The 43,143-nt window shown below is 73.2% G+C and carries 31 protein-coding genes and 2 pseudogenes; 2 read left to right on the top strand and 31 right to left on the bottom strand.

Features of this window, described 5'->3' with window-relative positions; all coding sequences use genetic code 11:
• A pseudogene (locus ACFZBX_RS26925) lies at nt 1-99 on the top strand (ATP-binding protein); the annotation flags it as partial.
• A 106-nt stretch (nt 100-205) separates the two neighbouring features.
• Here ACFZBX_RS26925 and cimA read toward each other — a convergent pair.
• From cimA to ACFZBX_RS26800, 25 genes and pseudogenes are all read right to left on the bottom strand, one after another.
• Nucleotides 206-1,816, bottom strand: a complete 1,611-nt coding sequence (cimA, locus tag ACFZBX_RS26920) for a citramalate synthase (protein WP_391536354.1) — start codon at nt 1,814-1,816, stop codon at nt 206-208.
• Nucleotides 1,817-2,162: 346 nt separating this feature from the next.
• A complete protein-coding gene (locus ACFZBX_RS26915) occupies nt 2,163-3,275 on the bottom strand; it encodes a branched-chain amino acid aminotransferase (protein ID WP_391536353.1) in 1,113 nt (370 codons plus the stop codon).
• A 220-nt stretch (nt 3,276-3,495) separates the two neighbouring features.
• A complete protein-coding gene (locus ACFZBX_RS26910) occupies nt 3,496-4,533 on the bottom strand; it encodes a 3-isopropylmalate dehydrogenase (RefSeq protein ID WP_391536352.1) in 1,038 nt (345 codons plus the stop codon).
• A 72-nt stretch (nt 4,534-4,605) separates the two neighbouring features.
• A complete protein-coding gene (locus tag ACFZBX_RS26905) occupies nt 4,606-4,977 on the bottom strand; it encodes a Uma2 family endonuclease (RefSeq protein WP_391536351.1) in 372 nt (123 codons plus the stop codon).
• Between the two features lie 88 nt (nt 4,978-5,065).
• On the bottom strand, nt 5,066-8,449 hold the full coding sequence (locus ACFZBX_RS26900) for a S8 family serine peptidase (RefSeq protein ID WP_391536350.1): 3,384 nt from the start codon (nt 8,447-8,449) through the stop codon (nt 5,066-5,068).
• Between the two features lie 241 nt (nt 8,450-8,690).
• Nucleotides 8,691-8,852 (bottom strand): hypothetical protein, encoded by a 162-nt coding sequence (locus tag ACFZBX_RS26895; RefSeq protein ID WP_344327926.1) that lies wholly within the window; start codon nt 8,850-8,852, stop codon nt 8,691-8,693.
• A 310-nt stretch (nt 8,853-9,162) separates the two neighbouring features.
• Entirely contained in the window at nt 9,163-10,746 is a 1,584-nt protein-coding gene (gene serA / locus ACFZBX_RS26890; RefSeq protein WP_391536349.1) for a phosphoglycerate dehydrogenase, read from the bottom strand.
• Between the two features lie 241 nt (nt 10,747-10,987).
• Nucleotides 10,988-11,986: a ketol-acid reductoisomerase gene (gene ilvC / locus ACFZBX_RS26885; protein ID WP_350550163.1), complete on the bottom strand. Its 999-nt coding sequence runs from the start codon at nt 11,984-11,986 to the stop codon at nt 10,988-10,990.
• A gap of 112 nt (nt 11,987-12,098) precedes the next feature.
• Nucleotides 12,099-12,623 (bottom strand): acetolactate synthase small subunit, encoded by a 525-nt coding sequence (gene ilvN, locus ACFZBX_RS26880; protein ID WP_030302941.1) that lies wholly within the window; start codon nt 12,621-12,623, stop codon nt 12,099-12,101.
• 36 nt (nt 12,624-12,659) lie between these two features.
• Nucleotides 12,660-14,513: an acetolactate synthase large subunit gene (locus ACFZBX_RS26875; RefSeq protein ID WP_391536348.1), complete on the bottom strand. Its 1,854-nt coding sequence runs from the start codon at nt 14,511-14,513 to the stop codon at nt 12,660-12,662.
• 308 nt (nt 14,514-14,821) lie between these two features.
• Entirely contained in the window at nt 14,822-17,731 is a 2,910-nt protein-coding gene (locus ACFZBX_RS26870) for a putative bifunctional diguanylate cyclase/phosphodiesterase (RefSeq protein ID WP_391536359.1), read from the bottom strand.
• Between the two features lie 632 nt (nt 17,732-18,363).
• Nucleotides 18,364-21,411 (bottom strand): AAA family ATPase, encoded by a 3,048-nt coding sequence (locus tag ACFZBX_RS26865; protein WP_391536347.1) that lies wholly within the window; start codon nt 21,409-21,411, stop codon nt 18,364-18,366.
• A 119-nt stretch (nt 21,412-21,530) separates the two neighbouring features.
• Nucleotides 21,531-21,770, bottom strand: coding sequence for a hypothetical protein (locus ACFZBX_RS26860; protein WP_391536346.1), 240 nt, complete (start codon nt 21,768-21,770; stop codon nt 21,531-21,533).
• A 148-nt stretch (nt 21,771-21,918) separates the two neighbouring features.
• Nucleotides 21,919-23,427, bottom strand: a complete 1,509-nt coding sequence (gatB, locus tag ACFZBX_RS26855; protein WP_391536345.1) for an Asp-tRNA(Asn)/Glu-tRNA(Gln) amidotransferase subunit GatB — start codon at nt 23,425-23,427, stop codon at nt 21,919-21,921.
• Nucleotides 23,428-23,501: 74 nt separating this feature from the next.
• On the bottom strand, nt 23,502-23,741 hold the full coding sequence (locus ACFZBX_RS26850; protein WP_350550178.1) for a hypothetical protein: 240 nt from the start codon (nt 23,739-23,741) through the stop codon (nt 23,502-23,504).
• A complete protein-coding gene (gatA, locus tag ACFZBX_RS26845) occupies nt 23,738-25,246 on the bottom strand; it encodes an Asp-tRNA(Asn)/Glu-tRNA(Gln) amidotransferase subunit GatA (protein ID WP_391536344.1) in 1,509 nt (502 codons plus the stop codon). Before gatA ends, ACFZBX_RS26850 begins: the two co-directional genes overlap by 4 nt.
• A gap of 5 nt (nt 25,247-25,251) precedes the next feature.
• Nucleotides 25,252-25,548, bottom strand: coding sequence for an Asp-tRNA(Asn)/Glu-tRNA(Gln) amidotransferase subunit GatC (gene gatC / locus ACFZBX_RS26840; RefSeq protein ID WP_035845952.1), 297 nt, complete (start codon nt 25,546-25,548; stop codon nt 25,252-25,254).
• A 210-nt stretch (nt 25,549-25,758) separates the two neighbouring features.
• Nucleotides 25,759-27,414: pseudogene (locus ACFZBX_RS26835) on the bottom strand (putative bifunctional diguanylate cyclase/phosphodiesterase); the annotation flags it as partial.
• Between the two features lie 376 nt (nt 27,415-27,790).
• Nucleotides 27,791-30,163, bottom strand: a complete 2,373-nt coding sequence (ligA, locus tag ACFZBX_RS26830) for an NAD-dependent DNA ligase LigA (protein WP_391536358.1) — start codon at nt 30,161-30,163, stop codon at nt 27,791-27,793.
• Nucleotides 30,164-30,187: 24 nt separating this feature from the next.
• On the bottom strand, nt 30,188-31,198 hold the full coding sequence (locus ACFZBX_RS26825) for a methionine synthase (protein ID WP_391536343.1): 1,011 nt from the start codon (nt 31,196-31,198) through the stop codon (nt 30,188-30,190).
• Between the two features lie 25 nt (nt 31,199-31,223).
• A complete protein-coding gene (locus tag ACFZBX_RS26820; protein ID WP_391536342.1) occupies nt 31,224-31,913 on the bottom strand; it encodes an SDR family oxidoreductase in 690 nt (229 codons plus the stop codon).
• Nucleotides 31,914-31,926: 13 nt separating this feature from the next.
• Nucleotides 31,927-32,451, bottom strand: a complete 525-nt coding sequence (locus tag ACFZBX_RS26815; protein ID WP_391536341.1) for a TIGR00730 family Rossman fold protein — start codon at nt 32,449-32,451, stop codon at nt 31,927-31,929.
• 15 nt (nt 32,452-32,466) lie between these two features.
• Nucleotides 32,467-32,643, bottom strand: a complete 177-nt coding sequence (locus ACFZBX_RS26810; RefSeq protein WP_391536340.1) for a hypothetical protein — start codon at nt 32,641-32,643, stop codon at nt 32,467-32,469.
• Between the two features lie 62 nt (nt 32,644-32,705).
• Nucleotides 32,706-33,845, bottom strand: coding sequence for a tRNA 2-thiouridine(34) synthase MnmA (gene mnmA / locus ACFZBX_RS26805; RefSeq protein WP_391536339.1), 1,140 nt, complete (start codon nt 33,843-33,845; stop codon nt 32,706-32,708).
• A 50-nt stretch (nt 33,846-33,895) separates the two neighbouring features.
• Nucleotides 33,896-35,077, bottom strand: coding sequence for a cysteine desulfurase family protein (locus ACFZBX_RS26800; RefSeq protein WP_391536338.1), 1,182 nt, complete (start codon nt 35,075-35,077; stop codon nt 33,896-33,898).
• A gap of 246 nt (nt 35,078-35,323) precedes the next feature.
• On the opposite strand from ACFZBX_RS26800, the gene ACFZBX_RS26795 reads away from it, so the two are divergent.
• A complete protein-coding gene (locus ACFZBX_RS26795; protein ID WP_391536337.1) occupies nt 35,324-36,079 on the top strand; it encodes an IclR family transcriptional regulator in 756 nt (251 codons plus the stop codon).
• On the opposite strand, the gene ACFZBX_RS26790 is transcribed toward ACFZBX_RS26795, so the two are convergent.
• From ACFZBX_RS26790 to ACFZBX_RS26765, 6 genes are all read right to left on the bottom strand, one after another.
• A complete protein-coding gene (locus ACFZBX_RS26790; protein ID WP_391536336.1) occupies nt 36,015-36,674 on the bottom strand; it encodes a trimeric intracellular cation channel family protein in 660 nt (219 codons plus the stop codon). The genes ACFZBX_RS26795 and ACFZBX_RS26790 overlap by 65 nt on opposite strands.
• Before the next feature lie 206 nt (nt 36,675-36,880).
• On the bottom strand, nt 36,881-37,945 hold the full coding sequence (locus ACFZBX_RS26785; RefSeq protein ID WP_391536335.1) for an ABC transporter ATP-binding protein: 1,065 nt from the start codon (nt 37,943-37,945) through the stop codon (nt 36,881-36,883).
• Between the two features lie 34 nt (nt 37,946-37,979).
• The gene (locus ACFZBX_RS26780) at nt 37,980-39,050 is read right to left on the bottom strand and encodes an ABC transporter ATP-binding protein (protein WP_391536334.1); all 1,071 of its coding nucleotides are present in this window, start codon (nt 39,048-39,050) and stop codon (nt 37,980-37,982) included.
• Nucleotides 39,047-40,057, bottom strand: coding sequence for an ABC transporter permease (locus ACFZBX_RS26775; RefSeq protein ID WP_391536333.1), 1,011 nt, complete (start codon nt 40,055-40,057; stop codon nt 39,047-39,049). Before ACFZBX_RS26775 ends, ACFZBX_RS26780 begins: the two co-directional genes overlap by 4 nt.
• A 98-nt stretch (nt 40,058-40,155) precedes the next feature.
• Nucleotides 40,156-41,931, bottom strand: coding sequence for an ABC transporter substrate-binding protein (locus tag ACFZBX_RS26770; RefSeq protein WP_391536332.1), 1,776 nt, complete (start codon nt 41,929-41,931; stop codon nt 40,156-40,158).
• A 56-nt stretch (nt 41,932-41,987) separates the two neighbouring features.
• Nucleotides 41,988-42,977, bottom strand: a complete 990-nt coding sequence (locus ACFZBX_RS26765) for an ABC transporter permease (RefSeq protein WP_391536331.1) — start codon at nt 42,975-42,977, stop codon at nt 41,988-41,990.
• Nucleotides 42,978-43,143: the final 166 nt, after the last annotated feature.

Raw genomic sequence — 43,143 nt, 5'->3', positions numbered from 1 at the left:
GACACCCCCGTCATCACCCTGGACGCCCGACGCCGCGACAGCGCCAAGAGCGCCCTCATCACCCTCGTCGAACACGCCCTCCTCGCCCGCCTGCGGTGAACCGGGGGCACTGCCCGGCGAAGCGTCACCCGACGGCGCGCGAACGCACGGCGCGGCCCGCGGACCCACCGGTCCACGGGCCGCGCCGTCCTGCCCCCGCCGACCGCTACGCGGCGTCCGGCTCCAGGCCGGCCCGCAGCAGGCCGTGGGTGTAGGCGTCCTCCAGCGCCAGCCAGGAGGCGGCCACCACGTTGTCGGCCACCCCGACGGTGGACCAGGTCGCGGTGCCGTCGGCGGTGTCGATCAGCACCCGGGTCTTGGAGCCGGTGCCGTGCTGGCCCTCCAGGATGCGGACCTTGTAGTCCACCAGCTCCAGCTTGGCCAGCTGCGGGTAGATCCGCTCCAGCGCGGTGCGCAGCGCGCGGTCCAGCGCGTCGACCGGGCCGTTGCCCTCGCCGGTGGCGATCATCCGCTCACCCTTGGCCCAGAGCTTGACGGTGGCCTCGTTGCCGGTGGTGCCGCCCGGGCCCTGCTCGCTGATGGTCCGCCACGACTCCAGGGCGAAGAAGCGCTCGCGGCGCCCGCGCACCTCGTCGCGCAGCAGCAGCTCGAAGGAGGCGTCGGCGGACTCGTAGGTGTAGCCGAGGCTCTCCTGCTCCTTGACCTTGGCGACCACCCGGCCGGCGAGGTCGCGGTCGGCGGAGAGGTCGTACCCGAGCTCCTTGCCCTTGAGTTCGACGGAGGCGCGGCCGGCCATGTCGGAGACCAGCATCCGCATGGTGTTGCCGACCGTCGCCGGGTCGATGTGCTGGTAGAGGTCCGGGTCGACCTTGATCGCCGAGGCGTGCAGGCCGGCCTTGTGGGCGAAGGCGGAGAAGCCGACGTAGGGCTGGTGGGTGGAGGGGGTGAGGTTGACCAGTTCGGCGATCGCGTGCGAGATCCGGGTCATCTCGGCGAGGCTGCCGGGCGGCAGCACCCGGCGGTCGTACTTGAGCTCCAGGGCGCCGACCACCGGGAAGAGGTTGGCGTTGCCGACCCGCTCGCCGTAGCCGTTGGCGGTGCACTGGACGTGGGTGGCGCCGGCGTCGACCGCGGCCAGGGTGTTGGCGACGGCGCAGCCGGTGTCGTCCTGGGCGTGGATGCCGAGCCGGGCGCCGGTCGCCGCCAGGACGTCGGCGACGATCTCGCGCACGCCGGAGGGCAGCATCCCGCCGTTGGTGTCGCAGAGCACCACCACGTCGGCGCCGGCCTCGTGGGCGGCGCGGACCACGGAGACCGCGTACTCCCGGTTGGCCCGGTAGCCGTCGAAGAAGTGCTCGCAGTCGATGAAGACCCGGCGGCCCTGGGCGCGCAGGTGGGAGACGCTGTCGCGGATCATCTCCAGGTTCTCGTCGAGGGTGGTGCGCAGCGCCAGCTCGACGTGCCGGTCGTGGGACTTGGCGACCAGGGTGATCACGGGCGCGCCGGAGTTCACCAGCGCGGCCAGCTGCGGGTCGTCCGCGGCGCTGCCGCCGGCCCGGCGGGTGGCGCCGAAGGCGACCAGCCGGGAGTGCCGGAGGTCCAGCTCCTCGGCGGCGCGGGCGAAGAACTCGGTGTCCCTGGGGTTCGCACCGGGCCAGCCGCCCTCGATGAAGCCGACGCCGAACTCGTCCAGGTGCCGGGCGATGGCCAGCTTGTCGGCCACCGTGAGGTTGATGCCCTCGCGCTGGGCGCCGTCGCGCAGGGTGGTGTCGAAGACGTGGAAGGCGTCGTCGGGGAGGTTGGTCGCCTGGGTCATGACCCTGGGTTCTCCGTTCCGGGAGGTCGGTTACTGCTCTGCCGGTTCTGAATCCGGCTCCACTGTCCAGCATCCCGCGCGCACCCGGTGTCCCTGGGCCCCTTGTGGGGGCCCTCGGCCGGTCCGGGGGAAACAAAAAGACCCCTCGCGGGTGCGAGAGGTCTGCGCGCGGGTCTGGACGCTGGTGGTCGCCCCGCATCGGGTGGTGCGGTGGCGGTCACTGCGGACCGGCGCGCCTGCTGCTAATAATCAGCGACAGCGAGGACACGCTCGCAGTGTAGGCACATCGTCCGTGCCGCGGCCCGCCCGTCTCGCGATCCGGGACGGGCGGGCCGGGGCGGCGGGGTCAGACGATCCGGTGCAGCCAGCCGTGGGTGTCGGGGGCCTGGCCGCCCTGGATGGCGAGCAGGGCGCGGCGCAGCTCCATGGTGACCGGGCCGGGCTCGCCGGCGCCGACGGTCCAGTCGCCGCCCTTGGACTTCACCGAGCCGACCGGGGTGATGACGGCGGCGGTGCCGCAGGCGAAGACCTCGGTGAGGGTGCCGTCGGCGTTGCCCCGCCTCCACTCGTCGGTGGAGATCCGGCGCTCCTCGACGGGGTGGCCGAGGTCGGTGGCGAGCTGGAGCAGCGAGTCGCGGGTGATGCCGGGCAGCAGGGCGCCGGAGAGCTCGGGGGTGACGATCCGGGCGTTCTCCCCCTCGCCGAAGACGAAGTAGAGGTTCATGCCGCCCATCTCCTCGATCCACCGGTGCTCGGCGGCGTCGAGCCAGACCACCTGGTCGCAGCCCTTGGCGGCGGCCTCGGCCTGGGCGACCAGGGAGGCGGCGTAGTTGCCGGCGCACTTGGCGGCGCCGGTGCCGCCGGGCGCGGCGCGGACGTAGTCCTCGGAGAGCCAGACCGAGACCGGCTTGACGCCGCCGGGGAAGTAGGCGCCGGCCGGCGAGGCGATGATCATGAAGAGGTAGGAGTCGGCGGGGCGGACGCCCAGGCCGACCTCGGTGGCGAACATGAACGGGCGCAGGTAGAGGCTCTGCTCCGGCTCGTCCGGGACCCAGGCCTGCTCCTGCTGGACGAGCAGCTCGACGGCCTCGACGAAGGTCTCGACCGGCAGCTCGGGCATGGCCAGGCGGCGGGCGGAGGCCTGGAAGCGGGCGGCGTTGGCCTCCGGGCGGAAGGTCGCGATCGAGCCGTCGGCCTGGCGGTAGGCCTTGAGGCCCTCGAAGATCGCCTGACCGTAGTGGAGGGTCATGTTGGCCGGGTCCATCTCGATCGGCGCGTAGGGCGCCAGCTGGGCGTCGTGCCAGCCCACGCCCTCGGTCCAGCGGATGGTGACCATGTGGTCGGTGAACACGCGACCGAAGCCCGGGTTGGCCAGCCGGGCCTCGCGCTCCGCCTGGGGAAGCGGGTGGGCGGAGGGCTTGAGGTCGAACGTGATGGGCGCCTGGGTGGGCGTGCTCATGGCTGTGTGTCCTTCACCGTGGGGTTGGTCCGGGCCGCTCCGCCGGGTGGACGTTCCGCCCCTTCCGGGCGGAACGGACGCACGACGGCACGGCCCACTGTCGATACTCGCATCCAGAGGGCCGTGCCGAACAGCCGCGGACTCCTTGGAGATCCGCAAGCTGCCGTTATGGGGTCCGGCCCGGTGGGGGCCGGAACACCGTCTGTCGGGTTCCGGCCTCCTAGGCGGATACTCGGGCGGCGAGCGCGTCGCCGACCTGGGCGGTGGTGCGGGTCCCGGTGCGCTCGGTGAGGTCCGCGGCGACCGCGGCCTCGATCCGGGCGGCCTCGGCGGGGTACCCGAGGTGGTCGAGCAGCATGGCGACCGACAGCACGGTGGCGGTCGGGTCGGCCTTGCCCTGGCCGGCGATGTCCGGCGCCGAGCCGTGCACGGGCTCGAACATCGACGGGAAGGCGCCGCTCGGGTTGATGTTGCCGCTGGCGGCCAGGCCGATCCCGCCGGTGACGGCGGCGGCCAGGTCGGTCAGGATGTCGCCGAACAGGTTGTCGGTCACGATGACGTCGAACCGCTCGGGCTGGGTGACGAAGAAGATGGTCGCCGCGTCGACGTGCAGGTAGTCGGTGGTGACCTCGGGGAACTCCCGGCCGACCTGCTCGAAGATCCGGGTCCACAGGTGGCCGGCGTGCACCAGCACGTTGTTCTTGTGCACCAGGGTGAGCTTCTTGCGCGGGCGGGCCTGGGCCCGGCGGTAGGCGTCGCGCACCACGCGCTCGATGCCGTACGCGGTGTTGAGGCTGACCTCGGTGGCCACCTCGTGCTCGGTCCCGGTGCGCAGCGTGCCGCCGTTGCCGACGTACGGGCCCTCGGTGCCCTCGCGGACGACCACGAAGTCGATCTGCGGGTCACCGGCCAGCGGGGACTTCACCCCGGGGAAGAGCCGCCCCGGACGGAGGTTGATGTGGTGGTCGAAGGCGAACCGCAGCTTGAGCAGCAGCCCGCGCTCCAGCACGCCGGACGGCACGCTCGGGTCGCCGATGGCGCCGAGCAGGATCGCGTCGTGGGCCTTGAGCTCCGCCAGGACGCTGTCCGGGAGCGTCTCACCGGTGCGGTGGTAGCGCCGGGCCCCGAGGTCGAACTCGGTGGTCTCCAGCTTCACATCGGCGGGAAGCACCGCCCCCAGAACCTTGAGACCCTCGGCCACCACTTCCTGGCCGATTCCGTCACCGGGGACGACTGCGAGACGAATCGTGCGAGACATGCTCGGAGGCTACTCCGGTGTCCCAGAGCCTGACATCCCGCGTCCGCCATTCGGACAAACCGTCCGGTCGGATCAGGTGAGATCGATGTCGACCGGGAAGGGGCGGTCCAGCTTCAGCTGCTTGTGGTGGATACCGGTCAGCCCGTAGAGCCGGGTCGCCGGGTCGACAACCATCAGATCGGGCTCTGGACGGTTACGGCCGTCCAGCTTGACCCCCATCCGGCACCAGACTTCCCAACCGGCCGGCACCTGCTCATCCAGGCGCCGGTCCAGATCACTGACTGTTCGCGCGTGAAAGCACGTCTGGCGTGCACTGAAGATCAGACTGCCGAACAGTAGTTCGGTGTGAGGGGGAAGGTCGCAGAGCCGGTCGAGGTCGTCTGCGATGCGGCCTTCCACCGGTGGCCGCAGCCAATCCGGGTACGGCTCAAGGGTGTCCTCCACCGGTCCAGTCTTGCGAAGTGAAGCGGCCGGAACCGGCCGATTCCCCGAACGGGGGCGCTCGGCACGAGCCGAGCGCCCCCTCGAAGGGCTACGGCAGGGTCAGGAGCTGGCTGCGGGTGGGGTCGGGGTTGAGGTGGTGGAGGAGCAGGAGGCGGGAGCGGTCGCCGGGGGTGCGGTGGATGTCGAGGACGGTGGCGGGGTGGACGGGGGCGACGACGGCCGCGGGGCCGCCGGGGCCGGTGCGGATGTCGAGGGCGGGGTGCAGCACGTCGACCTGGAGGACGGGCCGGGTGCCGTGCAGGCCGATCGCGGAGAAGGCCTCGGCCGGGTCGGGCGTGCCGGAGCCGGTGAGGCCGGTCCACAGGGCGTAGCGGACGGTGCTGCGTCCGGGGGCGATCCCCGGCAGGGCGGACAGCCGCACCGGCAGGACCACCGTGTCGGAGTCCAGCAGGGCGGTGTCGGTGTCGCCCCAGCGGGCGTTCAGCGGCTGGACGTCCAGTTCGGCGCCGGTGCGGGCGTCCAGGGCGCGGGCCACCAGGACGTCGCTGCCGCGCAGCCGGTCGGCCTTGACGACCACGTCGGTGGCGCCGTCCCCGTCGGTGTCCAGGGCGGCCCGGACGGCGAACACCCCGACCGGGGTGGCGGCCGGCGCCCAGACCCGGGCACCCAGGTAGAGCCGGCCCTCGGCGAGCGGGTCTCCGGTGACGGCGGGCGCGTCGGTGGCGGCGCCGACGACGCGCAGGTTGGCCGCCCGGTCGCCGGGGCGCTCGACGCAGAGGTCCTCGTGGTGCTCGGTCTCCTCGGTGCCCCCCTCCGGGACGACGCCCGCGCCGGGGCCGACCGCCGCCCCGCTGTCGGGCGGGCAGTCGGGCCAGCGGGCGCCCTCCCCGCCGAGCGCGAGGGCGCTGACCAGGCCGGGCCCGCCGCCGGGGGCGTCGGTGCCGGTGAGGACGGACAGCGCGCCGGTGCGGGTGGTGGGGACCGGGTCGGTGGCGGCCAGGGCGGAGGCGGCCCGCGGGGCGGCGAACAGCGGCACCCGCAGGCCGGGCGCGGCCGGGTCGTCCGGGGTGAGCAGCAGCCGGCCGGAGAGCTCGGCGCGGTAGCTGCGGGCCCGGCCGGCCTGGACGGTGGCGGTCGTCGGGTCGGGAGCGCGGCCGAGCGCCCCGGGCACGCGCAGGGTGACCCGCACCCGGGCGGCGCCGCCGGGCGGGACCTCGACCCGGTCGGGCGCGAGCTCGAAGCGGGCGCCGGGCGCGTCGGTGGCGGCCGCGTAGCCGGTGCGGTAGGCGACCGGGGCGGCGGAGAGGTTGCGCACCTCGACCTCGCGGACCAGGGCGATCGGCCCGGTGACCGCGAGCGGGCCGAAGGAGACGCCGACGGCGCCCTCGACCGCGCCCTCCCCCGCCGCGTAGGCGACGGCCGGGGTGCGCACGGCGCGGTCCACGGCGGCCCGGCCGGCGCCGGTGCGCTCCGGCCCGTAGACCGGGCCGGTGCCGCCGTCGCCGAGCCAGGTGTCCCCGGCGGTGTTCATCAGCGCGGCCTTGACCTGCTCGACGGTCCAGCCGGGGTGGGCGGCGCGGACCAGCGCGGCCAGCCCGGCGACGTGCGGGGTGGCCATCGAGGTGCCGTCCTCGCGCTGGCCGCCGGTGCCGCTGCCGACCAGGGCGGACCAGATGGTCTCGCCGGGGGCGGCGAGGTCCGGCTTGACGACGCCGGGCACGCCGATGCCGCGCGAGGTGAAGTCGGTGAGGGTGTCGAGCCGCTGCGGCTGGTCCTGGGCGGCGGCGCCGTGCAGCGGGTTGCCGGGTGCGGCGAGGCGGACCCGGACCGGGCCGGCGGCGGCGCCCGCGCGCAGCCGTTCGCCGTCGGCGCGGCCGAGCAGGGCGAGCGGCACCCGGTCGTTGCCGGCGATCTCGGCGAGGTGGTCGTCGGCGGCGGCCAGCAGGGCGCCGATCGCGCCCGCGTCGGCGACGTGGTCGGCGCGCGGGCCGGAGCCGCAGGCGCGCTCGGACTCCCTGGTGCTCCAGGCGAGCACCGCGATCCGTCCGGCGAGCCGCTGCCGGTCGGCCTCGGAGAACGCCGCGCAGCCGTCCTGCTGGTCGGCGGGCAGCGCGAGTTCGCCGCTCACGTCGGCCGTGGACCAGTCCCGGTAGCGGGCGCTCCAGTGGGCCGGGAGGACGCCGGCGAGGGCGGCCGGTTCCAGCACGGTGATCCCGTCGGCGTCGCCGTGCGGGTCGACGGAGGCGGCGACCGCGACGGCCCGGGCGGCGGTGCCGGGGCTGCCGCCGATGCCGTAGACGTCGCCCTCGTTGCCCGCGGCGGCGACCACCACGGTGCCCAGGGCGGCCAGCCGGTCGACGGCGAGGGAGTCGGCGTCGTCGGTGGAGCCGAAGCGGCTGCCGAGCGAGAGGTTGAGCACGTCCAGGCGGTCGCCGGGGTCGCCGTCGCCGTCCGGGTCGGCGGCCAGGTCGAGGGCGTGGCCGAGCTGGTCGGTGGAGCCGTCGCAGCCGAAGACCCGGATCGCGTAGAGCTGGGCGCCGGGCGCGGCGCCGGGGCCGACCTTGAAGCCGGCCGGGTCGAGGCCGGGCCGGTAGGGGCCCCGGTAGGGCTGTCCGTCGGCGGTGACGCCGAGGCCGGCGGCGGTGCCGGCGACATGGGTGCCGTGGCCGTTGCGGTCGCAGTCGATCGGGTTGTCGTCGGGGCGCGGGTCGGGCTGGTAGTGCGGGGCGCCCGGGTCCGGCTGGTAGTCGTCGCCGACCAGGTCGCGGCCGCCGATCACCTTGGCGTTGGGGAAGAACCCGGCGGGCGCGGGCAGCGCGCCGTCGACGGAGCGGAACGCCTCCTCGGTGCCGGGGCCGCCGAAGTCGGCGTGGGTGTAGTCGATGCCGCTGTCGGCGACGCCGATCCGCACGCCCTGCCCGGTGGTGCCGGCGGCCCCGCCGTCGGAGGAGCCGCCCGCCCAGACCGCGGGCGCGCCGGTGACCGGCACCGAGTGGGCGTTGTCACGCCGCTTGCGGACGATCGGGTGCACGGCCGCGACCCCGGGCAGGGTGCGCAGCGCGGGCAGCCGGCCGGCCGGCGCGCTCACCGCGAGGCCGGTGACCAGGGTGCGGGTGCGGTAGAGCTCCCGGGCGGCGGGAACGGCGTCGTGCACGGCGCCGGCGAGCCGCTCCAGCGCGGCGGAGGCGCGGTCCCGCTGGGCGGCGCCGGCCTGGGCGGCCTCCCGGCGGACGGCCTCCGGGGAGCGCCGCTGGCGCCGGGCCTCGTCACCGGCCCGCTGCCAGACGGGGACGACGGGCTCGGTGACGAGTTCCAGCAGGACGGGGACGGGCGGGTCGGCGGCCCGGGCGGCGGGGGCCGCGGGCGGGCCGTCGACGGCCGGGGCGGCGCCGGCGAGCAGCGCGGGTCCGGCCAGTAAGGCCAGGGCGAGGCCGAGCCGGGTGAGCGGTCGGCGGACGGTGGGGCGACGCATGGGGTCCTCTCCCCCGGCCGGGGGAATGATCCGCACGCGGTGCCGCTGACGCCCGCCCGTGCGGCCGTCGATCACCCTTCCGGGGGCCCCAAATTAGGAATATCGCGCCGGTCGGGGCGAGCAACCTCCCCCGAACGGTGGCAAGTTGCACCCCTTGGAGTGATACTCCGTCAGCCCGTTCGGCCCATTCGGCGGATGAACGCCACTGCGGCGCCGTCGCCCGCGGGAGGGCCGCGGGGGGTCAGTGGTGGCCGGTCACGCCGCCGTTGTCGCGGCGGTCCAGCGCGCGCTGGAGCGCGGCGGCGGCGAAGGGGTTCCGCTCGGCGGCCCGGCGGCGGCGCGGAACGCGGGTCTGCGGGGCGGCGGGGGCGGAAGGGGCGTGGCGGTCGGCGGTCGGGGGCATACCGGGGCTCCTTGGTTCGATACGCGCCGTGGGGACGGACGCGGCGGTGGGGAGGAGGGGGGTACACCGGGCGGGGGTCGCCTGCCCATCGGGCGTACACGCGCGCACGGGCCGAACTCCCTGGCTACAGGGGCGGCGCACCGTACGGCTTCCACCACCGTACGGCCCCGGCCCGGCGGTGTCTGCACGGATACTTGGATTTCCTACTATCTGAGACGCGCCTCACCCGGAGGAACCCACCAGGGCCCGGACCGCCGCGCGTGCGGTGGTCCGGGCCCTGGTGGGAGGCGGTGCGAGGGTGCCGCGGGGCTCAGGCGCCCAGGTCGACCGAGCGGGCGAAGCGGGCGCCGATCTCGGCGGCGATGGCCGACAGCACCTCCTGCGGGATCTCGCTGTCCACGGTGAGGGAGGCCAGCGCGCCGCTGCCGTCGCGGGCGACCTGCATGCCGGCGATGTTGATGCCGGCGTCGCCGAGGTGGCGGCCGAGGACGCCGACCACGCCGGGACGGTCCTCGTACTTGAAGAAGGCCATGTGGTCGGTGAGCGCCACGTCCACGTCGAAGGCGTCCACGCCGACGATCTTCTGGATCTGCTTGGGGCCGGCCAGCGTGCCGGAGATGGCGATCTCCTCGCCGCCCGCGAGGGTGCCGCGCACGGTGATGACGTTGCGGTGCTCGGGGCTCTCGCTGGAGGTGGTCAGCCGCACCTCGACGCCGCGCTCCTGGGCGAACAGCGGGGCGTTGACGTAGGACACCGTCTCCGCCACGACGTCCTCGAACACGCCCTTGAGCGCGGACAGTTCGAGCACCTTGACGTCGTGCTGGGTGATCTCGCCGCGCACCTCGACGTCGAGCCGGACGGCCACCTCGCCGGCCAGCGCGGTGAAGATCCGGCCGAGCTTCTCGGCCAGCGGCAGGCCCGGGCGGACGTCCTCGGCGATCACGCCGCCCTGGACGTTGACCGCGTCCGGCACCAGCTCGCCGGCCAGCGCCAGGCGCACCGAGCGGGCGACGGCGATGCCGGCCTTCTCCTGGGCCTCGTCGGTCGAGGCGCCCAGGTGCGGGGTGGCCACCACGTTGTCGAGCGCGAACAGCGGCGAGTCGGTGCACGGCTCCTTGGCGTACACGTCCAGGCCGGCGCCGGCCACCCGGCCGTCGCGCAGGGCGCTGAGCAGCGCCTCCTCGTCGACGATGCCGCCACGCGCGGCGTTGACGATCCGGACGGTCGGCTTGACCTTGTGCAGCGCCTCGTCGCCGATCAGACCGATGGTCTCCGGGGTCTTCGGGAGGTGGACGGTGATGAAGTCCGAGACCTCCAGCAGCTCCTCCAGCGAGACCAGCTTGACGCCCATCTGCGCGGCGCGGGCGGCCTGGATGTAGGGGTCGTACGCGACGATCTTCATGCCGAACGCGGACATCCGCTGGGCGACCAGCACGCCGATCCGGCCGAGGCCGACGACGCCGAGGACCTTCTCGCTCAGCTCCACGCCGGTGTACTTGTTGCGCTTCCACTCGCCGCCCTTGAGCGCGGCGTTGGCCGGCGCGATGTTGCGGGCGACCGAGATCAGCAGGCCGCAGGCGAGCTCGGCGGCGGTGACGATGTTGGAGGTCGGGGCGTTCACGACCATGACGCCGGCCTTGGTGGCGGCGGAGACGTCCACGTTGTCGAGGCCGACGCCGGCCCGGGCGACGACCTTGAGCTTGCGGGCGGCGGCCAGCGCCTCGGCGTCGATCTTGGTGGCGGAGCGGATCAGGACGGCGTCGACGTCCGCGATCGCGGTCAGCAGCTCAGTGCGGTCCGCGCCGTTGCAGTGGCGGATCTCGAAGTCGGGGCCAAGGGCGTCGACCGTGGCGGGCGAGAGCTCTTCGGCGATCAGAACTACGGATTTGCTCACGACAGTGGTCCTTAACTGTCCGGTTCCCCCGGGCACGAAGGTGGCGTGGAGGGCGGGGGAAGGTGGCATGCCGCGTAGGTAGACGCACGACGCTGTGGGCCTGACGCGCACTCGGAAGTGTATCGACGGGCTGGGTACCCGGCTGCTCCCGTCCGGCGAAATCACCCGGACGGGAGCAGCCTAGTTGTACAAGGGCGTTACAAAATCGAGAGGGTCCGACTCAGCACGCCCCGGGTGTCGCTCAGGCCTCTTCCTTGACCCAGCTCATCAGCTTGCGCAGCTTCTTGCCGGTGGTCTCCAGCAGGTGGTCCTCGTCGGCCTTCTTGTACTCGTTGTACTTGGGCAGACCGGCCTTGTACTCGGCGATCCAGGTGTTGGCGAAGGTGCCGTCCTGGATCTCGGCGAGGACCTTCTTCATCTCGGCCTTGGTGGCGTCGGTGATGATCCGCGGGCCGGTGACGTAGTCGCCCCACTCGGCGGTCTCGGAGACCGACCAGCGCATCTTCTCCAGGCCGCCCTCGTACATCAGGTCGACGATGAGCTTCAGCTCGTGCAGGCACTCGAAGTAGGCGATCTCCGGCTGGTAGCCGGCCTCGACCAGGGTCTCGAAACCGGCCTTCACCAGGGCGGCGGTGCCGCCGCAGAGGACGGCCTGCTCGCCGAACAGGTCGGTCTCGGTCTCCTCGGTGAAGGTGGTCTTGATGACGCCGGCCTTGGTGGCGCCCAGGCCCTTGGCGTAGGACAGCGCCAGGTCGAAGGCCTTGCCGGAGGCGTCCTGCTCGACGGCGACGATCGCCGGGACGCCGCGGCCCTCCTCGTACTGGCGGCGGACCAGGTGGCCCGGGCCCTTCGGGGCGACCATGCAGACGTCGACGTCGGCCGGCGGCTTGATGAAGCCGAAGCGGATGTTCAGGCCGTGGCCGAAGAACAGGGCGTCGCCGGCCTTCAGGTGCGGGGCGATGTCCGCCTCGTAGACGTCGGCCTGGATCGGGTCCGGGACCAGGATCATGATGACGTCGGCCTCGGCCGCGGCCTCGGCGGGGGTGACCACGCGCAGGCCGGCCTCCTCGGCCTTCTGGCGGGACTTGGACTCCGGCTTCAGGCCGACCCGGACGTCCGCGCCCGAGTCGCGCAGGGACAGCGCGTGGGCGTGGCCCTGGCTGCCGTAGCCGATGACCGCGACCTTGCGGCCCTGGATGATGGACAGGTCGGCGTCGTCTTCGTAGAACAGCTCGGCCACGGGGGCACATCTCCTTGCGAGTGGTTTGCCTGGGTCTGCGTCGGTTCCTACCGTATGCGGACCCGGTGATGGGGCGGTGCGGTGCTTCAGGGTGTGAGACAGGACGGCGGCGTCAGGCGCTGCGGTCCAGGGCGCGCAGCGAGCGGTCCGTGATCGAACGCGCGCCGCGTCCGATGGCGACCAGGCCGGACTGGACCAACTCCTTGATGCCGTAGGGCTCCAGCATCCGGAGCATGGCCTCCAGCTTGTCCGAGCTGCCGGTGGCCTCGATGGTCACCGCGTCCGGGGACACGTCGACCGTCTTGGCGCGGAACAGCTGGACGATCTCGACGATCTGCGACCGGGTCTCGTTGTCGGCGCGGACCTTCACCAGGACCAGTTCCCGCTGGATCGCAGCGGACTGGTCGAGTTCGACGATCTTTATCACGTTGACGAGCTTGTTGAGCTGCTTGGTGACCTGCTCCAGCGGGAGGTCCTCGACGTTGACCACGATGGTCATCCGGGACACGTCCGGATGCTCGGTGGGTCCGACGGCGAGGGAGTCGATGTTGAAGCCCCGACGGGAGAACAGCGCGGCGATCCGGGCGAGCACGCCGGGCTTGTTCTCGACCAGGACGGACAGGGTGTGCTTGGACATGGGTCGTGGGTTCCCTTGGTCGTTCCGGAAGGGGCTTCAGTCGAGGTCGTCGCCGAAGTCGGGGCGCACCCCGCGGGCGAACTGGATCTCGTCGTTGCTGGTGCCGGCCGCGACCATCGGCCAGACCATGGCGTCCTGGTGGACGATGAAGTCGATGACCACCGGGCGGTCGTCGATCTCCATCGCCTGCTTGATCACCGCGTCGAGGTCCTCGGGGCGCTCGCAGCGCAGGCCGACGCAGCCCATCGCCTCGGCGAGCAGCACGAAGTCGGGGATCCGGGTGCCCTGGGCGGGCGGCTCGATGCCGTCGTGGCCGGGGCCGGAGTGCAGCACGGTGTTGGAGTAGCGCTGGTTGTAGAACAGCGTCTGCCACTGCCGGACCATGCCCAGCGAACCGTTGTTGATGACCGCGACCTTGATCGGGATGTCGTTCAGGGCGCAGGTGACCAGCTCCTGGTTGGTCATCTGGAAGCAGCCGTCGCCGTCGATCGCCCAGACCGAGGTCTCCGGGCGGCCCGCCTTGGCGCCCATCGCGGCCGGCACCGCGTAGCCCATGGTCCCGGCGCCGCCGGAGTTGAGCCAGGTGCCCGGCTTCTCGAACTGGATGAACTGCGAGCTCCACATCTGGTGCTGGCCGACGCCCGCCGCGTAGATGGCGTCCGGGCCGACCAGCCGGCCGATCCGCTCGATCACCTGCTGCGGGGAGAGCTGGCCGCCCGCCGGGGGCTCGTAGCCCAGCGGGTAGGTCCGCTTCCACTCGTCGATCCGCTCCCACCAGTCGCCGTAGTCGCCCTTGTGGCCGGCGTCGAACTCGGCCTGGACGGCGACGATGAGGTCGGCCAGCACCTCGCGGGCGTCGCCGACGATCGGCACGTCGGCCGGGCGGTTCTTGCCGATCTCGGCAGGGTCGATGTCGGCGTGGACGACCTTGGCGTAGGGCGCGAAGCTGTCCAGCTTGCCGGTGACCCGGTCGTCGAAGCGGGCGCCGAGGGTGAAGAGCAGGTCCGCCTTCTGCAGCGCGGTGACCGCCGGGACGGTGCCGTGCATGCCGGGCATGCCCAGGTGCTGCGGGTGGCTGTCCGGGAAGGCGCCGAGCGCCATCAGGGTGGTGACCACCGGGGCGCCGGTCAGCTCGGCGAGGATCCGCAGTTCGGCCGTGGCACCGGCCTTGATGACGCCGCCGCCGACGTACAGCACCGGGCGCTTGGCGGTGACCAGCATCTTCGCGGCCTCGCGGATCTGCTTGGCGTGCGGCTTGGTCACCGGGCGGTAGCCGGGCAGCGAGGTCTCGGCCGGCCAGCGGAAGGTGGTGGTGGCCTGGAGGGCGTCCTTGGCGATGTCGACCAGGACCGGGCCGGGGCGGCCGGTGGCGGCGATGTGGAACGCCTCGGCGATCACCCGGGGGATCTCGGCCGGGTCGGTGACCAGGTAGTTGTGCTTGGTGATCGGCATCGTGATGCCGCAGATGTCCGCCTCCTGGAAGGCGTCCGTGCCGATCGCCTTGGAGGCGACCTGGCCGGTGATCGCGACGATCGGCACCGAGTCCATGTAGGCGTCGGCGATCGGGGTGACCAGGTTGGTCGCGCCCGGGCCGGAGGTCGCCATGCAGACGCCGACCCGGCCGGTGGCCTGCGCGTAGCCGGTGGCGGCGTGGCCGGCACCCTGCTCGTGGCGGACGAGGATGTGGCGCACCTTCGTGGAGTCCATCAGCGGGTCGTACGCGGGAAGGATGGCCCCGCCGGGGATGCCGAAGACGGTGTCCGCCCCGACGGCCTCCAGCGAGCGGATGAGCGACTGGGCGCCGGTCATGGTCTCGACGACGTGCTGGGGAGCGGGAGCGTGGGCGGCCGGGGTGTCCCCGCGGCGGGGGGCTGCGGCGTGCTCAGTCATCTGCCTGTCTCTTCTCGGTTCTGGCCGGCCCGGTGGTTGCGGGCCCCGGGGTCGAGGGGTGGGGTCCCGCTTGCGGGCCGATCGCCGGCTCTGCCCCAATCGTCCCTTTCGCGGGGCCACGGGGCCAGGGGTCTTGCGGTGGTGGAACGGCGTCGGTGCAACAAAAAACCCCTCGTGCCCAAGGGCATGCGAGGGGTGGCGCGTCGGTCTGTCACGAGCGGGGCATGGCCCGCTCAGCCGACGCGCCCGCCAAGTACGAGAATTCGGGTGCGCATGGCAATGACCTTCCTCCCGCCAAGGCCCGACTGTCAAGCAGGTGGGACGGCAGTCTCGCCATGCGGACCGCTTCCCGGACCTGGCACGGCCTGGTGTTCGGGCAGGTCGGAGGGGCTGTGGTGAGCTACGACACGTCCCTGCGCGCCCTCCGCGCGCCCACTCGTCCGGGCCTCCGCGGCCAGGTACGCTCGCCGGACCGGCGGCGGGCCCGGCGGCCTCGGCACCGGGTAGGCGCGGCGGGCCAGGGCGCGCCGCAGCCTGCTCTCGTCCAGCGGCGCGGAGAAGGCCGAGCCCTGCACCTGGCGGCAGCCCAACTCCTGCAGCACGGCCACCTGGCGCGGCAGGTCGACGCCCTCGGCGGCGGTGACCAGGCCGAGGTCGCGGCCGAGCCGCAGGGCGTGCCCGGCGAGCGTGCGGGCGACCGCGGAGTCGCCGAGGTCCTGGACCAGCGAGCGGTCCAGCTTGAGGCCGTCCAGGGGCAGCCGGGCGAGCGCGCCGAGCGAGCCGCTGCCGGCCCCGAAGCCGGCCAGCGCGGTGGAGACGCCGAGCCGGCGCAGCGCGGAGAGCCGGCGGCCGAGTTCGTCGGCCAGTTCGTCCGGGCCCGTCCTGGCCACCTCGACGATCAGTTGGCCGCCGGGCAGCCCGCTGTCGCGCAGCGCGGCGGCCACCGTCTCGTACAGGCCGGGTGCGCAGAGCCGTTCGGCGGAGAGCCGGACCGACACCGGGACCGGCGGCGGGACGGGAAGACCACGGGAGGGCAGGGCGCGGCGCAGCGCGGCGGCGCCGACCGCCTCGCGGACCAGCCAGCGGGCGTACCGGGCCGCGGCGTCGCCGGTCCCGGTGGAGCGCAGGAACTCGGCGGGGGTGAGCAGCAGTCCCTGCGCGGAGCGCCAGCGGGCCTGGGCCTCGACGGCGGTGACCGCGCCGCTCGCGAGGTCCACCACCGGCTGGTGGAGCAGGGCGAAGCCGCCCTCGCGGACGGCCGCCCGCAGCCGCTCGTCCAGGTCGGTGCGGCGCTCCAGGTCCGCGCGCATGGCCGGGGTGTAGAGCATCACCCGGCCCTTGCCCTCGGACTTGGCGCGGTACATCGCGAGGTCGGCGTTGCGCATCAGCTCGTCGGCGGCGGCGCGCGGGTCGGCGGCCGGGCCGCGTTCGGGGCTGCCGAAGGCGATGCCGATGCTGGCGGCGACGCTGAGTTCGCTGCCGCCGATCCAGTACGGCTCGGAGAGCGCGGTGCGCAGCCGTTCGGCGAGCTCCTGGACCTGGAGGCGGCCGAGCGGGCCGCAGACCAGGGCGGCGAACTCGTCGCCGCCGAAGCGGGCGACGGTGTCCCCGAAGCGGACGGCGCCCTGGAGCCGGCGGGCGGCCTGGACCAGCAGTTCGTCGCCGACCTGGTGGCCGGCGGTGTCGTTGACCGCCTTGAAGCCGTCCAGGTCGAGGAAGAGCGCCGCGACCCCGGCACCGGCCTCGTCCTGCGGGCCGCGGGCGGCCAGCGCGGTGCGCAGCCGCTGGGTGAACAGCGCCCGGTTGGGCAGGTCGGTGAGCGGGTCGTGGAACGCGTTGTGCTGCAACTGGGCCTGGAGCATGACGCGTTCGGTGACGTCGCGGCTGTTCAGGATGAGGCCGTCGCGGTACCGGTCGACGGTGGACTCGACGTGCAGCCACTCGCCGGCGCCGGAGGCGATCCGGCACTCCACCCGGGCGGCGGGCAGCGGCTCGCCGCCGGGGTCGCGGTGGGCGGCGAGCCGGCCGCGGGCCAGGAAGCGGCGGACCTCCAGCAGCACCCGGTCGACGTCCTCGGGGTGGATGAGGTCGAGCAGGTTGCCGCCGACCAGTTCCTCCGGGTCGCGCCCGTAGACGCCGAGCGCGGCCGGGGAGACGTAGGAGAGCACGCCGTTGGCACCGGCGATCATGATGACGTCGCTGGAGCCCTGCACCAGGGAGCGGAAGTGCGCCTCCTTGTGGGCGAGTTCCTGGGCCAGCGAGAGGTTGTCCAGCAGCATGATGCCCTGCCGCAGGATCAGCGCGAGGCCGACGGTGCAGGCGGCCGAGGCCACCACCCGGTCCAGCGAGCGCCCGCCGAGGGCGTTGTAGAGGATCCCGGCGGTGCAGACGGCGGCGGCCGCGTACGGGGTGAGCGCGCTGAAGGTGGTGGCGACCCGGCGGCGGGGCAGTCCGCCGAGCGCGGGGTGCTCGCGCAGCGGGCGGCGCCAGCGCGGGGACCACGGTGCCCAGGCGAGCAGCAGGCTGCCCGCGAACCAGCCGGCGTCCAGGAGTTCGCCGGAGTGGTAGCTGCTGCGCAGTTCGGGTGAGGTGAACAGGGCGTCGCAGAGCACGGTGACGGCGAGGCCGACCATGGCGGTGTGGACGGCGGCCCGGTTGCCGTCGCGGCCGCCGAAGCGCAGGCCGACGACCAGCGAGACGAGCAGGATGTCCAGCACCGGGTAGGCCAGGTTGAGGGCCAGCCGCAGCGGGGAGCCGGCCTCGCCGGCGGCGGTGCGGCCGAGCGCGAGGCTCCAGCTGAGGGTGAACAGCGAGCCGGCCACCAGCCAGCCGTCGAGCAGCAGGCAGAGCCAGCCGGCGGCGGTGCGCGGGCGCTGGGCGAGCACCAGGACGCCGGTGATGGCGAGCGGGGCGAACAGCAGGAAGGCGTACTCGGCGAGCGAGTTCGGCGGCAGCGGGGTGCGTTCGACCAGCTCGTACCAGCCCCAGGTGCCGTTGCCGAAGGCGACCATCAGCGAGGAGAGGCCGAACAGCAGCCAGGCCGGGCGGGCGTGGCCGCCGACCGTGCAGCCGTACGCGAGACAGGAGAGCGCGGCGGCGAGGGCGGCGGCGGCCAGGCCGAAGTCGCCCATGAAGACGGCGATCTGGCGCGAGCCCCAGCCGAGGGCGGCGCCCAGCGCGTAGGCGGCGCAGAGCACGCCGAGGGCGGCTCCGGGCAGCTTGCGGTTGCAGCGCGCCCGGCGGAGCGGCCCGGGTCTGCCGCCCCCGGGCGGTGGGACGGCCGTGCGGACGGCGGGCCGGGGCACGCCGCGCGGGAACGGGTCCGGCGGGGGCGGGGGGCCGGCGGGCGGACCGGCCACGGGCGGCGGTCCGCCCGCGAGCAGGTCGGTGTCCGGCGCTTGCGGCCGTCCGGCTCCGGGCAGCACCGCGTCGGTGGAGCTCACTCGGCCTCTCCCCCTCCGGCCCGGGACCTCGCGCCCCGGTCACGGACCACCGGCCGCGCGCCGGGTGGCCGTACGCGGTGACCTGGCGCCCCGTCGTCGGGGCGGTGGCCCAGGGGGCGGGGCGCCTGCCGGGCGTCCCGCCACACCGATGTTCCCGTCCGGGACCCTACACCACTTCGGTCACTCAATGACACGCACACTCAACTTAGAGTAATGGCCCCGGGGTGGGGAATTGCGCCCGATTCCACCGGAACGGGCCGGTTGGCGGGGGCGCACGGGCGGGGGCTCACGCGGCGCGCACGGGAGCACGGGGCAGCGCCCGCGCGACACCGGCGGCACCGGCGGCGGAGGACCGGCCCGGCCGGTGCCGCGCGGGAGCCGGACGGACGGCGGGCGGCGGCGGGCGGTCAGCGGCCGGCCGGGGCCAGATCCTCGGGGAACAGCCGCAAACGGTGGGCCAGCGCGGCGGCTTCGCCCCGGCCGGCCACCGCGAGCTTGCCGAGGATGTTGGAGACGTGCACGCTCGCCGTTTTCGGCGAGATGTACAGTTCCTCGGCGATCTGCCGGTTGGTGCGCCCCCGCGCGAGCAATCGGAGCACGTCCCGCTCACGGGGGGTGAGGCCGAAGGAGCCCCCGGCCTGCGCCTGCGCAACCGGCGCCGGGCGGCCCGCGACGACCGCCAGGCCCGCCCGCTCGGCCAGTGCGTCGACCTCGGCGCGCAGCCCGGCGTCGCCCCGGGCGGACGCCAGTTCCCTTGCCTCGCGCAGCAGTTCGACCCCGGCCTCACGGCGTCCGGCCAGCACCTCGGCCTCGCCGGCCCGCAGCAGGGCGAACGCCAGCGGGTACGGCAGCCCGGTCGGGCGCAGCCACTCGACCGCGGCAGCCCAGTGCGCCGGGGTGTCCGTCCCCTCGGCCCGGGCCAGTTCGCCCTCCAGCAGCCGGGCCCAGCCGTGGTGCAGCGGCGCCGTCGGGGTCAGCCGGGCCGCGACCTCGACGATCCGGGCCAGCACCGCGGCCCGGCCCGCCTCGGCCTCCGGCAGGCCCCGGCTGTCCGCCTCGACGCCCGCGCCGTCGACCAGCAGCGGGAAGAAGTCGGCCAGGTAGCCGCAGGGGAAGTCCTGCGCCAGCGCGGCCAGCAGTTCGGCGCGCGCCTCCAGCGGGCGGCCCGCCAGGGCGGCGGTCCGCACCGCGAGCCGGCTGATCGGCACGGAGTGCTGGATCTGGCCGACCCGGTTGGCGGCCCGGGCCTGGGCGAGCAGCGCGGCGGCGCCGGCCGGGTCGCCGCGGAGCAGGGCGAGTTCCCCGCGCAACCGGTCCAGGAACTCGGCGTGGGTGCCGCTCGGCCGGGTCAGGTCGCCCTCGTCGAGGACCAGTTCGGCCTCGTCGATCCGCCCGAGGTCCATCAGCGCCTCGGCGAGGTTCCCGCTCAGGATGGTGCCGATGTTGCGCTGCAGTCCGTTGCGTCGGGCCGAGTCCAGCCCCTCGCGGGCCAGCGCCGCGGCCTGCTCGGCCCGGCCGAGGCCGCGCAGCAGCGAGGCCAGGTTGTTGAGGCCGCGCAGCAGCAGGTCGGGGGCGCCCAGCCCGCGGGCGGCCTCGACCGCGGCGGTCAACTGGGCCACCGCGGCCTCCGGGTCGGCGTCCAGGTCGTTGCGCAGCCCGCCGAGGGTCATCAGGGCGTGCTGCTCGACCGTGTGGGCGCCGACCTCGCGGGCGATCCGGGCGGCCCGCTCGGCGAGTGCGACCAACTCGGGGCGGGGGTTGGAGAGCATTCCGGCGCCGGCCCCGAGGGCGAACACCTCGGCCTGCACGGCGGACGGCGGAAGGTGCTCGACCAGCCGGTGCGCGTAGGCGATCTCCGCCTCGTCGCCGGAGCGGCGCAGATGGCCGAGCATCCGGGCGCGGTTGATCCGGAACCAGGCGGCGCGGGCCGGGTGCGCGGTCTCGTCGACGAGTTGCAGCGCCCGCTTCGCCAGGCTCAGCCCGCGCTCCCGGTCGCCGCTGCGGCGGGCCGCGACCACCGCCTCGGCCAGCACGTCGATCCGGCAGAGCCGGTCGCAGTCCTCGTCGTGCCGGCCGGCGTCGCAGGAGCAGGGCGGGTAGGTCTCGGCCCAGTCGTACGGGCGCAGGGTGTCGGCCAGCTGCTCGGCGGGGACCTCGTCCCACAGCTCCAGGGCCCGTTCCAGCATGCGCAGTTGCTCGGCGAAGGCGTTGCGGCGGCGGGCCGCGCGGGCGGCGTCCAGCGCGGTCGGCAGGGCCCGGGCCGGGTGGTGCGCGTGGTACCAGTAGTTGGCCAGCCGGGCCGGCCGGGCGTCGGCACCGACCAGCTGCGGCTCGGCCTCCAGGGCCTCGGCGAACCGGCGGTTGATCCGGTGGCGCTCGCCGGGCAGCAGGTCGTCCGAGACGGCCTCGCGGACCAGCGCGTGCCGGAACCGGTAGCCGTCGCCGTCCGGGGCCGGGCGCAGGATGTTGGCGCCGACCGCGGCCCGCAGCGAGCCGATCAGCCGCTCCTCGTCCTCCAGGACGGCGGCGAGCAGGGCGTGTTCGACGTTGGAGCCGCCCTCGGCGGCGATCCGCAGCACCCGCTGGGTCTCCTCGTCCAGCGCCTCCACCCGGACCAGCAGGATGTCCCGCAGTGAGTCGGTGAGCCCGGTCGAGCAGCCCTCCCGCAGCGCGGTGGCCAGTTCCTCGACGAAGAACGGGTTGCCCTCGGAGCGCCGGTGGATGCGCTCGACCAGGGCGCGGTCGGGCGCGGCGGTGCCGAGGATGCCGGCCAGCTGGGCGGCCACCTCGCCGGGGCCGAAGCGCTCCAGCTCCAGTCGGCGCACCGTGCGCAGCCGCTCCAGCTCGGCCAGGAAGGGCCGCAGCGGGTGGCGGCGGTGCAGGTCGTCGGTGCGGTAGGTGGCGACCAGCAGGACCCGGGCCCGGTGCAGGGTGCGGACCAGGTAGGCGAACAGCTCCCGGGTGGAGCGGTCGGACCAGTGCAGGTCCTCGACGGCGAGCACGAAAGTACGGTCCGTGCCGAGCCGCTCGAACAGCCTCGCGGTGTGCTCGAACAGCCGGGCCCGGCCGTACTCGTCGTTGGGTTCGCCGTCGGCCTCGCCGAAGTCGGGCAGCAGCCGGGCGAGATGGCCCTCCATCCCGGCGGCGGCGCTCTCCAGTTCGGTGCCCAGGCAGCGGTGCAGCCGGCGCAGCGCGGTGGCCAGCGGCGCGTAGGGCAGGCCCTCGGCGCCGACCTCCAGACAGCCGCCGTCGGTGGTGAGCACGCCGCGGGCGTCCGCCAGGCGCAGGAACTCCTCCAGCAGCCGGGTCTTGCCGACGCCCGCCTCGCCGCCGATCAGCACGGTCTGCGGCTCGCCGCGCCCGGCCCGGTCCAGCGCGTCCGTCAGATCGGTGAGCTCCGGGTCGCGGCCGACGAAGACGGGACTCACCGAGATCTGCTGCATGGAGGCGAGCATGCCACAAGGGTCCTGCCCGCTCCGAGGGGTTATCGCGCCCGGCGAACGCCCGGAGGGGGAGGCGCTCCCCTGTGGCGCCTCCCCCTCCGTGACCCGCTCGGCACCTTGGTGCCGGTTCGTCAGCATTCGCCGGGACGTGCGGTGCGCCGCTGGAGGCGCAGGCTCACGGTCGGCCGCCATCCGGTGCGCCCGGCGGTCCTCGCCGCGCGGACCAGCCGCTGGTGCTCGGCCTGGGCCCGGAGTTCCTGTTCCTGCTGCTTGATGAGCTCGTACTCGATCACGGTGCTTCCCCTCGTGGGTTCCTCGTCGCTTCCGTCCTGCTGAAGTAGAGACTCCTCCCCCAGGGGGGTGGCGGGCATCGGCAGGCTTCCGGATCTTCCGGGACCGGACCGCCTTAGGGACCCCGCCGCGGGAACGACGAAGGCCCGGCCTCACCCCTGGTACGGGGGTAAGACCGGGCCTCAGGCGACTAAGTAAGCCTTAGACCGCCTTAGACGCCTTGGAAACTCAGGCGGAGACGCCCAGCTTCTCCAAGATCAGATCCTTCACGCGGGCCGCGTCGGCCTGCCCGCGGGTGGCCTTCATGACCGCGCCGACCAGCGCGCCGACCGCGGCGACCTTGCCGTCGCGGATCTTGGCGGCGACCGCCTCGTTCTCGGCGATGGCCTGGTCGACGGCGGCGCCCAGCGCGGAGTCGTCCGAGACGACGGCCAGGCCGCGCTTCTCGACGATCTCGTCCGGCTCGCCCTCGCCGGCCAGCACGCCCTCGATGACCTGGCGGGCCAGCTTGTCGTTCAGCTTGCCCTCGGCGACCAGCGCGGTGACCCGGGCGACCTGCGCCGGGGTGATCGGCTGCTCGGCCAGCTCGGTGCCGGTCTCGTTGGCCCGGCGGGCCAGCTCGCCCATCCACCACTTGCGGGCCTGGTCGGCCGGGGCGCCGGCGGCGATGGTCTCCTGGATCGGCTCGACGGCGCCGGCGTTCAGCACCGACTGCATGTCCTTGTCCGACAGGCCCCACTCGGCCTGGAGCCGGGCCCGGCGCACCCGGGGCAGCTCGGGCAGCCCGGCGCGCAGCTCCTCGACCCACTCGCGGGACGGCGCGACCGGCACCAGGTCCGGCTCCGGGAAGTACCGGTAGTCCTCGGCGTTGTCCTTGATCCGGCCCGAGGTGGTGGAGCCGTCGTCCTCGTGGAAGTGCCGGGTCTCCTGGAGGATCGTGCCGCCGTCGACCAGCACCGTGGCGTGGCGCTGGATCTCGAACCGGGCGGCCCGCTCGACGCTGCGCAGCGAGTTGACGTTCTTGGTCTCCGAGCGGGTGCCGAAGGTCTCGGTGCCGTTCGGGCGCAGCGACAGGTTGACGTCGCAGCGCATCTGGCCCTTGTCCATCCGGGCCTCGGAGACGCCCAGCGAGCGGATGACCTCGCGCAGCTCGGCGACGTAGGCGCGGGCGACCTCGGGGGCCCGCTCGCCGGCGCCGGTGATCGGCTTGGTGACGATCTCGATCAGCGGGATGCCGGCCCGGTTGTAGTCCAGCAGCGAGTGGGTGGCGCCGTGGATGCGGCCGGTCGCGCCGCCGACGTGGCTGGACTTGCCGGTGTCCTCCTCCATGTGGGCGCGCTCGATCTCCACCCGGAAGGTCGAGCCGTCCTCCAGCTGCACGTCGAGGTAGCCGTTGAAGGCGATCGGCTCGTCGTACTGCGAGGTCTGGAAGTTCTTCGGCATGTCCGGGTAGAAGTAGTTCTTCCGCGCGAACCGGCACCACTCGGCGATCTCGCAGTTCAGCGCCAGGCCGATCTTGACGGCCGACTCCACGCCGACCGCGTTGACCACCGGCAGCGAGCCCGGCAGCCCCAGGCAGGTCGGGCAGACCTGGCTGTTCGGCTCGGCACCCAGCTCGGTCGAACAACCGCAGAACATCTTGGTCTTGGTGCCCAGCTCGACGTGGACCTCAAGGCCCATCACCGGGTCGTACGACGCGAGAGCGTCCTCGTAGGAGACCAGGTTCTTGACGCTCACAGCGTCCCCTTCACTCAAAAGTCTTCGGTGGTGCGGGTCCGGCCGCCACCGCGGCGGCGGCCGGACCCCACGGGCTAGCCCAGCAGGACGTCGTCGTCGCCGAGGCGGCGCAGCTCGCGAACCAGCAGGGCGGTGCCGGTGACCAGGGCGGCGGCGCCGACCAGGGCGTTGACCAGCTTGAGGGTGTCGCTCTCGTCGCGGGCCCTGCGGACGTCCTTGACGATGGAGATCGCGCCGAACGCGCTGGTCCCGATGGACAGCCACAGTCCCGGCTTCGAATGCTTGAAGCCCTTGGCCTTCTCGATCTTGCTCACAGTGCCGGTGCCTCCTCCAGCAGGGTGTGCCCCCACTTGTCGTTGAGTGCGGCCTCGACGGCGCCGCCCACGCGGTACAGGCGGTCGTCCGCCATCGCGGGTGCGATGATCTGCAGGCCGACCGGGAGATTGTCCTCCGGGGCGAGGCCGCAGGGCAGCGACATCGCCGCGTTGCCCGCGAGGTTGGACGGAATCGTGCAGAGGTCGGCCAGGTACATCGCCATCGGGTCGTCGGCGCGCTCGCCGATCGGGAAGGCGGTGGTCGGCGTGGTCGGCGAGACCAGGACGTCCACGCCGGCGAACGCGGCGTCGAAGTCGCGGGAGATCAGCGTGCGCACCTTCTGGGCCGAGCCGTAGTAGGCGTCGTAGTAGCCCGAGGAGAGCGCGTAGGTGCCGAGGATGATGCGGCGCTTGACCTCGGGACCGAAGCCGGCCTCGCGGGTCAGCGCGGTGACGTCCTCGGCGGAGCGGGTGCCGTCGTCGCCGACCCGCAGGCCGTAGCGCATCGCGTCGAAGCGGGCCAGGTTGGACGAGGCCTCGCTGGGCGCGATCAGGTAGTACGCCGGCAGCGCCAGGGTGAACGACGGGCAGGAGACCTCGACGACCTCGGCGCCCAGCTCGCGCAGCAGCTCCACCGACTCGTTGAAGCGCTGCATGACGCCGGCCTGGTAGCCCTCGCCGGCGAACTCCTTCACCACGCCGATCCGCATGCCGCGCACGTCGCGCATCCGGGCGGCCTCGACCACGGCCGGGACCGGCGCGTCGATCGAGGTGGAGTCCAGCGGGTCGTGGCCGGCGATGGCCTCGTGCAGCAGCGCCGCGTCCAGCACGGTGCGGGCGCACGGGCCGCCCTGGTCCAGGCTGCTGGAGAAGGCCACCAGGCCGTAGCGGGAGACCGAGCCGTAGGTCGGCTTCACGCCGACGGTGCCGGTGACGGCGCCGGGCTGGCGGATCGAGCCGCCGGTGTCGGTGCCGATCGCCAGCGGGGCCTCGAAGGCGGCCAGCGCGGCCGCCGAGCCGCCGCCGGAGCCACCGGGGATCCGGGAGAGGTCCCACGGGTTGCCGGTGGTGCCGTAGGCGGAGTTCTCGGTGGAGGAGCCCATCGCGAACTCGTCCATGTTGGTCTTGCCGAGGATGACGACGCCGGCGTCCTTGAGCCGCGAGGTCAGGGTGGCGTCGTACGGCGGGATCCAGCCCTCGAGGATCTTCGAGCCGCAGGTGGTCGGCACGCCCTTGGTGGTGAAGACGTCCTTCAGCGCCAGCGGGACACCGGCCAGCGGGCCCAGCTCCTCGCCCTTGGCGCGCTTCTCGTCGACGGCCCGGGCGGCGCTCAGCGCGCCCTCGGTGTCGACGTGCAGGAAGGCGTTGACCTTCTGGTCGACGGCCTCGATGCGGTCCAGGTGCGCCTGCGCGACCTCGACGGCGGAGACCTCGCCCTTGGCGATGGCGGCGGCCGTGTCGGCGGCGGTCCACTTGATCATGGCGGTGGGGATCAGGTCGGTCATCTCGGTCAGTCCTCCCCGAGGATCTGGGGAACGCGGAAACGCTGCTCCTCGGCGGCCGGGGCACCGGCCAGCGCCTGCTCCGGGGTGAGCGACGGCCGGACCTCGTCCGCGCGCATGACGTTGGTCAGCGGCAGCGGGTGGGAGGTGGGCGGGACGTCCTGTCCGGCGACCTCGGAAACGCGGGCGACCGCGCCGATGATCACGTCGAGCTGCTCGGCGAAGTGGTCCAGCTCTTCGGCCTGCAACTCAAGACGCGACAGCCGAGCGAGGTGGGCGACCTCCTCGCGCGTGATGCCAGGCATGCAGCGATCCTCAGGGTGAGTTCTGGTGAGGCCCGGATCCGCCTTCCGACGGTGCCGGGCCCGGGCCGGGAGCGGCCTGTCCGGCGCTCCCGTCCTCGTGGTCTGTGGCCCCATCCTATGGGGCGCGGCCCGGCCACCGGCCAACGACCAGCGGCGGCCCGGGGTCACCCCCGCCGTGCGGCGCGGTCCGCGGCGGTGCGGGGACGGTTTCTACTGCGGGCGGGTCGGCGCCCAGCGCTGCTGCTTGGGCGCCTGGATCTCCAGCGCGGCGGCCTGCACCGCCTGGACCACGGGCGGCAGGGCGGGCTTGATCACCGGCGGCAGCCGCTCGGCGGAGGCCGCGGCGAGCCGCTCCACCGGCGGGGCGCCGGTGCGGTGCACCCGCAGCCAGGCGGTGGCCTGCTCGGCCGGCAGCGCCGCCGACACCAGCCAGCCCTGCACCGCGTCCACGCCCATGCAGTTCAGCCGCTCCCAGGTCTCGTCGTCCTCGACGCCCTCGGCGACCACGGTCAGGCCGAGCGAGTGGGCCAGCTCGACCGAGCAGCGGACCACCGCCGCGTCGTGGTCGTCGGCGACCATCCGGGAGACGAAGGAGCGGTCGATCTTCAGCTCGCCGACCGGCAGGCTGCGCAGCCGCACCAGCGAGGAGTGGCCGGTCCCGAAGTCGTCCAGGGACATCCCGACCCCGTAGCCGCGCAGTTCGGCGAGGGTGTCGGCGGCCCGCCGGGAGTCGTCCAGCAGCAGCCGCTCGGTGATCTCCAGCTGGAGCGCGTGGGCCGGCACCTGGTGGCGCACCAGATGGCCGGCGACCCGCTGGGCGAAGCCGGGGTTGAGCACGTCGCGCGGCGAGACGTTCACCGCGACCTGCACCTGGAGGCCCTGCTCGCGCCAGTGGGCGAGCTGGCCGACGGCGGCCTCCAGCACGTAGTCGGTCAGCCTCGGCATCAGCCCGCTGGACTCGGCGAGGCCGACGAACTCGTCCGGCGAGACCCTGCCCTGGCCCGGGCGCTCCCAGCGCAGCAGCGCCTCCAGCCCGACCACCCGGCCGTCGAAGGCCACCTTGGGCTGGTAGTGCAGCTGCACCTCGCCGGTCTCCAGGGCCCGCCGCAGGTCGCCCAGCAGGCCGATCCGGTACGGGGTGTCGGCGTCCTGCGTCTCGTCGTACTGCTCGACCGAGGTGCGGCCGCGCTGCGCGTGGCCCATCGCGACGTCGGCGCGGCGCAGCAGCGACTCGGCGTCCTGGGCGTGCCGGGGGAAGACGCAGACGCCCGCGCTGGCCTCCAGGACGAGCAGCAGGCCGTCGAGGCGGATCGGCGCGGCCAGTTCGGCGATCAGGGCCTTGGCCACCTTCTCCAGCGCGTCCGGGCAGCCGATGCCGGGCAGCAGCACGGCGAACTCGTCGCCGCCCATCCGGGCCACCATCGGGCGGCCGCGGTAGTGCCGGGGCAGGCCGGCGAAGACGTCGTCGATGGACTCCCGGGTGGCGCTGCCGGCCGCCCCGCCGGAGCGCAGGGCCCGGTGCAGCCGGCGGGCGATGTGGACGAGCAGCCGGTCGCCGGCGGTGTGGCCGAGGGTGTCGTTGAGCGACCGGAAGCGGTCGAGGTCGAGCAGGATCAGACCGACGCTGTATCCCTCGGAGTGCTCGGCGATCGACTCCTGGGCGGCGAGCAGCAGCGCCTGGCGGTTGGGGAGGTCGGTCAGCGGGTCGGTGAGCTGGTCGCGCGCCCGGTCCCGGGCGATCCGCCAGGCGGCGACCAGGACGGCCAGCGGCACCGCGAACAGCGGCAGCAGTTCCGCCTCGTAGCGGTAGACCAGCACGGCCAGCGGGATGAGCGGCGCCGCGCCGGCCAGCAGCACGCCGAGCAGCAGAACGACCCCCGCCACCCCCTGCGGCGGGCGCGTGGGAGCGCCGCCGGTCGTACGATCCATAAGCCCTGTCCTCCGTCGGGCCCGCCCCGTCAGGCCGCCTAGCGGTGAGGCACCGTACCGGCACCGGCAGCCTGCCGGGCATGGAGCGGCCCCGCGGAGTCCGGCCCGGCCGGTACCCCCACCCCTGCTGACACTCTGTTGCGCTCCAGGGTATGCGCGGCTTCACCCGACGGGCAGACTTTCGGACAACCGGACATTCGCCACCGTGCCCCGGTGCCGCACAGTGACACGATGCCCGTAAACACTGTGCGGCACCCGATGACGCTGCATCAGGACGATAACAAGCCGGATTCGGGGCTTCCGCGCGCGGGGGTCAGTCCCCGGCGGGCTCCTGCTCCCCGGTCCGCGGCTCCTCCTCGGCGGCCTGCCCGGCCGCCTGCCCGGCATCCTTCCCGGCCGCGGCCTTCTTCTTCGCGGGCGCCTTCTTCACCGGCTCCTCCGGCGGCTCCGGCGGCAGCCCCAGGTGGACCCGGGCGGCGGCCGACCCCTGCTCCAGCAGGATCGCGAAGCCCGCGTCGTCGAGGACCGGCAGCCCCAGCTGGACCGCCTTGTCGTACTTGGACCCGGGGTTGTCGCCGGCGACCACGAAGTGGGTCTTCTTCGACACCGACCCGGTCACCTTCGCTCCGCGCGAGGTCAGCGCCTCCTTGGCGCCGTCCCGGGTGTGCCCGGCCAGCGTGCCGGTGACGACGACCGTCAGCCCCTCCAGCGGGCGCTCGCCCGCCTCCTCGGCCGCCTCCTCGGTGAAGCGGACGCCGGCGGCGCGCCACTTCTCGACGATCTCCCGGTGCCAGTCCACCTGGTACCACTCGATGATCGAGCGCGCGGTGCCCGCGCCGACGCCCTCGGTGGCGGCCAGCCGCTCCTCGCTCGCCGCGAAGATCGCGTCCAGGTCGCGGAACTCCCGGGCGAGGTCCTGGGCGGCCACCGGGCCGACGTGCCGGATCGAGAGGCCGTTGAGGAAGCGCCAGAGCGGGCGGTCCTTGGCCTTCTCGATGTTCTCCAGCATCACCCCGGTGTTCTTCTTCGGCGCACCGGCGGTGGTGGCGAAGAAGAACACCTCCTTCTCCTCACCGGTCTCGTCGTCGAGCTTCGGCATGCCGGTCTTCTGGTCGCGCACCAGCACCTTGATCGGCAGCAGCTGCTCGACCGTCAGGCCGAAGATGTCGCCCTCGTTGCCCACCGGCGCCTCGGCCGGCTCCAGCGGCTGGGTCAGCGCGGTCGCCGCGACATAGCCGAGGCCCTCGATGTCCAGCGCCGAGCGCCCGCCGAGGAAGGCGATCCGCTCGCGGATCTGGGCCGGGCAGAACCGCGCGTTGGGACAGCGCAGGTCGATGTCGCCCTCCGCCATCGCCCGCAGCTCGCTGCCGCACTCGGGGCAGTGCGAGGGCATCACGAACGCCTGCTCGGTGCCGTCCCGCAGGTCGTACACCGGGCCGAGGATCTCCGGGATCACATCGCCGGCCTTGCGCAGCACCACGGTGTCGCCGAGCAGGACGTCCTTGGCCTTGACGACCTCCTGGTTGTGCAGGGTCGCGTACTGCACCATCGAGCCGGCCACCTTCACCGGCTCGGCCAGCACCGCGTACGGGGTGGCCCGGCCGGTGCGGCCGATGCCGACCTTGATCGCGGCCAGCCTGCCGGTGACCTCCTCCGGCGGGTACTTCCAGGCGATCGCCCAGCGCGGGGACTTCGAGGTGGAGCCGAGCCGCCCTTGCAGGGCGATCTCGTCCACCTTGACGACCACGCCGTCGATCTCGTGCTCGACCGAGTGCCGCTGCTCGCCGAAGTGCTTGATGAACGCCCGCACCTCGTCCAGCGTGCCGACCACCTTGTTGTGCCGGGCGGTCGGCAGGCCCCACTCGCGCAGCAGGTCGTAGGCGTGCGACTGGTTGTCGATGTCGAAGCCGGAGCGCGCGCCGATGCCGTGCACCGCCATGTGCAGCGGGCGGGAGGCGGTGACCAGCGGGTCCTTCTGGCGCAGCGAGCCGGCGGCGGCGTTGCGCGGGTTCATGAACAGCCGGATCATCGCCCGGGGCCGCTTGCCCTCCTTGGCGCGCTCCTCGTTCTCCACCCGGCGGCGCTCGTTCTCCTCCGAGAAGGAGGCGTTGAGCGCCTCGAAGGCCTCGGTCGGGAAGTAGACCTCGCCGCGGATCTCCACCAGCTCCGGGACGTTGTCGCCCCGGAGCCGGTGCGGGATCTCCTTGATGGTGCGGACGTTGGCGGTGATGTCCTCGCCGACCCGGCCGTCGCCGCGGGTCGCCGCCTGCACCAACTGGCCGTTCTCGTAGGTGAGGTTGACGGCCAGGCCGTCCACCTTGAGCTCGCACAGGTAGTGGTACTCGATGCCGGACAGCTCGGTGGCGACCCGCTCGGCCCAGGCGGCCAGTTCCTCGTCGTCCATCGCGTTGTCCAGGCTGAGCAGCCGCTCCCGGTGCTCGACCGGCGCGAACAGCAGGGTGGGCGCGCCGCCGACCTTCTGCGTGGGCGACTCCGGGGTGGCCAGCGCCGGGTGCCCGGCCTCCAGCCCCTCCAGCTCGCGCATCAGCGCGTCGAACTCGGCGTCGCTGACGATCGGCGCGTCCTGCTCGTAGTAGCGGGCCCGGTGGTCCGTGATCTCGGCCGCCAGCTCGGCGTGCCGCTTGCGCACCTCCGCCGGAACGTCCTCCCAGCCCTCGACAGCCACCACCGCAAGCCCTCCGTCAATCTCTCATTCCGGGTTGTCCACCAGGCTCCGGGCCGCCTTCACGCTGAGTGACAACGCGGTGCGCGCATAGGACGGGGAGGCCCCGGCCAGACCGCAGGTCGGCGTCACCAGCACACGGCGGCCCAGCAGCTCCGGGGAGAACCCGAGCCTGCGCCACAACGTCCTGACAACCTGGACACTACCGGCCGCGTCTGACAGTGCCCGGTCAGTGGAGGGGACGACACCCGCGAAGATCACGGTGCCCGCCTCGACCGCCTCCCCGAGGTCGTCGTCCTCACGCTCGGTCAGCAGTGAGAAGTCCAGCGACACCCCGGCCACCCCGGCCCGGCGCAGCAGCGGCAGCGGCACTCCGGGCGCGCAGCAGTGCAGCACGACCGGTGCGTCCAGCCCGCGGACCAGCTCGCGCAGCGTCTCCTCCGCCACCTGCCGGTCGACGGCGCGCAGCCGCTGGAAGCCGCTGGCGGTCTTCACCTCGCCTGCCAGCACGGCGGGCAGCGAGGGCTCGTCCAGCTGGAGCACCACCTCCGCGCCGGGCACCCGCTTGCGGACCTCGGCGAGGTGGCGGCGCAGGCCCTCGGTGAGCGAGCCGGCGATGTCCCGGCAGGCGCCGGGGTCGGCGAGCGCCTTCTCGCCGTGCCTGAGCTCGACGGACGCCGCCAGCGTCCACGGGCCGACCGCCTGGACCTTCAGCGCGCCCTGGTGGCCCTGGGTGAACTCCTCCAGCGCGTCGAGGTCCTCGCCGAGCCAGGAGCGGGCGCGCCGGGTGTCCCGGCCGGGGCGGTCGGTGAACCGCCAGCCGCTCGGCTCGGTCTGTGCGAACAGCTCGACGAGCAGGCCGGCGGAGCGGCCGATCATGTCCGCGCCCGGTCCCCGGGCGGGCAGCTCCGGGAGGAACGGCAGGTGCTCCAGCGCGCCGGTGGAGGTCCTGGCGGCCTCCCGGGCGTCGGTGCCGGGCAGCGAGCCGACGCCGGTGGCGGCGCCGACCAGGTCGGGGAAGGGGTGTCCGTTGCTCACCCGCCCGAGCCTAGTCGGCCGCCGGTCACCGCCCCGGGCGGACCGTGATGTCGGTGATCTCCGCGTCCCGGGAGGCGTCCAGCGCCGCCAGGACGGCCTTGGCCACCGACTCCGGCTCGATCCACTGGCCGGCGTCGTACTGCTTGCCCTCCTGCTGGTGCACCTTGGCCTGCATCGCGGTGGCGGTGCGGCCCGGGTAGACGGAGGTGACGCGCACGCCGTTGCCGTGCTCCTCCAGCCGCAGCGAGTCCGCGAGCGCCCTCAGCCCGTGCTTGCTCGCCGCGTACGCCGACCAGTCGGCGCTCGCCCGCAGGCCCGCGCCCGAGTTGACGAAGACCACGTGTCCCTTCACCAGCCGCACCGAGGGCAGCAGCAGCCGGGTCAGCTCGGCGGGGGCGACCAGGTTGACGTTCAGGTTGTCCTGCCAGGCCTTGACCGGCAGGTCGCCGACCGGGCCCAGCTCGACCACGCCGGCCACGTGCAGCAGCGAGTCCAGCTCGACCGGCAGCGTCTGGTGCCCGAAGGCCCAGGACAGCTTGGCCGGGTCCGCGAGGTCGCCGACCAGGGTCTTCGCGCCGGGGAAGCGCTCGCGCAGCTCGGCGGCGCGGCGGGCGTCGCGGGCCAGCAGCCAGAGCTCGTCGCCGCGTTCGGCGAGACGTGCGGCGAGGACGGCGCCGATGCCGGAGCCGGCGCCGGTGATCAGATGAGTGGCCATGGTTCCGATCCTCTCAGGCCTTCAGCTGTTCGAAGACCTGGGCCGGGGTGTCGGCGAAGGTGACCAGCTCGGTGAGCGGGCGCGGCAGGAAGCCCTCCGTGTCCATCCGCTCCAGCTGGGTCCGCAGCCCCGCGTAGAACCCCTCGGTGTCCAGCACGACCACCCGCTTGTCGTGCAGCGCGTGCTTCTTGAGCTCCAGCACCTCGGTGACCTCGTCCAGCGTGCCGAGCCCGCCGACCAGCACCACGACCGCGTCCGCCCGCGACAGCAGCATCGCCTTGCGCTCCGCGAGGTCGGCGGTGGTGACCAGTTCGTCGGCCCCCTGGTACGCCTTGTGCTTCAGGAACTCCACGGAGATCCCGACCAGCCGCCCGCCCGCGGCCCTGACCCCGTCCGCCAGCTCCCCCATCAGCCCGGCGTTCGAGCCACCCCACACCAGGGTGTGCCCGCCCTCCCCGAGCAGCCGGGCGAACTCGGCAGCGGGGGCGGAGTAGCGGTCGTCGAGCGAGGCGGCGGAGCAGAAGACGCAGATATTCATAGTGCTATCGGTCTATCACGTCCACGCGCCCCCACTCACCGCCTTTTCGCCGGGGGCGATGTTGAGCCGGTGGATGTTCGACGGCGACGCCTGCACGGTCAGCGTGTCCCCGGACCATCCGATCCGGACGCCTTCCGGAGCGATCCGCTCCAGCTCCTCGATGAAGTCCCGGTGCTGCTCGTGGAAGCTCATGCCGTTGTCTCCAGGTCCCTCGGGCGAATCCGACAGGAGCAGGCCGAGCGGGCGGCCGGGTGTCAGGGGGCGACGGCGGGGCGGTGGGTGGTGGCGATGGTGGCGGAGCCGATGACGCGGGGGCCGTCGTAGAGGACGACGGCCTGGCCGGGGGCGATGCCGCGGGCGGGGGTGTCGAGGTGGACGTGGAGGGTGTCGTCGACGACGGCGGCGGTGACGGGGACCTCCTCGCCGTGGGCGCGGAGTTGGGCGGTGTAGCGCCCGTCGGTGAGGGGTTCGGTGCCGCACCAGCGGGGGCGGATGGCGGTGAGGCCGGTGACGTCCAGGCCCTCCACCGGGCCGACCGTCACGGTGTTGTTCACCGGGGAGATGTCGAGGACGTAGCGCGGCTTGCCGTCGGCGGCCGGGCGGCCGATCCGCAGGCCCTTGCGCTGGCCGATGGTGAAGCCGTACGCGCCGTCGTGCTCGCCGAGCTTGGTGCCGTCGACGTCCAGGATGTCGCCGGTGGCGGCGCCCAGGTGCCTGGCCAGGAAGCCCTGGGTGTCGCCGTCCGCGATGAAGCAGATGTCGTGCGAGTCCGGCTTCTTGGCGACGGCCAGGCCGCGCCGCTCGGCCTCCTCGCGGATGACGTCCTTGGTGGTGTCGCCGAGCGGGAAGAGCGAGTGGGCGAGCTGGTCGGCGTCGAGCACGCCGAGGACGTAGGACTGGTCCTTGGCGGCGTCGACGGCCCGGTGCAGCTCGCGCGAGCCGTCCGGGAGGTCGACGATCCGGGCGTAGTGGCCGGTGCAGACGGCGTCGAAGCCGAGCGCGATCGCCTTGTCCAGCAGCGCGGCGAACTTGATCTTCTCGTTGCAGCGCAGGCACGGGTTGGGGGTGCGCCCGGCCGCGTACTCGGCGACGAAGTCGTCGATGACGTCCTCGCGGAACCGCTCGGCGAGGTCCCAGACGTAGAACGGGATGCCGATCACGTCGGCCGCGCGGCGCGCGTCCCGGGAGTCCTCGATGGTGCAGCAGCCGCGCGCCCCGGTCCGGAAGGACTGCGGGTTGCTGGACAGCGCCAGGTGCACGCCGGTCACCTCGTGCCCGGCTTCCACGGCGCGGGCGGCGGCGACGGCGGAGTCCACCCCGCCGGACATCGCCGCGAGCACGCGCAGACGGCCAGTGGCGGACGGAGCGGTCGGGGCACCCGGGAAGTCAGTCATGATGCCACCAAGAGTACGTGGTCCCGGCGATCGCCCGCCCTCGGAAACACCTACCTCCGGACGGCCGCCAGGCCCGCGTTGCGGGCGCGCTGGACGGCCGGCGCGATGGCCCCGGCGAGCGCGGTGACGTCGGAGCGGCCCGACGTGTGGCCGAGCGAGAAACGCAGCGAGGCGCGGGCCAGCAGCGGGTCGACGCCCATCGCCAGCAGCACGTGGCTGGGCTGCGGGACGCCGGCCGAGCAGGCCGACCCGGTGGAGCACTCGATGCCCTGGGCATCGAGCAGCATCAGCAGCGCGTCGCCCTCGCAGCCGGGGAAGGAGAAGTGCGCGTTGGCGGGCAGCCGCCCCTCCGCCGCCGGATCGCCGTTGAGCACCGCGTCCGGGACGGCGGCCAGCACCGAGGCGACCAGCTCGTCACGGAGCGCCCCCAGCGTGCCGGCGTGCTCGGCGCGCCGCTCGACGGCGACGGCCGCCGCGGCGGCGAAGCCGGCGGCGCCGGGCGCGTCCAGGGTGCCGGAGCGGACGTCGCGCTCCTGGCCGCCGCCGTGCAGCAGCGGCACCGGCGTCGCGCCGCGCGACAGCAGCAGCGCGCCGATGCCGAACGGGCCGCCGATCTTGTGGCCGGTGACGGTGAGCGCGGTGAGCCCGGAGTCGGCGAAGGAGACCGGGACCTGGCCGAGCGCCTGCACCGCGTCGGCGTGCATCGGGATGCCGTACTCGGCGGCCACGGCGGCGAGTTCGACGACCGGCTGGACGGTGCCGACCTCGTTGTTCGCCCACATCACGGTGACCAGCGCGACCGAGGCCGGGTCGCGCTCGATCGCCTCGCGCAGCGCCGCCGGGTGGACCCGGCCGAGCGCGTCCACCGGCAGGTAGTCGACCGTGGCGCCCTCGTGCTCGGCGAGCCAGTGCACCGCGTCCAGCACCGCGTGGTGCTCGACCGGGCTGCACAGCACCCGGGTGCGGGCCGGGTCGGCGCCGCGGCGGGTCCAGTACAGGCCCTTGACGGCCAGGTTGTCGGACTCGGTGCCGCCGCCGGTGAGGACGATCTCGCTGGGTCGGGCGCCGAGCGACTCGGCCAGCGACTCGCGGGCCTCCTCGACCACGCGGCGGGCCCGGCGGCCGGCCGCGTGCAGGGAGGAGGCGTTGCCGACGACCCCCAGGTGCGCCGTCATCGCGGCGATCGCCTCGGGCAGCATCGGCGTGGTCGCCGCATGGTCCAGGTATGGCATAACCATCCGATTGTAGAGGCCCCCCGGCCTGCACCGGACCGGCTCGGACCGACGCGGTCGGCCACATCGCGCCACATCGCGCCGCACCGGACCACATCCGGCCGGAGCGCACCGATCCGGCCACCGGACGCCGCGCACCGCCGCGCTGCCCGTCCGGGCAACCCGGTACGGGGCCGGGCGCGCCAGCGGTTAGCCTGACGGCCACCGCTCACGCGGGCGGACCGGAACAGCGAGTTGGGGGGCGGGATGTCACAGTCCCTCGACCGCGCCCTGACCCTGCTCGGCTCGCTCGGCGACGGCCCGGTGACCCTGGGGCAGGCCGCCGCCTCGATCGGCGTGCACAAGTCCACCGCGCTGCGGCTGCTGCGCACCCTGGAGGAGCACAACTTCGTCCACCGGCTGTCCGACCGCCGCTACCGCCTGGGCGGCCGGGTGCTGTCGCTGGCGCAGCGGGCGTTGCAGGAGATCGACGTCCGGCAGGTGGCCGCCCCGTACCTGGCGGCGCTGCACGAGCGCTTCGGCTGCACGGTGCAGTTGGCGGTGCTGGAGGACGACGAGGTGCTGTACCTGGACGAGCTGACCGGGCGGTGGAGCACCGAGGCGGGCCCGCCGGCCCGGATCGGGCGGCGGACGCCGGCCGCCGGGACGGCGATCGGCCGGGTGCTGCTGGCCGGGCTGCCGCAGGACGGCCGGGCGGAGGAGGAGCTGCCGGCCGAGCTGGCGGCGGTGCGCCGCAGGGGCTGGGCGGCGGAGTCGTCCGGACACCTGGAGACGGTGACGAGCGTGGCGGCGCCGGTGGCCGGCAGTGACCGGCGGGCGGTCGCGGCGTGCGCGGTCTCGGCGCCGGCGGACCGGGTGTCGCCGGCCGAGCTGGTGCGGCTGGTGCCCGAACTGCTCTGCACGGCGGAGGCGATCTCGCTGGCGTACGGCGGCTCGCCTACTCCTCGCTGGTGCGAGAACCGTTGCGGTGCCAGGCCCGTGGTGCGCGCCAGCCGTACTTGAGGGCGAGCATCCGCAGTACGAAGGCGGTGAGCGCGGCGGCGGTGCCGGTGGCGGCGGTGAGGCTGTCGAGCGCGATCAGGACGGCGACCAGCGCGGCGCCGACCAGCGCGGGCACCGCGTAGATCTCGCGGTCCCAGCGGAGCAGCGAGGGGATCTCGCCGGCCAGGACGTCGCGCATCACCCCGCCGCCGGCGGCGGTGACCATGCCGAGGGCGACGGAGGCGACGGCGCCGAGGCCGAAGTCGTGGGCCTTGGCGGTGCCGGTGACGCAGAACAGGCCGAGGCCGAGCGCGTCCAGGGCCTGCACGGCGCGGTTGATCCGTTCGACCTCGGGGTGCAGGAAGAAGACGACCAGGGCGGCGATCAGCGGGTCGACGAAGTAGCCCAGGTTGGTGAACGCGGCGACCGGGGTGGCCCCGATGACGAGGTCGCGCATCACCCCGCCGCCGAGCGCGGTGACCTCGGCCAGCACACAGATGCCGAAGATGTCCATGTTCTTGCGGACGGCGAGCAGCCCCCCGGAGAGGGCGAAGACGAAGATGCCGACGAGGTCCAGCGACTGCTGCACGTCGGAGGGGAAGATCTGCGAGGTCACCGCACCAGTGTGACCCGGCCGAGCCTCCCCTCCGGTCCGGCGCTCACGCGGAGGCGAGCTCCTTCGTGTCCCCCGGGAACGTTCCCCTCGCCGCGCTCGGGGCCGCGCTGGTCGTTCCCCTCGCCGCGCTCGGGGCCGCGCTAGTCGTTCCCCTCGCCGCGCTCGGGGCCGTGCTAGTCGTTCCCCTCGCCGCGCTCGGGGCCGTGCTAGTCGTTCCCCTCGCTGCGCTCGGGGAAGTGACACGCCACCTCGTGCCCCGTCTTCGCGAGGGCGAGCGGCGGCTCCTGGCTCGCGCAGATCTCCTGGGCCTTCCAGCAGCGGGTGCGGAAGCGGCAGCCGCTGGGCGGGTTGATCGGCGAGGGCACGTCGCCCTTGAGGAGGATCCGCTCGCGCCCGGCGCGCTGCCGGCGGCGCGGGTCGGGCACCGGCACGGCGGACATCAGCGCGGTGGTGTACGGGTGCATCGGGGCGCGGTAGAGCGAGTCCCGGTCGGCGATCTCGACGATCTTGCCGAGGTACATCACCGCGACCCGGTCGGAGACGTGCCGGACCACCGAGAGGTCGTGCGCGATGATCAGGTAGGTCAGGCCGAGCTCCCGCTGGAGGTCGTCGAGCAGGTTGACCACCTGGGCCTGGATGGAGACGTCGAGCGCGGAGACCGGCTCGTCCGCGACGATCATCTTGGGCCGCAGGGCGAGCGCCCGGGCGATGCCGATGCGCTGGCGCTGGCCGCCGGAGAACTCGTGCGGGTAGCGGTTGTAGTGCTCGGGGCTGAGCCCGCACAGCTCCAGCAGTTCCTGGACGGCCTTCTTGACCCCGCCCTCGGGCTCGGCCTTCTGCAGCCTGAACGGCGCGCCGACGATGGTGCCGACGGTGTGCCGGGGGTTCAGCGAGGAGTACGGGTCCTGGAAGATCATCTGGATGTCGCGGCGCAGCGGCCGCATCGCCCCGACGCCCAGGTGGGTGATGTCGGTGCCCTCGAACTCGACCGTCCCGCCGGTGGGTTCGTCGAGCCGGGTGACCAGCCGACCCATCGTCGACTTGCCGCAGCCGGACTCACCGACGACGCCCAGGGTCTCGCCGGCGTTGACCGTGAAGTCGATGCCGTCGACCGCCCGGACGGCGCCGGTCTGGCGCCGCAGCAGACCGCTGTGGATGGGGAAGTGCCGGACCAGGCCGGTCACCTTGAGCAGCGGCCGCCGGTCCGAGGCGGGCGCCTGCTCGGGCACCTTCTTCATGGGTGCGGGGCCCGCCGCCTGAGTGTCCGTCATCGGTTCTCTCCAGAATGGTGGTACGAGGCCGGGCTCACAGCCGGGGCGCGATCTCTTCGGCGAAGATCCGGTGCCGCTCGGCGAGCGCGAGGTGGCAGGCGGCGTGGTGTCCGGGCGCGACCTCGGTGAGGCCGGGGGTCTCCTCGGTGGAGCGCCCGCCGGTCAGCGCGGCGTAGGGGCAGCGCGGGTGGAAGGCGCAGCCGGACGGCACGTTGATCAGGCTGGGCGGGGTGCCCCTGACCGGCACGAGACGGTCCTGCAACTCGCGGTCCAGGCGCGGCATCGAGCCCAGCAGGCCCCAGGTGTACGGGTGTTCGGGCGCGTCGAAGAGGGTCTCGGCCGGGCCGCGCTCGACGCACTTGCCGCCGTACATCACGAGGATGTCGTCGGCGAGTTCGGCCACCACCCCGAGGTCGTGGGTGATGATGATGACGGCCGAACCGAACTCCTCCTGGAGGTCGCGGATGAGGTCCAGGATCTGCGCCTGGACGGTGACGTCCAGGGCGGTGGTGGGCTCGTCGGCGATCAGCAGCGAGGGGTCGTTGACCAGCGCCATGGCGATCATGGCGCGCTGGCGCATGCCGCCGGAGAACTGGTGCGGGTAGTCGTCGACCCGGCGGTCGGGCTGCGGGATGCCGACCCGGTCGAGCATCTCCACGGCGCGGGCCCGGGCCTCCTTCTTGCCCGCCTGCGGGTGGTGCACCCGGTAGGCCTCCACGATCTGCTGCCCCACCGTGTAGTAGGGGTGCATCGCGGTGAGCGGGTCCTGGAAGATCATCGCCATCTGCCGGCCGCGCAGCTCGCGGACCCGCTCCGGACCGGCCCCGACGAGCTCCTCGCCGTCCAGCCGGATCTCGCCGCTGATCCGGGCCCGCTTGGAGCGGTGCAGGCCCATGATGCCGAGCGAGGTGACGGACTTGCCGGAGCCGGACTCGCCGACGATGCCGAGGGTGCGGCCCTTGGCGAGGTCGAAGCTGACCCCGTCGACGGAGCGGACCAGGCCGTCGTCGGTGTCGAAGTGGATCCTCAGGTCCCGCACCGAGAGGAAGGCGTCCCGCCCGCCCTGGGCGGCCGCGCGGGCCGGGGTCTTCTGGAGCTCGGTCACGACAGCCTCACCCGGGGGTCGACAGCGGCGTACAGGAGGTCGACCACGAGGTTGCAGAGGACGACGAAGAAGGCGGCGAGCAGGGTGACGCCGAGGATCTTCGGCAGGTCGTTGTCGGAGATCGCCTGGACGGCGAACTGGCCGACGCCCTGGAGCGAGAAGACCTGCTCGGTGATCAGCGCGCCGCCGAGCAGCAGTCCGAGGTCCATGCCGAAGATGGTGACGATCGGGGTGAGCGCGGCGCGCAGGCCGTGCCGGGTGACGACCTTGGACTCGGCCAGGCCCTTGGCCCGGGCGGTGCGGATGTAGTCCTCGCTCATCGTCTCCAGCATTCCGGCGCGGGTGAGCCGGGCGTAGAGCGCGGAGTAGAGGAAGGCCAGCGAGATCCACGGGAGGATCAGGTTGCGGGCCCACATCACCGGGTTCTCGGTGAAGTCGACGTACCGGAGGTTGTCCAGGATCGGCCACTCGTAGCTGAACACGGTGAGCAGCAGCGCGCCGGTGAAGAAGACCGGCAGCGAGACGCCGGCCAGCGCGATGCCCATCGAGAGCCGGTCGAAGATCGAACGCGGCTTGAGCGCGGAGATCACACCGGTGGTGACGCCGGACACCAGCCAGACCACGGCGGCGCCGAGGGCCAGCGAGACGGTGACCGGGATCCGCTTGGTCAGCTCGGGCCAGACCTCCAGGTGGTTCTTGAAGGAGTAGCCGAAGCAGGGCACGTGGCAGGTGGCCGGTTCCGGGCCGAACTTGTACTCGGCGCCGCTGACCAGCGCCTTGAGGAAGTTCCAGTACTGGGTGTACAGGGGCTGGTCGAGGCCGAGGTTCTGCTTGACCGCCTGGATCGCCTCGGGAGAGGGGTTCTTCCCGATGTACTGGGTGGCCAGCTGGTCGACCGTCTCGCCGGCGATGCGCGGAAGCAGGAAGAAGATCGCGAAGGTGACCGCGCTGACGACCAGCAGCAGCACCGCGGCCGCGAGGATCCTGCGGATGATGTAGGCAAACACAGTTGGTCGGCTCCGGCCGCCCGCCGCCGTCCGGGATCCTCCGGACGGCGGCGGGCGCCGCTGCCTTCACCTGCCTTCAGGGATGCGGAGCCAGGCTCTTACTTGGTGGTGCCGATGTTCAGGTAGTCGTACTCACCCGAGAAGGCCGACGTGGACACGAGGTTGGTGGCGTTGTCCGGGCGGTACAGGAAGACCTTGAAGTCGGTCAGCGGGACGTAGACCGCCTGCTCCATGACCTTCCGGTCGATCTCGCCGTAGATCTTCTCGCGGGCCGCCTGGTCCGGGTTGACGGCGGCGTCGTCGAGCAGCTTGTTGACCGCGGGGTCGTTCAGCGAGGCCAGGTTGCTGTTGCCGGCGGCCTTGATCGCCCGGCCGTCGACGATCTGCTGCAGGAAGCCGTAGCCGGTCGGCCAGTCGGCGCCCCACTGCATCATCATCAGGCCGATGTTGTGCTCCTTGGCGAACGCCGGGGCGCCCGCGCTGTCGGTCAGGTACTTGCCCTGCGGGAACTGCTGGATCTCGGCGTTGATGCCGACCTTCTTCAGCGCGGCCTGGATCGAGGTGGCGGCGGCGACCTCGGTGGCGCGCTCGGTGCGGGCGGAGAGCACGGTGTTGATGCTGTCCTTGCCGCAGGCCTTCAGGGCCTCCTTGGCCTTGGCCTCGTCGCCCTTGTTGTCCTTGGTCTCCCACAGGTTGAAGTCCTGGTGGCCCGGGATGTCCGGCGGGAGCACGGTGTTGGCGATCTGGCCGCGGACCGGGCCGCCGAGCGCGGTCTGCACCGAGACCTTGTCGACCGCGTACTGGACGGCCTTGCGGCACTCGATGTTGTCGAACGGCGCGACCTCGGTGTTGATCGCCATGTAGACCAGGCGGCCGCCGTAGGCGTTGTCGGTGCTGGCCTTGAGCTTCGGGTTCTGCAGGATCTGCGCCTGGGTCTGCGGGTCGACGCCGCCGCCCACCAGGTCGACCTGGGCGTTGCCGGCCAGCAGGTCCTTGTCGATGGTGGCCTGGTCGATGTTCATCCGCAGCACGATCTTGTCCGGCAGCTGCTTGCGGATCGGGTCGGTGCTCGCGTCCCAGTTGGGGTTCGGGACCAGGACGGCCTGCTTGCCGTCCTCGTAGGACTCGAACTTGAAGGAGCCGGAGGAGACGATCTTCTTGACGTACTCGGCGCCGGTGTCCTTGGCCTGCGGGACCGGGGCCGTCTGCGGGGCGCTGACCAGGTAGTCGAAGTCGGCGAAGGCGTGCTTCAGGTGGAAGACGATCGTGGTGTCGTCGGGCGTCTCGATCGACTTCAGGTCGCCGGTCTTGTCCTTGTACGGACCCGCGTACGGCGTCTCGTTGTCGACCAGTAGCTCCTTGAAGTACGTCGGGCCGTTGGAGTTGACCTCCGGCGCGAAGTTGGAGCGCTCGACGGCGTACTTGACGTCCTTCGAGGTGATCGGGGTGCCGTCGTCGAACTTCAGGCCCTTGCGCAGCTTGTACGTCCAGGTCAGGCCGTCCGGGCTGACCTGGCCGAGCGACTCGGCGAGGTCCGGGACGATCTTGGCGCCGGCCGGGCCGGGGCCCGGGGCGAAGGTGGTGAGCGGACGGCCGTACAGGCGCGCGAAGTTGTAGATGTACGCGTAGTACGTGTTGCCCGGGTCGAGCGAGTCCGGGGTGCCCCTCATCTCGAAGGTGACCGTCCCGCCCTTCTTGTCCGAGGCGTTGACGATGCCCTTGGTGGCCGCGTTGGCCCCGGAGCCGCCGGCGGCCTCGGTGCCGGAGGCGGTGGACTTGGTGTCGTCGCTCTTGGAGCCCGACGAGCAGCCGGTGACGACCAGGACCGCGGCCGCGGCCGCGGCGGTCAGCGCGACGGTACGGGACCTACGCATGGGTGAGATCAACCCCTTGAGGAAGTGTTGGCCGAACGAGGGATCCTGACGCTTGGTCAGTTGCTCTTGGGATCGAGGGCGTCACGCAGCCCGTCGCCGAGCAGGTTGAAGGCGAGCACGGTGATGAAGATCGCCAGACCGGGGACCACCATGTACTGGGGGTCCACCTGGTAGTACCGGATCGCGTCCTGGAGCATTCCGCCCCAGGAGGCCTGCGGAGGCTGGATGCCGACGCCGAGGAAGCTCAGCCCGGCCTCGAAGAGGATGTTGGTCGGGATCAGCAGGGTCGCGTAGACCAGGATCGGACCGACCAGGTTGGGCAGCAGTTCCTTGAACAGGATGAACGGCCCCCGGGCGCCGAGGCTGCGGGCCGCGTAGACGAACTCGCGCTCGCGCAGCGAGATGGTCTGCCCGCGCACGATCCGGCCGATGTAGGGCCAGTTGAAGAAGCCGATCACGAAGATCAGCACCATGATGTGCAGCGGGAGGCCGTGCAGTCCGAACGCGCCGCCCTGCAGCGAGGTGGAGATCGCGATGGCGAAGAGCAGCAGCGGGAAGGCGAGGAAGACGTCCATCACCCGGCTGATCAGGGTGTCCACCCAGCCGCCGTAGTAGCCGGCCATGATGCCGAGCACCACGCCGATGGTGTTGGAGATCACGGTCGCGCCGAAGGCGACCAGCAGGGAGACCCAGGAGCCCTCGATGACGCGGGTGAGCAGGTCACGGCCCTGCAGCGGGTCGATGCCGAGCGGGTGGTCCCAGCTCATGCCGCCCCAGTCGCCCCTCGGCAGGCCGCCGAGGTCGGCGTCCAGCAGGTCCTGGTGGAGGGCGTCGGGGTCCAGGCCGAAGACCGACTCGATCGGCTTGGCCAGTACGGCGAGCAGGATCAGCAGGATCACCACGACACCGCCGATGACGGCGGCCTTGTCGCGCTTGAAGCGGGTCCAGGCGATCTGGCCGAGCGAGCGGCCCTCGATCTTCTTCGCCGGGCTCGCGGCGGCGTCTGCCCCCGGCGCCTTCCCGGCGGTCTTGATGGGTGCGGTCATGGTCAGTTCGGTCCCCTCGCCGACGGTGGCCGGCCCACGGGTGCCGGACGCCGGGATCGGCGGCTCGGCTGGTGCGGACGTGCTTGGGTGCGGACGTACGTGAGGTGCGGGTGCGGGACTGTTTCCCAGCGGTACGACGTGCTCAGTACTGCTGCCACGCGGGATG

The sequence above is a fragment of the Kitasatospora sp. NPDC008115 genome, from assembly GCF_042957205.1.
Classification (GTDB): Bacteria; Actinomycetota; Actinomycetes; order Streptomycetales; family Streptomycetaceae; genus Kitasatospora.
This window is presented reverse-complemented; position numbering and strand designations above follow the sequence as displayed.

What these genes read in the sequence shown, in the direction of transcription:
- gatC (WP_035845952.1), bottom strand. Translation starts at nt 25,548, where the DNA reads ATGCCTGGCATCACGCGCGAGGAGGTCGCCCACCTCGCTCGGCTGTCG.
- ACFZBX_RS26815 (WP_391536341.1), bottom strand. Translation starts at nt 32,451, where the DNA reads ATGAATATCTGCGTCTTCTGCTCCGCCGCCTCGCTCGACGACCGCTAC.
- ACFZBX_RS26865 (WP_391536347.1), bottom strand. Translation starts at nt 21,411, where the DNA reads ATGCTCGCCTCCATGCAGCAGATCTCGGTGAGTCCCGTCTTCGTCGGC.
- ACFZBX_RS26810 (WP_391536340.1), bottom strand. Translation starts at nt 32,643, where the DNA reads ATGAGCTTCCACGAGCAGCACCGGGACTTCATCGAGGAGCTGGAGCGG.
- ACFZBX_RS26765 (WP_391536331.1), bottom strand. Translation starts at nt 42,977, where the DNA reads ATGACCGCACCCATCAAGACCGCCGGGAAGGCGCCGGGGGCAGACGCC.
- ACFZBX_RS26800 (WP_391536338.1), bottom strand. Translation starts at nt 35,077, where the DNA reads ATGCCATACCTGGACCATGCGGCGACCACGCCGATGCTGCCCGAGGCG.
- ACFZBX_RS26910 (WP_391536352.1), bottom strand. Translation starts at nt 4,533, where the DNA reads ATGTCTCGCACGATTCGTCTCGCAGTCGTCCCCGGTGACGGAATCGGC.
- ACFZBX_RS26770 (WP_391536332.1), bottom strand. Translation starts at nt 41,931, where the DNA reads ATGCGTAGGTCCCGTACCGTCGCGCTGACCGCCGCGGCCGCGGCCGCG.
- ACFZBX_RS26820 (WP_391536342.1), bottom strand. Translation starts at nt 31,913, where the DNA reads ATGGCCACTCATCTGATCACCGGCGCCGGCTCCGGCATCGGCGCCGTC.
- gatA (WP_391536344.1), bottom strand. Translation starts at nt 25,246, where the DNA reads ATGACCGACCTGATCCCCACCGCCATGATCAAGTGGACCGCCGCCGAC.
- ACFZBX_RS26795 (WP_391536337.1), top strand. Translation starts at nt 35,324, where the DNA reads ATGTCACAGTCCCTCGACCGCGCCCTGACCCTGCTCGGCTCGCTCGGC.
- ACFZBX_RS26900 (WP_391536350.1), bottom strand. Translation starts at nt 8,449, where the DNA reads ATGCGTCGCCCCACCGTCCGCCGACCGCTCACCCGGCTCGGCCTCGCC.
- ACFZBX_RS26915 (WP_391536353.1), bottom strand. Translation starts at nt 3,275, where the DNA reads ATGAGCACGCCCACCCAGGCGCCCATCACGTTCGACCTCAAGCCCTCC.
- mnmA (WP_391536339.1), bottom strand. Translation starts at nt 33,845, where the DNA reads ATGACTGACTTCCCGGGTGCCCCGACCGCTCCGTCCGCCACTGGCCGT.
- ACFZBX_RS26875 (WP_391536348.1), bottom strand. Translation starts at nt 14,513, where the DNA reads ATGACTGAGCACGCCGCAGCCCCCCGCCGCGGGGACACCCCGGCCGCC.
- ilvN (WP_030302941.1), bottom strand. Translation starts at nt 12,623, where the DNA reads ATGTCCAAGCACACCCTGTCCGTCCTGGTCGAGAACAAGCCCGGCGTG.
- cimA (WP_391536354.1), bottom strand. Translation starts at nt 1,816, where the DNA reads ATGACCCAGGCGACCAACCTCCCCGACGACGCCTTCCACGTCTTCGAC.
- ACFZBX_RS26785 (WP_391536335.1), bottom strand. Translation starts at nt 37,945, where the DNA reads ATGACGGACACTCAGGCGGCGGGCCCCGCACCCATGAAGAAGGTGCCC.
- ACFZBX_RS26860 (WP_391536346.1), bottom strand. Translation starts at nt 21,770, where the DNA reads ATGCCCGCCACCCCCCTGGGGGAGGAGTCTCTACTTCAGCAGGACGGA.
- ACFZBX_RS26895 (WP_344327926.1), bottom strand. Translation starts at nt 8,852, where the DNA reads ATGCCCCCGACCGCCGACCGCCACGCCCCTTCCGCCCCCGCCGCCCCG.